Raw genomic sequence first — 57,671 nt, forward strand, 5'->3', positions numbered from 1 at the left:
TCCGACGACGTCTCGTGGCTCTCGGTGCGCGAGCAGCCGGCGCCCCCGCCCCCGCCGTTCGAGGAGCCGCCGGAGCGTCCGCTCTTCGCCCCCTCGCCGCCCAGCGGGACGCCGCTGCGCACCCCGCGACCGGGCAGCGCCGCCACCGACGCGGCCTCCGACTTCTGGCCGTGGGAGAGCACCGGCACCGGGGCCCCCGGGCAGCCGGGCAGCCACACGTCCGGCGGCACCGGCAGCGGGGTGATCCCGGCCGTGGACGACGAGCCGCCGCCGGGGCGCAGCTGGCTCCGGCTGGCGGCCGCGATCGCGGCCGGGCTGCTGCTCCTCGTGGCGCTCGTCGTCGCGTTCAACCTCGGCCGCGGCAAGAACGCCCTGGGCGGCGAGCCCGCCGACTCCGACCCCAGCCCGTCCACCTCCTCGACGCCGAGCCCGTCGGCTCCGGCCGCCGCGCCGCTGGCCGGGCTGGTGGCCGACGACCTGGACCCCCAGGGCACGCCGGAGCGGGAGGAGAACGGCGCCGACGTGGGGCTGGCCCTCGACGGCGACCCCGCGACCTCGTGGTCGACGTCCGGCTACGACCAGCAGCTCGGGCCCGGAGGCCTCAAGACCGGGGTCGGCCTGACCCTCGAGCTCGGAGGCGAGCACTCGGTGTCGTCGGTGCGGCTCACGCTGGCCGGCTCGCCGACCGGCGTCGCCCTCTACGTCGCCGACGAGCGCCCCACGGACGTCGCGGACCTCACCCCCGTCGCCACCGCCACGGTCAAGGGCGAGACGGCGGCCATCAAGCTGCCGACGCCCACCACGGGCCGGTTCCTGGTCGTCTGGCTCACCGAGCTGCCGCGCGACGGGTCGCGCTTCCGCGGCCGCATCGCCGAGGTGGAGGTGCTGGGTGCCTGAGGCCGTCGCGGACCGCGGCCTCGGCGACGACCCCACCGACCTCGCGCTGCTGCGGGCCCACGTCGACGGCGACACCGCGGCGTTCGGCACCCTGTTCGCCCGCCACCGCGACCGGCTGTGGGCCGTCGCGCTGCGCACGATGGGCAACCCCGAGGACGCCGCCGACGGTCTGCAGGACGGGCTCGTGGCGGCGTACCGCCGGGCCGGGTCGTTCCGCGGGGAGGCGGCGGTCACCACGTGGCTGCACCGCGTCGTCGTCAATGCCTGCCTGGACCGGCTGCGCGCGGCCAAGGTGCGCCGCGCCGAGTCGCTGCCCGACGACCTCGAGGAGTACGGCGACCGCGGCTCCACCCTGACCGCCGCGACGGTGGCCGACCCGGCCGACCTGGCGGTGCAGGACGAGCGACGCCGTCGCGTGCTGGACGCCCTGGCCGAGCTGCCCGACGAGCAGCGCGCGGCGCTCGTGCTGGTCGACATGGAGGGCTACCCCGTCGCCGAGGTCGCGCGGATGCTCGACTGCGCCGAGGGCACGGTGAAGTCGCGCTGCTCGCGCGGGCGGGCCCGCCTCGCGGTCTCGCTGAGCCTGCTGGCGCCCGGTGGTGACCCGGACCACGCCGACCCGGGGAACCCCGCCGACGGCCCGTCCGTCAGATCCACGCAGGCCTCGCGGGCGCCGCCCCCCGACTGAGGGCACCTGCCCGACCCACCCACGACCCCGACGAGGAGAATCTGCCCCGATGTCCGACGAGCGAGAGCTGACCCCCGCGGAGGAGGAGCGCGTCCGACGCCTGCTCGCCGAGGCCCGGGTCGAGGCTCCGATGCCCGAGGACGTCGTCACCCGCCTGGACCGGGTCCTGGCCCAGCTGGGTGAGGCCGAGCCGGGCCCCGACGCCCACGTGGTGGAGCTGGCCTCACGCCGGCGCCGCAAGGTCACGACCCTGCTCGTCGCGGCGGCCGCCGTCGTGGCCATCGGCGTCGGGGTCGGACAGGTGCTTCCCCAGGCCGAGCAGTCCGACTCCCAGGCCTCCTCCGACGCGGACGCGGGCGGTGACCCCGCCGGTGGCCGCGCGCAGGCACCGGACGCGGCGGCCCCCGAGGGCAGCATGGAGCGCAACGACACGACGTTCGACCTGGTCGACGGGGTGCCGCGGGTGCGCGCCAGCCGCTTCGCCGACGACGTCGCCCGGGTGGCCGAGCTCCAGTCGGCCCAGGCGTCCGACCGCGACAACCTTCCGAACGCCCTGCAGTCGCAAGCCGATGGGGACGCGACGGCCATCTGCGACCCCGCGGCCTGGGGTGCCGGCAAGCTCCAGCTCGTGCGCTACGACGCCCAGCCCGCGGTCCTGGCGTTCCGGCCGCCCATGGGCGACACCCAGGTCGTGGACCTGCTGCAGTGCGGCACCGGCGAGCTGCTGCGCTCGGTCACCCTCGCCGTGGGCTGACCCCGCGCGCCGTACCTCCGGGAAGAATGCTCGCCTACGATCGGTTGACATCAGTGAGCCCCCGGACGGGGTCCCCGAGCAGCAACGAGAGTTGGACGGCATGTCTGAGACGCGCAACGTGATCATCATCGGCTCCGGCCCCTCGGGCTACACCGCGGCGGTCTACGCCGCCCGGGCGAGCCTGCAGCCGCTGGTCTTCGAGGGCTCCGTGACCGCCGGCGGGGCGCTGATGACGACCACCGAGGTGGAGAACTTCCCCGGCTTCCGCGACGGCATCATGGGCCCCGCGCTGATGGACGAGATGCGCGCGCAGGCGGAGCGGTTCGGCGCCGAGCTCATCTCCGACGACATCGTCGAGGTCGACCTCACCGGCAAGGTCAAGGTCGTCAAGACCCACACCGACACCTACACCGCCCGCGCGGTGATCCTGGCGACCGGCTCGGGCTACCGCAAGCTGGGCCTGCCCAACGAGGACACCCTCTCCGGCAAGGGCGTCTCCTGGTGCGCGACCTGCGACGGGTTCTTCTTCCGCGAGCAGCACATCGCCGTCGTGGGCGGTGGCGACTCCGCGATCGAGGAGGCCACCTTCCTGACGCGCTTCGGCTCCAAGGTGTCGCTGATCGTGCGCCGCGACGAGCTGCGCGCCTCCAAGATCATGCAGGAGCGCGCCTTCGCCGACCCCAAGCTCGAGATCGAGTGGAACTCCGTCGTGGAGACCATCAACGGCGCCGACCGGCTGGAGTCGGTCACGCTGAAGGACACCGTCACCGGCGAGACCCGCGACCTGGCCGCCACCGGCCTGTTCATCGCGATCGGCCACGACCCGCGCTCGGAGCTGCTGACCGGCCAGGTCGACCTCGACGACAACGGCTACGTGCTGGTGCGCCATCCCTCCACGGCCACCAACCTGCCCGGCGTCTTCGCCGCCGGCGACCTGGTCGACCACCACTACCGCCAGGCCATCACCGCCGCCGGCACCGGCTGCGCCGCCGCGCTCGACGCCGAGCGGTTCCTGGCCGAGTTAGACCACAGCTCGGCCTCGGGCTACGAGGCCCAGGACGCCGTCGCCGCCTCCGCGCTCGCCGAGGACGTCCAGACCGCCGGTCTCTGAGGCGCTGTCACCCCTGCGGTTTGGTCACAGACCGCAGGTTCTCGGCCCCCGAACGTGCGGTTGGTGACCAAACCGCAGCGACACGGGGCAGCGGGGAACAGCCACCGCACGTGTGGTGTTCACTAGACACAGACCTCTGAGTCGAACCTAAGAAGGGATACTGCCGTGGGCAACATTTCAGCCGTCACCGATGCCGAGTTCGAGGCGCAGGTGCTCAAGTCGGACAAGCCGGTCCTCGTGGACTTCTGGGCGGAGTGGTGCGGCCCGTGCCGCCAGGTCGCCCCGATCCTCGACGAGCTCGCCGGCAGCCACGGCGACAAGATCACGTTCCTCAAGATGAACGTCGACGAGAACCCCGTCACCCCGTCCTCCTACCGGGTGACCGGCATTCCGACGATCAACGTCTACCAGGGCGGCGAGGTCGTCCGCACGATCGTGGGCGCCAAGCCCAAGGCCGCGCTGCTCAAGGAGCTCGACTCCTTCATCAGCTGACCCGCTGACGTACCTGCCTCACCCCGTCACCGCTCACGCGGCGTCTCCTCGGAGCGTCGAGTGAGCGGTGACTGCGTTCGGGGGTCGGCTTGGGGTGCGGCCGTACGACGCCCAGCAGCCGCTCCACCGCCGCCTCGACCTCGTCGCGCCAGGTCAGCGCCGAGCGCAGGTCCATGCGCATCCGCGGGGTCAGCGGGTGCGGTCGGTGGGTCTTGAAGCCGACGCTGCCGAGGAAGCCCGCCGCCACCAGGCAGGACCCGAGCGCCGGAGCGGTGGTCCCGAAGGCCTCGACGGCCCGGATCCCGCCGCGCTCGATGAGGTCGCGGGCCATCGCCTGGACCAGCATCCGGCCCAGTCCCCCGTCGGCGTGCTCATCGGCGACGTACGCCGTGGTCAGCAGGACCGCGTCCGGGGACACCGGGGCCGTCGGGAAGGCCCCTGCCCCGGGCACGTACGCCGCCGGGGCGTAGACGACGTAGCCGACCACCTGGTCGTCGACGAGGACGACCCGCCCGCAGGAGCCCCACTCGCGCAGCACCTCGGAGAGCCACGCCTCCTTCTCGGCCAGCGCGGCGTCGCCGCTGACCCGGGCCCGCCGCACGGGGTCGAGCTCCCAGAACAGGCAGGAGCGGCAGGGGCCGGGCAGGTCGGCGAGGTGGTCGACGGTGAGCCGGACGACCGTGCGGGACATGGCGGGCCTCCTCGGAGGGTGGGACCGGAGCGTGCGCGACGGCCCCTCCTGAGAGGATGACACCCGTGCGCCCGATCCGGCAGAGCCGCAAGCTCCACAACGTCCGCTACGACGTGCGGGGACCCATCCTCGTGGAGGCCCAGCGCCTGGAGGCCGAGGGCCACCGGATCCTCAAGCTCAACATCGGCAACCCGGCGCCGTTCGGCTTCGAGGCGCCCGAGGCGATCCTCGCCGACATGATCCACCACCTGCCGGAGTCGCAGGGCTACAGCGACTCCCGCGGGATCTACCCCGCGCGCACGGCCGTCGCGCAGTTCTACCAGCAGCAGGGCCTGCTCGACGTCGACGTCGAGGACGTCTTCATCGGCAACGGCGTCTCCGAGCTGATCTCGATGGTCCTGCAGGCCTTCGTCGACGACGGCAACGAGATCCTGGTCCCCGCGCCCGACTACCCGCTGTGGACGGGGGCGGTGACGCTCGCCGGCGGCGTACCCGTGCACTACCTGTGCGACGAGGACGACGACTGGAACCCGGACCTGGCCGACATCGAGGCCAAGATCACCGAGAACACCCACGCCATCGTCATCATCAACCCCAACAACCCCACGGGTGCGGTCTACAGCAAGGCCACCGTGGAGGCGCTGGTCGACATCGCGCGGCGCCACGAGCTGGTGGTCTTCGCCGACGAGATCTACGAGAAGATCCTCTTCGACGACGCCGTGCACCACCACGCGGCCAAGGCCGCCGGCAGCGACGTGCTGTGCCTGACGTTCAGCGGGCTGTCGAAGGCCTACCGCGTCTGCGGCTACCGCGCCGGCTGGGTGATGGTCTCCGGGCCCAAGGAGCTCGCCGAGGACTTCCTGGAGGGGCTCACGCTCATCGCCAACATGCGCATGTGCGCCAACGTGCCCGCGCAGCACGCCATCCAGACCGCGCTGGGCGGCTACCAGTCGATCCAGGAGCTGATCGTGCCCGGCGGGCGCTTCTACGAGCAGAGCATGCTCGCCCACCGCCTGCTCAACGAGATCCCCGGCGTCTCCTCGGTCAAGCCGCGCGGCGCGCTCTACTGCTTCCCGCGCCTGGACCCCGAGGTGTACGCCGTCGAGGACGACGAGCAGCTCGTCATCGACCTGCTGCGGGCCAAGCGGCTGCTGGTCACCCACGGCACCGGCTTCAACTGGCCCACGCCCGACCACTTCCGGCTCGTGACGCTCCCGGACGTCACCGTGCTGGAGGAGGCCATCGGCCGGATCGCGGAGTTCCTGGCCACGCGCCGCTGACCTGGGCGGGCACGGGGCTGGACGGGGCTGGCAGGCTGTCCCCAGCCCGACCGACCGCTCGACGAGGAGCACCATGCGCGATCTCACCTACCCGCCGATCATCCTGACCGCCAAGACCCTCTTCCGAGCGCTCGGGCAGCGCTTCGACCTCACCGGCACCGAGCACGTGCCCCGCGAGGGTGGCGTCCTGCTCGCGTTCAACCACGTGAGCTACCTGGACTTCATCTACGGCGGGCTCGCTGCCAACCCGTCGGGGCGGCTGGTGCGGTTCATGGCCAAGCGCGAGGTCTTCGACCACGCCGTCGGCGGGCCGGTCATGCGCTCGATGCACCACATCCAGGTCGACCGCGGCGACGGGCTGGCGTCGTACCGCTCGGCCGTGGACTACCTGCGCAACGGTGAAGCCGTCGGGATCTTCCCCGAGGCCACGATCTCGCGGGCCATGGAGCTCAAGGAGTTCAAGTCCGGGGCCACGCGCATCGCCGCGGCCGCCGGGGTGCCGCTCGTCCCGGTCATCCTGTGGGGCACGCAGCGGCTGATGACCAAGGACCACCCGCGCGACCTCTCGCGCGGCACGACGATCGCGATCCGCGTCGGTGAGCCGCTGCACCCCTCCGGCGAGGACCCCGCCGCGGAGGCCGAGGAGCTGCACGCGGTCATGTCCCGCCTGCTCGACGAGACGATCGCGGCGTACCCGGCCGCGGAGCAGCCCCCGGGCGCCTGGTGGCTCCCCGCCCGTCACGGCGGCGGCGCCCCCACGCTCGAGGAGGCGGCCCGCCTCGACGCCGAGGAGCAGCGCGAGCGCGCCGCCCGTCGTGCCGCCAAGCGCGCCGCGAGGAAGTCCTAGCCCCGGGTAGTCCCTGACGTTCGTGTCATGTTTCGCGTGAAACATCGACACGAACGTCCGGGACTACCTGTGGGGGGCCGGCTCGGAGGAGATTCACCGGGTACCCGGTGAAACTCGCGCTTCCGGCATGAAGTTTCGTACCGGAAGCAGGAGATTCACCGGGTAGGCGGTGAATCTTGAGGCTGATGTGGCGACGGATGACACCGACGAAGTAGCCCTGACGACTTGTCGACATATCGATGGGTCGCTAGATCGGCCTGTCGTTGCGGTTGCGGGGGTCCATGATGTCGATGATGCGGCGCAGGTCGTCCAGGGAGGCGAACTCGACGGTGATCTTGCCCTTGCGCTGGCCGAGGTCGACCTTGACCCGGGTCTCGAGGCGGTCGGAGAGGCGCTCGGCGATGTCGGCGAGTCCGGGGGCGGTGGGCTTGCGGCGGGCGCTGCGCTGGCCGGTCGAGCCGACCTCGCCCACGGCGACGATCTCCTCGAGGCCGCGCACGCTGATCCCCTCGGCCACCACGCGCTGGGCGAGGCGGTCCTGGATCTCGGGGTCCTCCACGGCCAGCAGGGACCGAGCGTGGCCGGCCGACAGCACGCCGGCTGCGACGCGGCGCTGGACGGCCGGGCTCAGCCGGAGCAGCCGCAGGGTGTTGCTGATCTGGGGCCGGGAGCGACCGATGCGGGTGGCCAGCTCCTCGTGGGTGCAGGAGAAGTCCTCCAGCAGCTGGGCGTAGGCGGACGCCTCCTCCAGCGGGTTGAGCTGCGAGCGGTGGAGGTTCTCCAGGAGCGCGTCGCGCAGCATGTCGTCGTCGTCGGTCTGGCGGACGATGGCCGGGATCGCCTCGAGGCCGGCCTGCTGCGAGGCGCGCCACCGCCGCTCCCCCATGACCAGCTCGTAGGCCTCCGGACCGCTGCGTCGTACGACGATCGGCTGGAGCAGCCCCACCTCGCGGATCGAGTGGACCAGCTCGGCCATGGCCTCCTCGTCGAAGACCGTGCGCGGCTGGACGTGGTTGGGCTGGATCTGGCCGATGGGCAGCTCGGCGAAGTACGCCCCCGCCTCGTTGGGCGGCGGCTCGGGCGTGGGCTGAGGGGATCCGGACGACGGCGCCCCGTCGGGGGCCCCGTCCTGATCGGCGGCCGGCTGGGGCTCGGGCTCGCTGGGAGCCGTCGGGATCAGGGAGCCCAGGCCGCGGCCCAGGCCCCGTCGCTGCTGCGGACGACTCACGGACGTACCCCCTTGGTGGCGATCTCGCGTGCTGCCTCGAGATAGCTGAGCGCACCGGGGGACCCCGGGTCGTAGGTCATGACCGTCTGCCCGTACGACGGCGCCTCGGACACCCGGACCGAGCGCGGGATCGAGGTCTTGAGCACCTGGTCCCCGAAGTGGTCGCGGACCTCCTCCGCGACGCCGGCGGCGAGCCGGGTGCGGGCGTCGTACATCGTGACGAGGATGGTCGAGACGGCGAGGTCGGGGTTGAGGTGCGCCCGCACCATGTCGACGGTCTCGAGCAGCTGCCCCAGCCCCTCGAGCGCGTAGTACTCCGCCTGGATCGGGATCATCATCTCGTCGCCGGCGACCAGCGCGTTGAGCGTGAGCAGCCCCAACGAGGGCGGGCAGTCGATGAACACGAAGTCGAAGCGGTCCTCGCCGGCCTCCGCCGCGGTCCCGACGAGCGGGTGTCCGGAGATGGCGCGCTGCAGGCGACCCTCGCGGGCGACGACGCTGACCAGCTCGATCTCCGCGCCGGCGAGGTCGATCGTGGCCGGGACCACGAAGAGACCCTCGATGTCGGGGCACGGGCTGACCACGTCGGCCAGCGGCACGCCGTCGACCAGGGCGTCGTACGTCGACGGCACGCCGCGCCGGTGCTCGACGCTGAGCGCGGTGGAGGCGTTGCCCTGCGGGTCCAGGTCGATGACGAGCACCCGTTGCCCGAGCTGGGCGAGACCGGCCGCGACGTTGACGGTGGACGTGGTCTTGCCGACCCCGCCCTTCTGGTTGGCCACCACGAACACGCGGGTGGCGTTCGGGCGGGGGAGCGCCGGTCGAGCCGACGACTGCTGGCGGGCGATGAGGCTGTGCTGGGCGGCCCGCGCCAGCGGGGTGGCCGCGTCCTCGAAGCCGCCGTCCATCGACGCGACGTCCGCCGCGGTCCGCACGTTCATACCCACGGGTGCGGTCACCGACCGAGCGCTCGTTTCACGTGAAACATCGACCGATTCGGTGGTTTCACGTGAAACCGGCTCAACCGAGCCAAATTCCCCATCCTGTGGATAACTGGCCTGGACCTGTGGACGGTCACGCTCAGGGAGCGGGGTGCCACCGGTGGAAAACTCCTCGGTCACGCGTTCCGCCTCTGCTTGCGTCGGTTCTGATCGGTGCCGCGCCGCCGCCGCGACGGCGTCTGGGCAAGCGGCCAAGATACCCGCGTCGGGTCGGCCCAGGGAACCCGGACGGCGACCGTGGTGGAGGAGAGCAGCCCCTCACCCAGCACGCTCACCTCGGGCTCCCCGCACCCCAGCTGGTCGAGCACCTCCCGGGCCTCCTCGATCTCGTCGTGCACCGAGGATCCCTTCATCGCCACCATGGCGCCGTGGGCCGCCACCAGCGGCATCGACCAGCCCAGCAGCCGCCCCAGAGGAGCCACCGCCCGGGACGTCACGACGTCGAAGCGCCGCTCACCGTGGAGGGACTCCGCCCGGCCCCGGACGACCTCCACGTTGTCCAGGCCCAGGGTGGCTATCGCCTCCTCGAGGAAGGTGGTGCGGCGCAGCAGGGGCTCCACGAGCGTCACCTGGACGTCGGCCCGAGCGATGGCAAGCACCACGCCCGGCAGGCCGGCTCCGGAGCCGAGGTCCACAAGCGTGCTGCCCTCCGGCACCAGGTCGGCCAGGACGGCACAGTTGAGGAGGTGTCGGTCCCACAGGCGCGGAGCCTCGCGGGGCCCGATCAGGCCGCGCACCACCCCGTCGGCGGCCAGCAGTGCGGCGTACTGCTCCGCCAGCGGGAGCCGGTCCACAGCAAACACCCTCCGGGCCACATCAGGCACGGAGGGCGTCTGCGGGTGTTCCTCGCTCATCGCGAGGCGCCGTGTTCCACGTGAAACATCACGCCGGGACGATCACCACGAAGCGGCGCGGCTCCGCGCCCTCCGACTCGGACGTCAGTCCGGCGGCGGCGACGGCGTCGTGGACGACCTTGCGCTCGAACGGGCTCATGGGGTCCAGGGAGACGGGCTCGCCGCTCTCGCGGACCTGCGCCACCAGGCGCTCGGCCAGCTCGACGAGCTGCTGACGCTTCTCCGCGCGGTAGCCGGAGATGTCGAGCATCAGGCGCGAGCGGTCACCGGTCTCGCGGAACACCGCGAGGCGCGTGAGTTCCTGGAGTGCCTCCAGGACCTCGCCGTCCCGTCCGACGAGCTGGGAGAGGTCGGCGCCCACGATGGAGACCGCGGCCCGGTCGCCGTCGACGTCGATGTCGAGGTCGCCGTCCAGGTCGGCGATGTCGAGGAGCTCCTCGAGGTAGTCGGCCGCGATGTCGCCCTCGCGCTCCAGCAGCTGGATGCGGGTCCCCGTCGCGGGCGCGTCGACCGTGTCCTCCCCGGCGCCGGCGGCCGCACCGGAGTCGGTCGGGACCGGCTCGGTCTGCTCGGTCCCCTCGTTGTCGGTCAGCTCAGCGCTGTCGGTCAGCTCACCGCTGTCGGTCCGCTCACCGGTGTCGGTCTGCGCGCTGTCGGCGTCGGCACTCATGGGGTGTCTCCCTTGTTCTCGTCAGGTCGGGGCTTGCGCTGGGCAGGCTTCTGGCCCTGCTGCGCGGACTTCTGGGCCTGGCGCTGCTGCGCCTGGCGCTGCGCCTTGGTGAGCTTCTTGGGCTGCTGGCGCACGGCCGGGCGAGGGGCCTCGGGCTCTGCGACGACCTCCTCGGTCACCACCGTGCCGTGCTTGGCGGCCTTCGCCTTGTCCCGCTCGGTCTTCGCCTGCGCGGCCGGCGTGCCCGGCGCGGGGTTGTTGCGGATCACGTAGAACTGCTGGCCCATCGTCCATAGGTTGGAGGTGGTCCAGTAGAGGAGCACGCCGATGGGGAAGGCCACGCCACCGAGGCCGAACGCCACGGGCAGGATGTAGAGCAGCATCTTCTGCTGCTGGGCGTAGGGGCCGCTCAGCGCGTCGGCCGGCATGTTCTTGCGCATCAGCTGACGCTGGGTGGTGAACGTGGTGGCGGTCATGGCGAGCACCAGGACCAGCGCCACCAGCATCACCGCGACGTTCGAGTCGGGGTTGCCCCCCCACACGCGGGCACCCCAGAAGCTGTCGTTGATGGGGATGACGCCGAAGATCTCGGACTGACCGAAGCTCTTGGCGAGCTTCTCGTTGAGGAAGCCGTGCGCCTTGTTGCTCTTGGCGGCCTGGTCGAGCAGGCGGAAGAGCGCGAAGAAGATCGGCATCTGCAGCAGGATCGGCAGGCACGAGGCGAACGGGTTGGTCCCCGTGTCCTTGTACAGCTTCATCGTCTCCTGCGCGAGACGCTCCCGGTCGTGGCCGTACTTCTTCTGCAGCTCCTTGACCTTGGGCTGGATCAGCTGCATGTTGCGGCTGGACTTGATCTGCTTGACGAACAGCGGGATCAGGCAGACGCGGATGACCAGGGTCAGGCCGATGATCGACAGGGCCCACGCCAGACCGCCGTTCTCGTCCAGCCCGAGCAGCGTGAAGAGCTTGTGGAAGCCGATCATCACCGCCGAGATGATGTAGTACAGCGGCGTCAGGATGAAGTTGCCGATGTCGGACAGGGTTCCCACGGATCAGGCTCCTTGGTTGGGCGTCGAGTGGCCCGCGGCGACGCGGGAGGGGACGGGGTCGTAGCCACCCGCGGCCCAGGGATGGCAGCGAGCCAGGCGGCGTACGGCGAGCCATCCGCCTCGGACCGTACCGTGCTCCTGCACCGCTTCGAGGGCGTACGCCGAGCAGGACGGGTGGTAGCGGCAGACCTGCCCGTACAGGGGGCTGATCACGGCGCGGTACGCCTTCAGGAGCCCGATCACGACGTACTTCATGCGGCGCCCCTCGGTTGCACTCGCCCCAGACAACGATCGAGGTCCGCGGCCAGTTCCGGCCAGGCCGCGGTCGAGGCCGCCGGGAGCGCCCGCACCACGAGGGCCGAGGACGCCGGCAGCGTGTCCAGCCGCTCGCGCACGAGGTGGCGCAGCCGGCGCTTGACGCGGTTGCGCACCACGGCGTTGCCGACCGCCTTGCTCACCACGAAGCCCGCTCGGCTCGGACCTTCTCCGAACGGGGCCAGGTGCACGACGAGCGTGCGCGAGGACGACCGCCGTCCCGTGCGGGACGTACGGCGGAAGGTGTCGGCGTCGGTGAGCCGGTGCTCCGGTGGCAGCACGAGTCGGGCGCGTCTGGCCAGCTCGGCCGGAGGACGCGGACCCTCAGACGGCCAGTTCCTTGCGCCCCTTGCGGCGGCGCGTCGACAGGATGGCGCGACCGGCGCGGGTGCGCATGCGCAGGCGGAACCCGTGCACCTTGTGGCGACGACGGTTGTTCGGCTGGTACGTACGCTTGCTCACGACTGTGTCTCTTTCGGTTGGTTCGGGAAGGGTCACGCCGGTGGATCGGCAGTGCCTGGCCCCTCGGGACGGGCCCGGGAGGCCGGTTCAACTGGCACCGCCCATCCACGGAGACGAGGACTCATCCCGTGGACATGCGGCACCGGTCGACACCGGGCGACCGGCCAACGGTACGCGCAGGCTCTCCACAGGGTCAAACCGTCGATCGACCTCCTGGGGACCTCGTCGTCCACGCCTGTGGATGACGGCTTGCCGCTGCTGCCGAACCCGGGTTACGTTCGGGCCACCGAGGTTCCCCCGCAGCCCCGGAACGCACCGACTCGACGGGGTCTGTGACCTCCGCCACACCGGCGGGCCAACGGCCTCTGACCTGCGACAACAGCCGAGATCGAGGCGTCAGGCTGCGTCTCGGGCCGGCTCTCTCCACAGACACGGGGTCGGGTTCACAACCTGTGGACAAACTTGTGGAGACAGCGCCCCACGCGGGGCGGAACGATCGACTCGGGCCCGAAAGGCGGCGCAAGCCACGTGGAGCACATGACGTCCGATCTCGACCAGGCCTGGCGGCAGGTCGTCAACGACCTGCAGCCCAACCAGCGGGCCTGGCTCCGGGCCAGCAAGCCGGTCACCCTGCACGAGAACACCGCGATCATCGCGGTGCCCAACGACTTCACGCGCGTGCAGCTCGAGGGCCGGCTGCGCGGGCAGCTCGAGGACGCGCTCACGGTGAGCTTCGCGCGCGAGATCCGGATCGCCGTCACGGTCGACGCGGCCCTGGACGACGGCCAGATGATGCCGGACCACCCCCATGGCGATTCGGAGACAAGTCGAGAAGTCGACATATCGACGACGCCGCAGGCGCCCCCGGTCGCCCCGGCTCCGGTGTTCGTGCCCGAGGCCACCGAGGCCGTCAAGGGCAGCGCCCTGGAGACGCGGCTCAACCCCAAGTACACCTTCGAGACCTTCGTCATCGGCAGCTCCAACCGCTTCCCCCACGCCGCGGCCGTCGCCGTGGCGGAGGCGCCGGGCAAGGCCTACAACCCGTTGCTGGTCTACGGTGACTCCGGTCTGGGCAAGACCCACCTCCTGCACGCGATCGGTCACTACGTGCGCAGCCTCTACGCCGGCGCCAAGGTGCGCTACGTGTCGAGCGAGGAGTTCACCAACGAGTTCATCAACGCGATCCGCGACGACCGGCAGGACCGGTTCAAGCGTCGCTACCGCGACGTCGACGTGCTCCTCATCGACGATATCCAGTTCCTGGAGGGCAAGACCCAGACCCAGGAGGAGTTCTTCCACACGTTCAACACGCTGCACAACGCCAACAAGCAGATCGTGCTGACCTCCGACCGCGCGCCCAAGCGGCTCGAGGCACTGGAGGACCGGCTGCGCAACCGGTTCGAGTGGGGCCTGATCACCGACGTCCAGCCTCCCGACCTGGAGACCCGGATCGCGATCCTGCGCAAGAAGGCCGCGATGGACCGGCTCACGGCGCCGCCGGACGTGCTGGAGTTCATCGCCTCCAAGATCCAGACCAACATCCGCGAGCTCGAGGGCGCGCTGATCCGGGTGACGGCGTTCGCCAACCTCAACCGCCAGGAGGTCGACATGACCCTGGCGGAGATCGTCCTCAAGGACCTGATCCCCGAGGGCGGCGAGCCGGAGATCACGGCGTCGCTGATCATCGCCCAGACCGCGGCCTACTTCGGGCTCAGCATCGAGGAGCTCACCGGGCCCAGCCGTGGACGACACCTCGTGATGGCGCGCCAGATCGCGATGTACCTGTGCCGCGAGCTCACCGACCTCTCGTTGCCCAAGATCGGCGCGCAGTTCGGCAACCGCGACCACACCACGGTCATGTACGCCGACCGCAAGATCAACCAGCTGCTCGCCGAGCGCCGCGCGGTCTTCAACCAGGTCAGCGAGCTCACCAACCGCGTGAAGATGCAGGCCCGCCAGTCCTGAGGCCCGGAGGTTGAGGAGGTCGCGCAGCGACCGTCTCGAAACCTCTCTCGGTGGGAGCCGACGTCCGGCTGGGTTTCGAGACGGGACTTCGTCCCTCCTCAACCCACGAGGGAGCGGTTCAAGACGGGACTTCGTCCCTCCTCAACCCACGGTCTAGGTGACGGGCTCGTCGAGGCCGACGAGCATCCGGTCGAGCAGCCCGCGCAGCTGGCCGGCCTCGGCCTCGGTGAGCCCCATCCCGCTGGCGATGCCGAGCGGTACGTCGGCGACCCGGTCGCGCAGCTCCCATCCCGTGGGCGTCACCTCGAGCAGCACCCGGCGCTCGTCGGCCGGGTCGCGTCGCCGACCCACGTGCCCCGCCGCCTCGAGGCGCTTGAGCACGGGGGTCAGGGTCCCGGAGTCCAGGCGCAGCCGCGCCCCCAGCTCGCCGACGGTCACCGGCTCCTCGCTCTCCCACAGCGCGAGGAGGCAGAGGTACTGCGGGTACGTCAGCCCGGCCTGCGCCAGCAGCGTCGTGTAGCGGCGCGTCACCGCGCGGCTGGCGGCGTACAGCGGGAAGCAGAGCTGGGCGTCGAGGCCGAGCTGGGGGAACGAGGTCACGCCCCTCAGCCTATCCCCTTGCGCAATTAGGTTGTGCACAATATGTTTGTTCACATGAACATTCTCTACACGGCCTCCGCCGTCGCCACGGGCGACGGCCGCAACGGTCACGTCCAGTCCACCGACGCCCTCGTCGACACCGACGTCCGCACCCCCACCGAGCTCGGCGGCCCCGGCGGGGCCACCAACCCCGAGCAGCTCTTCGCCGCGGGGTACGCCGCCTGCTTCCACTCCGCCCTCAAGCTGGTCGCCGGCCAAGCGAAGGCCGACACCACCGACTCCGAGGTGGTCGCCGACGTGTCCCTGGGCGCCAACGACTCCGGTGGCTTCGGTCTCGCGGTCCAGCTGGAGGTCACACTCCCCGCGCTGGAGCGCGCCCAGGCCGAGGAGCTCGTGGCCAAGGCCCACGAGGTGTGCCCCTACTCCAACGCCACGCGCGGCAACATCGAGGTCACCCTCACCGTCGCCTGACCCGACCGGCTGAGCGGCCCGACGAACGGTCCCGAGGGCGCTGTCTTCCTGTGGAGGCAGCGCCCTCGTGGGTCCGAACTACACGGGGAGGATCTGTGGAGGAGAGAGCGCGGCCGCCGCGCAGCGTCGTGTGATTCCACATCGGACGCGGGCCGGCCCGAGGTCATCCACAGGCGTCTCCACCCCTCCGCAGGCGGTCTGACCTGGGGCGACGGTGCTCCTCCACAGTTTCCACCGATGCTATGACGACTACCTACCTCTAGATGTGTCGATGAACGGTGCACGTCCACTCGGCCCCCTGCCTGGGGATGACTCGTGCCGTACCGACCCACGTGGCAGGATGCGCATCCCGAGATATGTGTGAGACCGAGCCCCAGACGAAGGATGCATCGTGAAGTTTCGTGTCGACCGCGACGTGCTCGCTGACGCCGTCGCCTGGGCTGCCCGCAGTCTCCCGGTGCGCCCGAGCGCCCCGGTCCTGGCCGGCCTGCTGATCGACGCGTCCGACGACGGGCTGGTGCTCTCGACGTTCGACTACGAGACCTCGGCGCGCGCGACCCTCACCGCGGAGGTCAGCGACGAGGGCCGCGCCCTGGTCAGCGGCCGCCTGCTCGCCGACATCTGCCGCAGCCTGCCGGGCAAGCCGGTCGACATGGCGCTGGACGGCGCCCGGGTCACCCTGACCTGCGGCTCCGCGCGCTTCACCCTGCAGACGATGCCGGTCGAGGACTACCCCACGATCCCGCAGATGCCCGAGGCCACCGGCACCGTGCAGAGCGACGTCTTCGCCCACGCCGTCGCGCAGGCCGTGACCGCCGCCGGCCGCGACGACATGCTCCCGGTGCTGACCGGCGTCCGCATCGAGATCGACGGCACCACGATCTCGCTGCTCGCGACCGACCGCTTCCGGCTCTCCCAGCGCGAGCTCAACTGGGAGCCCCGCTCCCCCGACGAGTCGGTCGCTGCGCTCGTGCCGGCCCGGGTGCTGGGCGACACCGCCAAGTCGCTCACCGCCGGCAGCGAGGTCAAGATTGCGCTGGCCGCGAGTGGCTCGGGCGAGGGCCTCATCGGCTTCGAGGGCAACGCGCCCGGCGGCGTACGTCGCACGACGACGCGCCTGCTCGACGGCGAGTTCCCCAAGGTCCGCAGCCTGTTCCCCGCGGAGAAGCTCACGGTCGCCAAGGTCGACAAGGCCGCGCTGATCGAGTCGGTCAAGCGCGTCTCCCTGGTCGCCGAGCGCAACACCGCGGTGCAGCTCGCGTTCAGCGACGGGGTGCTGACCCTGGACGCCGGCTCCGGCGACGAGGCCCAGGCCTCGGAGTCGATCGAGGCCGACATCGAGGGCGAGGACATCACCACGGGCTTCAACCCGCAGTTCCTGCTCGACGGCCTCACCGCGATCGACGAGGCCGTCGTGGAGCTTGCGTTCACGCAGGCCTCCAAGCCGGTGGTCCTGAGCGGGTCGGTGGAGGACGGCGGCGCAGACAGCGGGTTCCGCTACCTGCTGATGCCCAGGCGCCTGCTTTCCTGAAGGCACGGTTTTCCTAGGGCTCGGGAGGGCACACGCATGGACATCGGACTGGTCGGCCTCGGCAAGATGGGCGGCAACATGCGCACCCGGATGCGCAACGGCGGCGTGACGGTCGTGGGCTACGACCGCAACCGCGAGGTCTCCGACACCGACAGCCTTGAGGCGATGGTGCAGCAGCTGCCCGCGCCCCGCGTGGTGTGGGTGATGGTGCCGGCCGGCGGGCCGACGCACGACACGATCACCGAGCTCGGCGGGCTGCTGGAGGAGGGCGACCTGATCGTCGACGGCGGCAACTCCCGCTGGACCGATGACATCGCCCACGCCGAGGCGCTCGCGGAGAAGGGCATCGGCTTCGTCGACTGCGGTGTCTCCGGCGGGGTCTGGGGCCTGGAGAACGGCTACGCCCTGATGTACGGCGGCACCCCCGAGGACGTCGCTAAGGTCCAGCCGGCCTTCGACGCGCTCAAGCCGGAGGGCGAGTTCGGCTCGGTCCACGCCGGCAAGGTCGGCGCCGGGCACTTCAGCAAGATGGTCCACAACGGCATCGAGTACGCGATGATGCAGTCCTACGCCGAGGGCTGGGAGCTGCTCCAGGCGGTCGACATGGTCGACAACGTCACCGAGGTCCTGCGCTCCTGGCGCGAGGGCACCGTCATCCGGTCCTGGCTCCTCGACCTGCTGGTCAGCGCCCTGGACGAGAAGCCCGCACTGGAGGGCATCACCGGCTACGCCGAGGACTCCGGCGAGGGCCGGTGGACCGTCGAGGCCGGCATCGAGCACGCGGTGGCCACCCCGGCGATCACCGCCGCGCTCTACGCCCGCTTCGTGTCCCGCCAGGACGACTCCCCGGCGATGAAGGCGGTGGCCGCGATGCGCAACCAGTTCGGCGGTCATGCCCTGCGCACCAGCGCACCCGAGGGCGGCGACGCCGACGGTGGCACCCCGGACCAGTCCCGCGCGGCCGAGAAGGCCGGCTCGGGCGACGACTCCGCAGCGGCCGAGAGCTAGCCCAGCTCCCCCGGTGTACGTCTCCCACCTCACGCTGCACAACTTCCGCTCCTACGCCACGGCCGACGTCGCGCTCGAGCCCGGCGTCACGGCCTTCATCGGTCGCAACGGGCAGGGCAAGACCAACCTGATCGAGGCGATCGACTACCTGTCGCGCCTCAGCTCGCACCGGGTCGCTACCGACGCGCCGCTGGTGAAGGCCGGCTGCGACCAGGCGATCGTCCGGGCCGCCGTCGTACGCGACGGGCGGACCGCGGTGCTCGAGGTGGAGCTCAACCCGGGCAAGGCCAACCGGGCGCGGGTCAACCGCTCGACGCTGCCCAAGTCGCGCGACCTCGTGGGGCTGGTGCGCACGGTGGTCTTCTCCCCCGAGGACCTGACGCTGGTCAAGGGCGACCCGTCGGACCGCCGGCGCTTCCTCGACGACCTGCTGGTGCTGCGCACGCCGCGCCTGGCGGGGGTGCGCTCGGACTACGACCGGATCCTGCGCCAGCGCAACTCGCTGCTCAAGACCGCCGGGCACGCGCGCCGCGGCTCGACGAGCCAGGAGTCGGCGCTGTCCACGCTCTCGGTGTGGGACGGCCAGCTGGCGCGCACCGGCGCCGAGCTGCTGCGCGAGCGGCTCGCGCTGGTCGAGGCGCTGCGGCCCTACGTCGGCAACGCCTACGCCACCGTGGCGCGCGGCGCCTCCCGCGAGGACGCCGAGATCGACTACCGGCCCTCGTTCGAGCTGACCGACGACCTCGAGGCGGGCCTGCTGGCCGAGCTCGAGCGCCGGCGCAACGACGAGCTCGACCGCGGCATCTCGCTCGTGGGGCCGCACCGTGACGAGCTGCTGCTCACGCTCGGCGGACCGCCCGACGCCGGCGGCGTGCGGCTGCCGGTCAAGGGCTACGCCTCGCACGGCGAGTCGTGGTCGTTCGCGCTGTCGCTGCGCCTGGCGTCGTACGACCTGTTGCGCTCCGACGGCGACGACCCGATCCTGATCCTGGACGACGTCTTCGCCGAGCTGGACACCGAGCGGCGCGCCCAGCTCGCCGAGCTGGTCGCCGGCGCGGAGCAGGTGCTGGTCACGGCCGCGGTCGGCGCCGACGTCCCCGAGGCGCTGGCGGGGGCCCGCTACGCCGTGGCCCAGGGAGAGGTGACGCGTGCCTGACGAGCCGGACGACGCCGCCCTCCCCGAGCCGGAGCCGGACCCGCCGCACGCCGACGACGGCCTCGACCTGGCGCGCGCCCTCACCCGGGCGGCCGCGGGATCGACGCCCCGTCACCGCGCTCGGGCCCGCGGCCGCGCGCGCCCCGCCGGCACGGGCCGGGTGAGCGGCGCCCACCCCGACGACCGCGACCCGCAGACCCTCGACTCCACGCTCGCCCGCCTGGTCGACGACCACGGCTGGGCGCTGGACCTGCGGATGCGCGGGGTCTTCGCGCGGTGGCCCGAGCTCGTGGGCGACGAGGTCGCCGCCCACTGCACGCCCGAGAGCTTCACCGACGGCAAGCTGCTGGTCCGCACCGACTCCACGGCCTGGGCCACCCAGCTGACCCTGCTCGCGCCGACCGTCGTACGCCGCCTCAACGAGGAGCTCGGACCGGCGACCGTCGTCGCGATGGACGTGGTCGGCCCGCACCTGCCGAGCTGGAAGAAGGGCCGCCGCTCCACCCGCGACGGCCGTGGCCCCCGCGACACCTACGGCTGAGGGGCGACGCCACGGGCGACCGAGAGGCTCCTAGCTCGACCTGGCCGGCAGCGGGAGGCCGGTTCCGGCCAGCGCCACGCTCCGCCTCCCGGTCGGTGTAGTCCGTTCGCAGGCCCGGTCCACCGTGCACCGCACCACGACCTCGTCGGCCCCGTCCCAGTTCTCGCCGGTCACGATGACCGCCAGGAACGAGCGGTCGCTCTCGATGACCACCTGCTCGGTGCGCACGAGGGAGTAGGGGAGCTGCTCGGAGTTGGAGTTGGGGAAGGCGAACGCCGTCGGCGCGTCGCCGCCGGGTGCTCCCCGCAGGGTGAGCACGGCGGGTTGGCTCGGGTCGTCAGGGACCGACGCCTCGACCTCCAGCGTGCCGTCGGCCGAGCGCGCGACAACCCCGGTGGGGGCCAGCCCGTCCTCGCTGCGGTCCCAGGCCTCAGCCACGGCGCGGTCGGCGGGCTCGAGGGCGTCGTACTCGGACGCACGTCGCCGGTGGGCCCCCCGGACGACGGCGAGCCGCTCGCCGGTGACGGCGTCCATCACCGTGACGAGCGGCGGACCGAAGGGCGACTGGTAGCGGAACAGGATGTGACCGGTCTCGCGCACGAGCACCGGATCGTGCTCGTGTGGCCGGCCGATGTCGGTGAGCGTGCCGTCGTCCGCGACCGTGGCCACCTGGCCTCCGCCGTCGGCCACGTAGGTGCTGCCGTGGTAGGACCCGAGCGGCTTCCCGCCCTCGAAGTCCTCCGGGAGCGAGATCCTCCTGCCGTTGTGGAAGAGGGTGAGGTCGATGAGCACGTCGACCCCCGGCCGCGGCCCCTTCGGCAGGGCGGCGGCCACCACGGTGACCGGGTCGTCCGCCGTGACGGCTGGCCCGTCGTCGTTCCCCTGGCCGCAGCCGGCGAGTCCGAGCAGAAGGACGACGACGCTTGCGAGGCCGAGGGGGCGAGTGGGCACGGCAAGCCTCCTGGAGATCGACATGGGACGTACGTGAGACGCCCTGGGAGGTCACCAGGTTGCCACGTCGGACCCGGTCGACCGGGGGTCCCCGGACCCCACAGCCTCAGGCCTCGCTCAGGCGATCTGCGGGCCGTGCAGCGGTATGGGGACCTGTCGGCACCCCTGTTCGGCCCTCCGGGAGGCCGTTACGGGACGCTCAGGGACATGTTTCCTCCACGCATCCCCCCGTTGCCGTGGTCGGTGCGTGGAATGCGGCCCTAGAACCGGTATCATGGGTGTCGGCCGCCGTGACGGGACTCCACCCTGGTCCGCGGCCTTCTGTGTGCCACACCCCCGGAGTAGATGAGGTCCTGCGTGTCCGACGCCACCCCCCCGCCGCACTCGAACGTCACGGGCGACTACGACGCCTCCGCGATCCAGGTCCTCGAGGGTCTCGAGGCGGTGCGCAAGCGTCCCGGCATGTACATCGGCTCGACCGGTGAGCGCGGTCTGCACCACCTGATCTGGGAGGTGGTCGACAACTCCGTCGACGAGGCGCTCGCCGGCCACTGCGACCGGATCGTCCTCACGCTGCTCGCCGACGGCGGGGTGCGGGTCGAGGACAACGGGCGCGGCATCCCCACCGATACCGCACCCGGTCAGGAGATGCCGGCGCTCACGATGGCGCTGACGATGCTCCACGCCGGCGGCAAGTTCGGCGGCGGCGGCTACAAGGTCTCCGGTGGTCTCCACGGCGTCGGCATCTCGGTCGTCAACGCGCTCTCGACGCGCGTGATCGCCGAGGTCCGCAACCGCGGCCACGAGTGGCGCCAGACCTTCACGATCGGCGTGCCCGACGGCGAGCTCGAGCAGGTCCGCGCGATGGAGCCCGGTGAGCGCACCGGCACCACCATCACCTACTACGCCTCGCCGGAGATCTTCGAGACGACGACGTACTCGCTGGAGACGATCACCAACCGGATCCGCGAGATGGCCTTCCTCAACAAGGGCCTGGAGATCGTCGTGCGCGACGAGCGGCCCGAGGCCGACGACCTCGTCGAGGCCGTGCAGGACGCCACCGTCGAGGCCGAGGTCGACACCGCGGGCCACGACGGCATCAAGAAGGCCGAGGGCGGCGGGCTGGAGCAGGTCTTCAAGTACGACCGCGGCCTGGTCGACTACGTCGAGCACCTCAACCGCCGCAAGGACAAGGCCAACCCGACGATCATCGCGTTCGAGGCCGACTCCGACCTGTTCTCCAATGGCAAGGGCAACGACAACGCCGACCACCACATGAGCCTCGAGGTGGCCATGCAGTGGAACACCTCCTACACCGAGTCGGTCCACACCTTCGCCAACACGATCAACACCCACGAGGGCGGCACCCACGAGGAGGGCTTCCGCTCCGCGCTCACCTCCCTGGTCAACCACTGGGGCGAGGAGTGGGGCCTGATCAAGAAGCGCGAGGACCGGGTCTCCGGCGACGACATCCGCGAGGGCCTCACCGCGATCATCTCGATCAAGCTGGGCGAGCCGCAGTTCGAGGGCCAGACCAAGACCAAGCTCGGCAACACCGAGGCCAAGGGCTTCGTGCAGCGCCTGACCAACGACCAGCTGGGCGCGTGGTTCGAGCAGAACCCCGCCGAGGGGCGCGACATCGTCCGCAAGAGCCAGGCGGCGGCGTCCGCACGCATCGCGGCCCGCAAGGCGCGCGACCTCGCTCGCGGCCGCAAGGGCCTGCTCGGCGGCGGCGGCCTGCCCGGCAAGCTGTCGGACTGCCAGTCGACCAACCCCGCCGAGTGCGAGGTGTTCATCGTCGAGGGCGACTCGGCCGGTGGCTCGGCGCGTCAGGGCCGCGACCCGCGCGTCCAGGCGATCCTCCCGATCCGCGGCAAGATCCTCAACGTCGAGAAGGCCCGCATCGACAAGGTGCTGGCCAACACCGAGGTCCAGGCGATCATCTCGGCGCTCGGCACCGGCATCCACGAGGAGTTCAGCCTCGAGAAGCTGCGCTACCACAAGGTCGTGCTGATGGCCGACGCCGACGTCGACGGCCACCACATCAACACCCTGCTGCTGACGCTGCTGTTCCGCTTCATGAAGCCGCTCATCGAGCACGGCTACGTCTACATGGCCCAGCCGCCGCTCTACCGGATCCGCTGGAACAAGCCGGCCGAGCACGAGTTCGTCTACTCCGACGCCGAGCGCGACCTGATGATGCGCGACGGGCTCGACCAGGGCAAGAAGCTCCCCAAGGAGAACCCGGTCCAGCGCTACAAGGGTCTCGGTGAGATGAACGCCGAGGAGCTGTGGGAGACCACGATGAACCCCGAGCAGCGGCTGATGCTCCAGGTGACCCTGGACGACGCCGCCCAGGCCGACGAGATCTTCTCGATCCTCATGGGCGAGGACGTCGAGCAGCGCCGGTCGTTCATCCAGCGCAACGCCAAGGACGTGCGATTCCTCGATATCTAGCTCTCTAACCCGAGCCCTAGACAGTCGTAGACGCACCGAGAGAGACGAAGACAAGTGACTGAGACCCCCACCGGCGGCGGCACCACCACTCCCCCCGAGGGCCCCGGCCCCGGCGGCCGCATCGAGCCGATCGAGCTGCAGACCTCCATGCAGCGCGCCTACATCGACTACGCCATGGCGGTGATCGTCGGCCGCGCGCTGCCCGACGTACGCGACGGGCTGAAGCCGGTGCACCGCCGGGTGCTCTACGCGATGTTCGACGGCGGCTACCGCCCCGACCGCGGGTTCTCCAAGTGCTCGCGCGTGGTCGGCGACGTCATGGGTCAGTACCACCCGCACGGCGACACCGCGATCTACGACACCCTCGTGCGCCTCGCGCAGCCGTGGGTCATGCGCGCGCCGCTGGTGCACGGGCAGGGCAACTTCGGCTCGCCGGGCAACGACTCCGCGGCCGCCATGCGTTACACCGAGTGCCGCATGGCCCCGCTCGCGCTGGAGATGGTGCGCGACATCGGCGAGGACACCGTCGACTTCCAGCCCAACTACGACGGTCGCTCGCAGGAGCCCGTCGTCCTGCCGGCGCGCTACCCCAACCTGCTGGTCAACGGCTCGGCCGGCATCGCGGTCGGCATGGCCACCAGTATCCCGCCGCACAACCTGCGCGAGGTCGCCGACGGCGCCCGGTGGGCGCTTGAGCACCCCGACGCCACCCGCGAGGAGCTGCTCGACGCGCTGCTCGAGCGCATCAAGGGCCCCGACTTCCCCAACGGCGCCATGATCGTGGGCCACGAGGGCATCGAGCAGGCCTACCGCACCGGCCGCGGCTCGATCACCCAGCGCGCCGTCATCGAGGTCGACGAGGACGCCCGCGGGCGCACGATCCTCTCGATCACCGAGCTGCCCTACATGGTCAACCCCGACAACCTCGCGCTCAAGATCGCCGAGCTCGCCGACTCCGGTCGCGTGCAGGGCATCTCCGACGTGCGCGACGACTCCTCGGGGCGCACCGGCCAGCGCCTGGTCGTCGTACTCAAGCGCGACGCCGTCGCCCGGGTCGTGCTCAACAACCTGCTCAAGCACACCGAGCTGCAGACCAACTTCAGCGCCAACATGCTGGCGCTCGTCGACGGCGTGCCGCGCACGCTGCCGGTCGACCAGTTCATCAGCAACTGGGTCACCCACCAGGTCGAGGTCATCCAGCGGCGCACCCGCTACCGCCTCGCCCAGGCCGAGCGCGACGCCCACATCCTGCGTGGCCTCGTGAAGGCGCTCGACGCGCTGGACGAGGTCATCGCGCTGATCCGCCGCTCCCCCGAGGTCGACGACGCGCGCGACGGGCTCATGGAGCTGCTGGAGATCGACGAGACCCAGGCCGTCGCCATCCTCAACCTGCAGCTGCGGCGCCTCGCCGCGCTGCAGCGCCAGAAGATCATCGACGACCTGGCCGAGATCGAGCTCAAGATCGCTGACCTCGAGGACATCCTCGCCAACGAGGCCCGCCAGCGGCAGATCATCGGCGACGAGCTCACCGAGATCACCGACAAGTACGGCGACGACCGGCGCACGCAGATCATCGCGGCCGACGGCGACCTGTCGATGGAGGACCTGATCCCCGACGAGGAGCTCGTCGTCTCCATCACGCGCGGCGGCTACGCCAAGCGCACCCGCGCCGACCAGTACCGCTCGCAGAAGCGCGGCGGCAAGGGCGTGCGCGGCGCGACGCTGCGCGGCGACGACGTCGTCGAGCACTTCATCGCCACCACCAACCACCACTGGCTGCTGTTCTTCACGACCGCCGGCCGCGTCTACCGCACCAAGGCCTACAACCTGCCCGAGGCCTCGCGCGACGCCAAGGGCGGCCACGTGGCCGGGCTGCTCAGCTTCCAGCCGGACGAGTCGATCGCGCAGGTCTTGGCGATCCGTGACTACGAGCAGGCGCCCTACCTCGTGCTCGCCACCCGCAACGGCCTGGTCAAGAAGACCCGCCTGGGCGACTACAACAGCCCGCGCCAAGCCGGCGTCATCGCGATCAACTTCCGCGAGGACGACGACGAGCTGATCGGCGCCGAGCTGGTCAACGCCGAGGACGACATCCTGCTCGTCTCGCGCAAGGGGTCGGCGATCCGCTTCCGCGCCGACGACGCCCAGCTGCGGCCGATGGGCCGGGCGACGTCCGGCGTCTCCGGCATGAAGTTCCGCAGCGAGGACGACTCGGTGCTGTCGATGTCGGTCATTCGCGCCGCGCAGGCGGCCGTGGAGGACTCCGACGAGAACGTCCAGTACGTCTTCACGATCACCGACGGCGGCTTCGCCAAGCGCAGCCGCATCAGCGAGTACCGCCTCACCAACCGCGGCGGGCTCGGCGTGCGCGCCATGGCCCTGGCCAACGAGGACCGCGGCGGACTGGTCGGCGGCTTCATCGTCGAGGACGGCGACGAGGTCCTGGCCATCACCCAGAGCGGCCAGGTCGTGCGCAGCCCGATCAACGAGAACTTCCGCCCGACCGGCCGCTCCACCATGGGCGTGAAGTTCGTGTCGCCCAAGTCCGGTGACTCGGTCGTCGTCGTGGCCCGCTCGGTCGAGGCGAAGGTGATCGAGGAGGTCGTCGAGAACGCCGAGAACGCCGAGGCGGAGGCCTCGGAGACCGGGCCGGACGCCGTCGGCTCGTCGGATGTGGCGGCAGATGTCACAATCGAGGAGTCCGCTGCACCGGAGACCACCGACGACACAGGCGAGAGTGAGGGCTGATGACGGAGCGTTCCGCCCAGCCAGCCACCCAGCGCACGCCGACCCGCACCGGGTCCGAGCGATCGACCGCGGACGACACCGCCGTACGACCTCCGCTGCGCCAGCGCATCCAGGCCAAGGTCGCCAACGTGACCGACGAGCACCGCGCCAACGCGGAGCCGGAGTCGAAGAGGGCGGCCAAGAAGGCGTCCGGCCCGGCCAAGCCGCCACGTCGCGCGCGGCTGCGGCTGACCCGCATCGACCCGTGGTCGGTGATGAAGACGGCGTTCCTGCTGTCCATCGCCTTCGGCGTCGTCACCGTGGTCTCGGTGATCATGGTCTGGTCCGTGCTCGGTGCGGCCAACGTCTGGGACTCCATCAACCAGACGATCCAGGACAGCATCGGCGGCAACGAGACGGCCAACTTCGACATCGAGAACTACATCGGCACCTCGCGTGTCGTCGGGTTCACGATGCTCGTCGCCGCCGTCGACGTCATCCTGCTGACCGCCATCGCGACGCTCGGCGCGTTCCTCTACAACATGGCCGCCGCGCTGCTCGGCGGCATCGAGGTCACCCTCGCGGAGGACAACGCCTGACCAGGGCCGACCACCCCTCCGGCCGTTTTGTGAGCGGCGTTCGCGGTGGGGTAATGTTCGCGGCTGGCAGTCGCCAAGCGGGCCTATAGCTCAGACGGTTAGAGCGCTTCCCTGATAAGGAAGAGGTCAGAGGTTCAAGTCCTCTTAGGCCCACCACCACCCCTTCAGCCGCCAGCGCGGTCACCACGTGTCACGGGAGTCAGCATGAAGAAGGTCCTCCTGGTCCTCCTCGCCGCCGGCGGCGCCGTCCTGGCCCGCCGCAAGGTCGCCGAGGGCCGCGCCGAGCAGGCGCTCTGGGCCGAGGCCACCGACAACGTCGAGAAGGTCTGACCCGCTCGACGTACCACCACGGCCCCGGACCCGCTCCGGCGCTGAGGGGCCTTGGCGCAATTGGTAGCGCACCTGCTTTGCAAGCAGGGGGTTAGGGGTTCGAGTCCCCTAGGCTCCACCGAGAGAATCGCAGGCAATCCTGTGCTTTCTTCTGACTTATGGCCTACTTCCTCCCTCCGCCGTATCCGCCGTAGAGATTGGTGGGGGAATCTCTCACCGGCGGGGCTGAGCTGGGCCTCGCGAGGGCGGCCTGGGAACCCTTTGAACGGGTTGACGAGTTCCTTCGAAGCGCCATCACTGAGTTCGTCGCCAGCGAGACCATCAAGCCAATTAGGAGTCGGCAACCACCGACGGCCGGAATGCCGTCCATTTAATGTCATGGGGAGCTGAGCTGATGCTGCGCCAGGTCCCAGACGACGACCAGCGGCCGGCCCGTCACAGCGCCGCGCTCGCGTGGTGGGAACCGCGTACAGCCTTCGACAGGCTCCGGGCAACCCGTTCTGTACGAAGCCTCAACCGTGCGGCTCCCACCCCCATGGTGGTGCCTCTGCCGTCGCTGCGCTCCTGAGAGCCGACGGCGATGCCATCGTTGCAAGCCACGTCAAGGTGGTCGAGATCGCTGGCTTGGAAGTTGAGGCTGTCGCCCCAGTCCCAGAGCAACCGCCTCTTCCAGACACCGCACTTCTTCGCGAGTCGTTCTTCGCCCAGGTCGCGCAACCGCCAGAGCGGCCACATTCGTGAACAAGGAAAGTAGCGTTGATGAGCTGGAGGGGCGCAGCGACGACCACTGTAGACAGAGCACCGAGAAGCCACCATCTGAAGCGAGGCCCGACTCGACCATCCGTTGGTCCAGTTCATCACGGGACGCCTCCGGCCTCGGTAGCTTCGCTGCTACCACGTACCCCTTCCGTGTCCTACTGAGGGGGTATCATTTCTTGAACGAGAGCAATCCCGCTCTCGCAACACCCAACTGGGGCTCAGCCCCCAAGGCAGAAGGAGAAACGCATGGATTCACAGCCACGACCCAAGTTTTGGAAATTACCCGCGTCATCGACGCCCGTGACCTAATCGGGCTCTATCAACTGAAAGGAAAGCAGCGGGTTTTCACGGGCGTCACGACGCGGGGCAGCGATGCGAGTCCCCCGATGCACAACCACCGTGAAGACTCCCCAGCACCACAACCAGCAGAACTCTTACAAAAAGCACTTCAACCTCCCTTCGATCCGCGCTGCCGTGCTGCCTGGAGGGTCGATGGGCATCGCGTTGTTCGCGCCCTTCCTTGGCGTATGGCCGGGGGTCTTCCTTCTGGCTCCGACGATGATGTTCGCCTGGTACGTGATCTACGTGCCGACCTGGGCAGCGGAACGGAAGTTCGCATCCGAGATCAGCATGGGGGCGACCAAGACCGAGGCGCGCCTGCGGGCCCGCAGCGTCCACGACCACTACTTGCTCTGGCGCCGCAACCCGCACGGTGACACCGACCCGCCCATGAAGCAGTAGCGCTGAGTGGAGCCGGCAGAGTGCGGGATGAGACTCACCCCGACGCTCTGCAGGCTTCGACGTAACGTGGCGCCATGACCCGTTCTGAGAAGTGGGTCCCTACACCGCGCAGCGCTTCACTCTCCGGCAGGGCCTCCAAGAACACCGAGCCCGAGTTGATGCTGCGTCGCGCGCTACACGCGGCCGGAGTGCGCTTCCGGCTCCACCGACGCATCGACAAGGGCTGTACCCCTGACCTTGTTTTGCCCGCCAGACGGATAGCGATCTTCGTTGACGGAGACTTCTGGCACGGCTGCCCGATGCATTTTCCTGACCGCAGGCCGGCCGGCCCGAACGCTCCGCTTTGGCAGCAGAAGTTCGAGCGGACGCAAGAGCGCGACGAGCGCTCGACCGTGATCGCGAAGAGGGCCGGATGGACCGTCGTACGGCTTTGGGAGTGCGAAATCCGCGAGGCCCCTGAGGCTGCGGCGGCGCGTGTGCTCCACTCCCCGTGATATCGAACACTTGTTCGATCGACACGCATGCCCAATACCGGCGTGCCGGAGCCGGTGCTCTAAGCTTTCCGGTATGGCAAAGTCCGCGTCTGCGTTCCGGTTCGTCGATCTCTTCGCAGGAGTCGGGGGCTTTCACGCGGCCCTGAAGGCGTACGGCGGCGCGTGCGTGTACGCGGTTGAGATCGACAAGGCTGCGGCTGCGGTCTACGAGCGCAACTGGGGCCGCAACCCGCTCGGCGACATCAAGGTCGACGCGAACGAAACGATCATGAATGTGCCCGACCACGACCTCCTAGTCGCAGGCTTCCCGTGCCAACCCTTCTCGAAGTCTGGCGCGCAGCGCGGTATGGACGAGGCGCGCGGCACCCTCTACTGGCACATCTTGAAGATCATCGAGAAGCGAAAGCCGAAGGTCGTCCTCCTCGAGAACGTCCGCAACCTTGCCGGACCGCGGCACCTTCATGAGTGGCAGGTCATCATCGAGACGCTCCGCGAGCAGGGTTACCGCGTGTCGGAGACGCCTGCGATCTTCTCGCCGCACCTGCTCCCTCCCGAACGAGGTGGTCGCCCCCAGGTCCGCGAGCGCGTCTTCATCACGGCCACCCACAACCCGACGGGGCTCGGAGACGACTCGTTCGTCGAGCCGGTCGCACGAATCGGGCACGGGATCGGCGGCTTCGACCCGAAAGCGGAGTGGCACCTGGAGGATCTGCTCGACGACACACACAACGTCCCAGGCTGCGACTTGACGGAGGCTGAGGTTCGGTGGGTCGACGCCTGGGACGAGTGGGTCCAGACCTGGTTCGAGAAGTTAGACGGGCGGCGACCGCCCGGGTTCCCGATCTGGGCGGACTCGTGGACGGACTTCGACAAGGTCGTGAAGCGGTTCGGCGACGTGCCGGACCACCGCGAACTGATGGACGACGATGAAGGCCTGCCCGCGTGGAAGGCCGGCCACCTCGCGAAGAATTACGCGCTGTACTCGATTCACCGCGAGTGGATAGACGTCTGGGCCCAGAAGTGGGGCATCTACACGGAGAAGTTCCCTCCGTCGCGGCGCAAACTGGAGTGGCAGGCGCAGGACACGCCGCGCCTATGGGACACGGTCATGCATTTCCGGCCGTCGGGCATTCGTGCGAAGGCGCCCACGTACCTACCCGCACTGGTCGCGATCACGCAGACATCGATCGTGGGGGGGACTCGGCGTCGCCGTCTGTCTCCGCGGGAGACCGCGCGACTGCAGGGGCTCCCCGACACGTACGACTTCGGCGCCCAGCGCCCGGCCGCTACCTACAAGCAGATGGGTAACGGCGTGAACGTCGGCGTCGTATGGCACGTCCTGCGCGAGCACGTGGCGCGTGATGAGGACGTGCTGAAGAAGACAGCGGCCGGCCGAAACATAATAAGGGCCGTGCAGACGGCTCCGCTGTCACCCGACGAGGTCCTAGCGAAGCACAAGCCCGTGACGGCCGGCTGAGCCTCACCAGGGGTGGCGTGGGTCGTAGTCCTTCTCCCACTGCGGCCGACGGATCTCCCAGCCGAACACGATCCCGGTGCCACCGGACGGATGGCGCCACGCCTCGAAGGACGCCTCCGCTCGGGGACCGATGGTCCAGCCGCGAAGCCGGAGAATCGAGTCTGCAAACTCGATCAGCGGGCGGTAGTAGAGCGGGCCGTTGTTCTTTACAATGGACCTGATGTTCTTCACGGTCATTGCCGCATCGCCGGTGGTGTGCAGTGTCGCGGCGTGGTCAAGGGACGTCTCGTCATAGTCGAAGCCGTACCCAACGACTGCGATTCGGCGCGTCCACCCGTACTCCCGAAGCCGCAGCGCGTCGTGAAGAACCCCTCGGTCCTTCAAGTACGGGGACAGCATTTTGGCGGTCTCGTGGTCGCCGTTCTTCCCGTTGTCCCCGACGAACTGCAGTCGCTTGACTTCGACGCCCCACTCGGGCGGCTCGTCGATCAACCCATCGGTCGTGAAGATGTGGTCAAGCTTCGTGGTCGATGGGACATCCGTAGTTGGGTAACTCACCTCGGTCTCGCGGAAACTCCGCTCGTCCGCGTACAGGGTCTCCCACGCCGCGTCCATCAGCGGCACGACCACCGACTCTGTCATGGGTTGGATGCCAGGCTGATATGCGACCTTAGTCCGCGCGTTGACTCCGACGACCGTCGTTGTAGCGTCGACTTCGGCCAGCGAGTCGGCGTACCGCTCTACGATCTCCTGCAACTCCACCCGTGAACCGTAGTCAGCTGAGCAGCGCCAAGGGGGACTTCAGGTGGATCCACCGGGGTCTCGTACCTGAGCCGATTGCACTGGACCGGCAAACACCACGCGCGTGTCACGGTCTCAGGTATGAGGTCCTCGCAACGCCGGTCTGCACGGACGACTGCGCGCCTCTCCACCTCGGTCCCTCAGCGAGAGATCGACTTCTGACCGTGCGCGTCTTCGCCTCCTGACGTGCCGGACTCCCCGAGTCGATCAGTCGAGTTCTTTGCGCAGGTGGACGTCGCCGACGCCGGCGCCGGCGGCGACGAAGGTCCGGCGGGCGCTCTCGGCGTGGCCGTAGACGCGCAGGTGGACGTCGCGGACGCCGACCTCGTGGGCGTGGCGACGCAGGGCGCCGAGGAACGACTTGGTGAGGCCCTGGCCGCGGTGCTCGGGGAAGAGGTCGATCGAGTGGCCGAGGAAGTCGAGCGCGCCGTCGCGCTCGACGAAGGTGCCCCAGGCGCGGCCCACCGGAGTGCCGTCGACCTCGGCGACCATGAGCATCTCGTCCTCCGGCGGGGGATCGAGGGACACGCGGGCGAGGCGCTCCTCGAGCTCCTCGTTGCGTCCCGCAGCAGGGGACACCACGCCGGCGCGCTCCATGCCGTCGGTGAGCAGGCCGCGGACGTCGACGACGTACCGCTCGCGCTCTTCGCGCGTCATCGGCCGTACGGCGACGCGCCGGTCCTCCTGGAGCTCGGGCGCGGAGCCGGGGTCGAGGCGCTTGCCGATGCCGGTCATCGTGGCGAGGAAGCCGGCGGCCGTGAAGACGCGGGCGAGCTCGGGAGCCACCCCGACGACGAGCACGGCCGCGCCGAGGCCACGCCCGTGCGCCTCCAGCGCGGCGACGGCCGCGGCCCAGTGCTCGTCGGCGTCGCGGGGGAGGGTCGTCTGCAGGACGCGAACCGAGCAGCGGGTGCCGCCGACGTCGGGGGTGAGTTCCAGCAGGGCGCCGCCGACGGCGACCCCCTCGACCTCGAGGGTCACCGCCTCCTGCGTGCCGTCCCGAGCAGGCTCGGGCAGCGGCGAGCCGTCCGCGGCCCGGGCCTCACGCCAGGCGGCGAGCTCGGGCCCGGGCATCGCCAGCACCCGGGCGCGGCTCACCGGAGCTTCTTGGTGCCCGACGTGGAGCCCTGGACGCGCTTGCTGGGCAGCAGCTGGGCGCGGTAGGTGGTGCTGGCCGCGCCGTTGGTGTCCTTGACGGTGACGGTACGACGACCCCGGCCGTCGAGCACGACAGTCTTGACGGCCTTCCACTTGCGGCCGACCTTCGTGAAGAGACGCACCCTCTCGCCGGCCACCGAGGCCGGGCCGGTGACGACCAGACGGTCGGGCTTCGCACCCTTACTGGAGCCGGTGAGCTTGATCTTGGCCGTCCCCTTCTTGCCGGAGCCGAACCTCACCGTGGCGGTCCCGGTCTCCTTCGCGGCCTTCGCCTCGGCGCGCAGCGCGCCGATCTCGCTGGCGGCGACGGGCTCGACGGCGTCGGCCACCGTGACGGTGAAGGTGCCGGCCTCGCTCGTGGTCGCGGAGCCGGTCAGCTTGCGGGCACCGCCGAGGAGGATCCCGGCGTCGGCGTCCTTGCCGGGGACCATCTCGACGCCGCGGACATAGTTGAGCGCGATCGCGCGACCGGCGACCGGCCACTCGCCGACGCGCAGGCTGCCGGCGTAGGCGACCTGTCCACCGGTGGCAGCCGTGCCGGCGCCTGGGCTGAGCCGGAGCGTCGAGTCGCCCGCCACGATCGTGTGGCGCCGGAAGTCCTCGAGGTCGTCGCCGTCGGTGTGTTGCAGGGTCAGGGCGCCGTCGGAGGCGGCGGCGGGGTTGAAGGGCACCACCGCCCGGCCCGACGCGTTGGTCGAGACCGTCGTGTCGCCCGGGGCCTGGCCGCCGGTCGGGTAGAGCCGGTACTCCAGGTCGCGCACGCCCGGGAACGGCTCGCCCTCCTGGTCGACGACCTGGAGCGCGATGTCGCCGGCGGCGTACTCCTGGTCGTCGAAGACCTTGCCGTCGGCCAGGAGCAGCTCGACCCCGGCCGCCTCGGGCGTGTAGGCGGGCGTCTCGTAGTTCTCGAGCGCGCGGTCGGTGCTCGCCTCGTACTCGTCGACGTCGGTGGTGTTGACGTAGTAGGTCGCCGTCGTGCTGTTGGGCTGGACGTGCCGGATCCGCCCCGCGCCGTCGGTGTAGCCCACGAGCGAGCCGTCGCCGAGGCGGACCTCGGCCCCAGCGACGCCGTAGCCCTGCACGTCGGTGACGGAGAGGGTGATGCTGGTGCCCTCCGAGGTCGTGACCGTCTTGTTGGAAAGCACGCCGAGGGACTGGATGGTCTGCTCGTAGAGCACCCCGGTGTCGACCTCGTCGCTGCTCCCTCCGCCGGCCAGGGCCGCCCGGACCGCGACGCGGTCACCGATCGTGGCGTCGAACGCCGACAGCTCGACGGCCGCGTCGAACCGACCGCCGTCGACGTAGGTGAAGTTGTTGACCGCCGAGACCTTGAGGTCCGCGGGTGACACGGCGGCGTCGGTCAGGCCGTGGAAGGTCCCGTCGTCCTGGCGCCACTGCGACAGCTCCACCTGCCCGCTCGTGGCCGTCGTGTTGCCCGTCAGGCCGACGAGCTGCTGGGTGCGCTGCGAGGAGTCGTAGGGCTGCGTGAAGACGCCGCCGCTGAACCCGGTGAAGGACACGCTGTCCGCCGGCGAGGCCTCACCGGTGACCGCGACGTCGTGACGGGTGGAGTACGTCGGGTCCTGGCCCGGCAGCGTCGACACCACGCGCACCGAGACCCGCTTGCCGACGAGGTCGCCGGCGTTGACGAGACCGCCGTTCCACGACGTGACGAGGAAGTCGCCCTCGTCCTGCACGTTGTTCTGGCCGATGTCGGTCCACCCCGCAGCCGCGTCGCCGGCCTGGGGGTCGGCGTTGGCCTCGAAGGTGATCACCGCACCGGGGTCGAGGCGGGCGGCGACGAGCCGGATCGGGTACGTCGCCGAGATCTCGCTGTCGGTCTTGGTCGAGGCGATGCCGCTGCTCAGGCTGACCAGCACCGCCGCGGGGCCGCTCGGGTCCGCGTGGGCCGTCGGGGCCGTCGCCAGACCCGTGATCGTGAGCGCGGCGACCGCGCTCGCTGCCAGTCCCTGACGCAACCCCGTGTGTGACATGGCGTGACCATATGGCCGCATCCGCACCGTTGACTGGGTTTTGGCGCAATCTGGTGGTCCCGGCGGGCCGGGCACTGCGTGCCCACCGCGGCGGGGAAGCGGTCCTGGCCGCTAGCGTGGACGGACCGAGCCGACGACGAGGGCGGGGGACCGACGGATGGGCGGACAGCACTCGCACGCGCGGCACGCCGCTCCCGGCGAGACCCGGACCCCGCTGGTCGCCTGGCTGGTGATCGTGCCGATCGCGCTGCTCACGCTGGGTGCGATGGCCTGGCTGTGGCCCTCCGACGACGCCGTGCCCGAGCAGCAGCAGGCGTCGGCGGACCAGTACGCCGGGACCGTGGTGTCGCTGCAGCGCGAGGACTGCACCGAGCGGCTCGAGGACGACGTCAACGGGTGCGGCAGCGCCGTCGTCCGGCTGGAGCAAGAGGTCGACGGCGCCCGGGACGTGACAGTGCCCTTGCCCAACGGCGCCGGGGCGCCGGAGGTGGCCGACGGCGACGACGTCGTGCTGGTGGCGGTCGAGGCGCCCGACGGAGCGACGTACACGATCGTCGACCACCAGCGCGGTCGTGGACTGTGGGTGCTGGCGGCGGCGTTCGCCCTGGCGCTGGTGGCCTTCGGCCGGTGGCGCGGCCTGATGGCGCTCGCCGGGCTGGGCGTGACGTTCGGGCTGCTGCTGCTCTTCGTCGTCCCGGCGATCCTGGCCGGCGAGCCGCCGCTCCTGGTGGCCATCGTCGGCTCGGCGGCGGTCATGCTCACGGTGCTCTACCTGACCCACGGGCCCGGGCTGTCCACGACGGTCGCGCTGCTCGGGACCCTCGCGAGCCTGACGCTGACCGGCCTGCTGTCGTGGCTCGCGGTCGCCGGCCTGCACCTCACCGGGATCACCGACGACATCTCCGGGTCGGTGGCGATGACCCAGGGGGTGGACACCCGCGGCCTGCTCCTGGCCGGCATCGTCATCGGCTCGCTGGGCGTGCTCGACGACGTCACGGTCACCCAGTCCGTCACGGTGACCGAGCTGGCCCGCGCCAACCCGTCGTACGGCGCCCGCCAGCTCTACCGCGCGGCGAGCCGCGTCGGCCGCTCCCACATCGCGTCGGTGGTCAACACGATCATCCTGGCGTACGCCGGCTCGTCGCTGCCGCTGCTCATCCTGATCGTCGCCGCGGACGACTCCCCCGGCGGCGTGCTGACCGACCAGGTCATCGCCCAGGAGATCGTCCGCAGCGCGGTCGCGACCATCGGCCTGATCGCCGCCGTCCCGATCACCACCGGGCTGGCCGCCCTCGGCTTCCGCCGCAAGCAGCCAGCCCCCACGGCCGGATAGTCCCTCACAGATTCGTGGTCTTCCGGCCTCCGGGACCACGAATTCGTGAGGGACTATCGCGACGAACCGCCCGCCCTACCGCTTGGCGCGCTTGACGACGACGACGCGCACGGGCGAGGCCGACGCCTTGGTGGTGCGGCTGCCGGCGTAGGACGCGACCAGCTTGTGCTTGCCGGGCTTGAGCTTCAGCTTCAGCACGAGCTTGCCCTTGACCACCACCGTCCGCACGACCTTGCGGCCGTCGCGGATCACGACGGTCCCGGAGGTCACGCCGGTCAGCCGGATCTTCAGCGTGACCTTCTTCCCGGCCTTGACGCTGCGCGGCGCCGTCATCGTCAGCTGTGTCGCGGTCGCCGCGGGAGGCGTCACGACCACCGGCACCTGCACGCGGAAGGTGCGCGTCGCCGGGCTGGCGTCGACGTTGCCCGCCGCGTCCACCGCGCGGAACGCCACGGTGTGCGCCCCGTCAGTCAGCGAGCCGAACGTCGCCGGGCTGGTGCACGCCGCCCACGCCTGCGCGTCCACCCGGCACTGCACCGAGGCGGTGTCGCCGGCGCTGCCGGCGAAGGCGAACGTCGCGGAGCGGGTGGTCAGGACCGACCCGTCCGCGGGGCCGGAGCTCACGACCGTGTCGGGGGCGACCGTGTCGACGGTGAACCTGCGGACCGCCGGCGTGGCGTCGGCGTTGCCGGCCGCGTCCTGGGCCCGGAAGCGCACCGTGTGCTCGCCCTCGGACAGCCCGGCGAACGTCGCCGGGCTGGTGCACGCGGCCCAGTCGCCGTCGTCGAGGCGGCACTGGAGCTTGGCGGTGTCACCGACGGTGCCGGAGAAGCCGAACGTCGCCGACGCGGTCGTCAGCACCGCGCCGTCGGCCGGGCCGGAGTCGACCGTGGTCTCGGGCGCGCCCGTGTCGACGGTGAACGTCCGCACCGCAGGCGTGGCGTCGACGTTGCCGGCGGCGTCCCGAGCCCGGAAGCGCACGGTGTGCTCGCCCTGGGCCAGGTCGTCGAGCACGAGCGGGCTGGTGCAGCTCGCCCACTCGCCCTCGTCGACCCGGCACTGGAGCGTGTCGGTGTCGCCGGCGGTGCCGGAGAAGCCGAACGTCGCCGACGAGGTCGTCACCACCGCGCCGTCGGCCGGACCGGAGTCGACCGTCGTGTCCGGCGCGGTCGTGTCCACGGTGAACGTCCGGACCGCAGGCGTCGCGTCGGCGTTGCCCACGGCGTCCTGCGCCCGGAAGCGCACGGTGTGCTCGCCGTCGGCCAGGCCGGTGAGGGCCAGCGGGCTGGTGCAGTCGGCCCACTCGCCGTCGTCGACCCGGCACTCGAAGGCGTCGGTGTCGCCCGCGCTGCCGGAGAAGACGTACGTCGCCGCGCCGGTCGCCAGGGTCGCCCCGTCGGCCGGCCCGGAGTCGACGGTCGTGTCCGGTGCGGTGGTGTCGACGGTGAACGACCGCGTCGCGGGCGTCGTGTCGGCGTTGCCGGCCGCATCGACCGCGCGGAAGCGCACGGTGTGCGCGCCGTCGGCCAGGCCGGTGAGGGCCAGCGGGCTGGTGCACTCGGTCCACTCGCCGTCGTCGACCCGGCACTGCAGCAGCGCCGTCTCGCCCTCGGTCCCGGAGAAGCCGAACGTCGCCGTGCCGGTCGTCAGCACCGCACCCTCGGCCGGACCGGAGTCGACCGTCGTGTCGGGCGCGACCGTGTCGACGGTGAACGTCCGCGAGGCGGGCGTGGCGTCCTCGTTGCCGGCGGCGTCCCGGGCGCGGAAGCGCACGGTGTGCTCGCCGTCGTCTAGTCCGGTCAGGGCCAGCGGGCTGGTGCAGTCGGCCCACTCGCCGTCGTCGACCCGGCACTGGAAGGCGTCGGTGTCGCCGGCGGTGCCGGAGAAGCCGAACGTCGCCGCGCCGGTCGTCAGCGTCGCACCGTCGGCCGGACCGGAGTCGATCCTCGTCTCGGGTGCCACCGTGTCGACGGCGAACGTCCGCACCACGGGCGTCGCGTCGGCGTTGCCGGCCGCATCCACCGCGCGGAAGCGCACGGTGTGCTCGCCCTCGGCCAGCTCGGTGAGCGCCAGCGGGCTGGCGCAGGCGGCCCAGTCGCCGTCGTCGACCCGGCACTGGAAGGCGTCGGTGTCGCCGACGGTGCCGGAGAAGGCGAACGTGGCCGCGTCGGTCGCCAGCACGGCGCCCTCGACCGGGCCGGAGTCCACGCTCGTGTCCGGAGCGGCGGTGTCCACGCGGAACGTCCGCACCGCGGGCGTCGCGTCGGCGTTGCCCACGCGGTCCCGCGCCCGGAAGGCCACCGTGTGGTCGCCGTCGCCCAGGCCGGTGAAGGTGGCGGGGCTGGTGCAGTCCGCCCACTCGCCCGCGTCGACGCGGCACTCGAGCTTCGCGGTGTCACCCGCGGTGCCGGAGAAGCCGAACGTCGCCTCGTCGGTCGCGAGCCTGGCGCCCTCGGCCGGGCCGGAGTCGATGGTCGTGTCCGGCGCGGTGGTGTCGACGGTGACGGTCCGGCTCGCCGGCGTCGCGTCGGCGTTGCCGGCGGCGTCCTGCGCGCGGAACAGCACGGTGTGCTCGCCCTCGCTCAAGCCGGTCAGGACCAGCGGGCTGGTGCAGTCGGCCCACGCGCCGGCGTCGACGCGGCACTGGAGCTTGGCGGTGTCGCCGGCGGTGCCGGAGAAGGTGTACGTCGCCGCGCCGGTCGCGATGGCCGCGCCGTCGGCGGGACCGGAGTCGACCGTGGTCTCGGGTGCGACGGTGTCGACGCGGAACGAGCGGACGACCGGGGAGGCGTCGGTGTTGCCGACCGCGTCCTGGGCGCGGAAGCGCACGGTGTGCGCGCCCTCACCGAGGCCGGTCAGGGCCAGGGGGCTGGTGCAGTCGGCCCACGCAGCGTCGTCCAGCTGGCACTGGAGCTTCGCCGTGCCGCCGGCCGTGCCCCGGAAGGTGAAGGTCGTGGTCGTCGTCGCGATCGTGGCGCCCTCGGCGACCCCGGTGTCGAGGAAGGTGTTGGGGGCCGTGGTGTCCACGCGGAACGTGCGCGTCGCCTCGGTCGGGTCCTCGACGCCGCCCTCGCCGATGGCGTAGACGCGGAAGGTGTGCGAGCCCTGGCTCAGACCGGTGAAGGTCTTGGGGTTGGTGCACACCGCCCAGGGGCGCGAATCGATCTGGCAGCCGAACGAGCGGGCGGCCCCGGCCGGGACGCTCGCGAACGTGAAGGTCGCCGTGGTGCTGGTGATCGTCGAGCCCTCGGCGGGCCCGGTCACGATCTGGGTGTCGGGCTCGGGGATGCGCTCGAGGGTGCCGTCCGCGACGGCGGTGCCGGCGCGGGGGACGACGACCGCGGTGGCGGCCGCGAACGTGGCGGCGTCGGAGTAGAACTCGTCGGCGTAGGGGCCGGCGTTGCGGCAGTTGCGGTAGCCGACGACGTACGTGCCGGGCACGACGTCACGGAAGCGGTAGGTGCCGCCGCTGCCGGTCACGACCGGGTCCTGGACGCGGGTCTGGTTCTGGTTCCACAGGTCCACGCAGATGTTGGGCAGCACGGCGCCGGCGTCGTTCTTGACCGTGCCGGAGACGTGCCCGCCGATGACCATGCTGGCGTCGATGACGGTGGGGCGCCCGGTGGTCACCGTGAAGGTGTCGGCCGTGGCCGCGGTCTTGCTGTCGTACCACTCCTGGATCGGGTAGCCCAGGCCGCAGTCGAGGAACTCGATGATGTAGGTCTCGGGGATGACCTCGACGGAGTAGCGGCCGTCGCCGTCGGTGCGGACCTGCCACGCCTGGTTCTGCCCGGCGACGGACGGGGTCACGCAGATGTTGGCGAGCGGGTCGCCCTGGTCGTCGGTGACCCGGCCGGTGATGATCGCCGGGTCGGAGGGCAGCGAGACCTGCGCGTCGATGTCCCTGGTCCGGGTGCCCGCGACGACCGTGACGTCCTTGGCGAGGGCGTAGGTGGCGACGTCGTCGTAGAACTCGGGGAAGGCGCCGGAGCCGCAGTCGCCGAAGCCGACGCGGTAGGAGCCGGGCGCCAGCCCGTAGATCCGGTAGTCACCGGCGTAGTCGGTCACTGCGCGGCCGACCGAGGTGCCCTCGGCGGAGTAGGCGTCGGCGCAGACGTCGGCGAGCCCGTTGCTGTTGCGGTCGACGACCCGCCCGGAGAGGGATCCCGCCGAGCCGGCCGCGGCGAGCTGGCCGTCGATGCCGGTGGTCTGGGCGTCGGCGCGCACGCGGACGGCGGTCGCGTCGTCGTAGGTGGTCACGTCGTTGAAGAACTCGGTCACGAAGGCACCGGTGCCGCAGTCGCTGAAGCGCACCCGGTAGTCGCCGACGGGCAGGTCCGGCAGCGTGTAGTAGCCGGTCCCGTCCGTGACCGCCTGCTTCGCGGACTGGCCCTCGGTGGCGTAGGCGTCGACGCAGATCCCGGTGAGCGGCTCGGCGGCGCTGTCGGTGGCCTGGCCCCTGATGGCGCCGGTGGGCGGACCGGAGGCGGCCACGGTGAGGGTGAACTGCCCACCGGTGCCGTCGTAGGCGTCGAGCGCGATCCGGTACGTCGTGCCCGCGGCCGCCTCGAACGAGGCGGCTCCCTGGAGCCCCCCGTCGCCGTCATCGGCGGCGGCGACCGAGCTCAGGTCACCGACCGCCGGCCCGGTGTAGACCCCGACGACCGTGTCGAAGCCGGTGCCGGCGGGGTCGACCGAGACGAAGCCGTCGGCCGCGGCGGTCCAGGAGTACCAGACGGAGGCGCCGCCCGGGGCGCCGGCGTGCGACGGCTCGTTGGGCTCCTTGGTCGCGTCGCTGCTGTCACCGGTCACGGTGGCGGGCAGGTCGCCGAGGACCTGGGCGGCGGCGAAGTCGTCGTTGGTGGGGGCGGCCGCAGCAGCGGCGGCTGAGGCCGGGGCGGGCACGGCGGCGAGGCCGGCGATGCCGAGCAGGGGGCCGAGGGCCAGGGCGACCAGGCGGCCGCGGGCGCCAGGGCGCGCGAGTACACGGGTGGAGCGGTGGGGGAGCATGCAACGGACCGTAGTTAAGCAAGGCTCTTCGCGTGGCGCGAACGCCGAGACTGGCCGAGACCGGTCACCCGGCTGGCCGAGATCGGCCATCCGGGAGACGCCGCGGACGGATAGTCCCTCACAAAATCGTGGTGATCCGCCCTCAGCGACCACGAATTCGTTAGGGACTACCCCTCCGCAGCAGCCCGCGGTCCTCGAGCGCGGCCCGCAGTCCGGCGCCGTCGGGAGCCCACACCGCCGGCGTGCCACCCTCGGTCGCGGCGTCGGTCAGGGCGTCGGGGCCGGTGGGCAGGCCGTGGTGCGCGAGCTGCTCGCCGACGCTCAGCTGGCGGATCGCGATCGCACGCACCCGGTCGGGGTGGGCCTGCGCCGCCTCGGCGTAGATGGTGGGGTCGTGCTGGCCGTCGTCGCCGACGAGCAGCCACCGCACCTGCGGCAGGTCGGCGAAGAGCCGCTCGAGCTGCGCGTGCTTGTGGGCCCGGCCGGAGCGGAACCAGCCCTCGGCCGTCGGCCCCCAGTCGGTCAGCAGCAGCGGACCGGGCGGGTAGCCGTTGCGGTCGAGGAAGTCGCCGAGCGCCCCGGCGGTGTTCCACGCGCCGGTGGAGAGGTAGACGACGGCGGCGTCGGGGTGCGCGGCCAGGACGTCGGCGTACAGCGCCGCCATGCCCGGCACGGGCCGGCGCGCGCTCTCGTGCACGAGGAAGGCGTTGCGGAAGGCGAGCAGCGGCTTCGGGAGCATCGTCACGATCACGGTGTCGTCGACGTCGCTGAGGATCCCGTACGTCGTGCCGTCGCCGACGATCCGCACCGGTGCGGTGACCGGCGGGGTGTCGCCGACGGACAGCTCGACGCTGCCCCATCCCGGCGGCAGGTCGCAGGGCAGCCGGACGTCGACGTAGCCGTCGCGACCGCTGGTCACCACGTGCGTCGCCTCGCCGACCTGCACCGTCACCTCGATGCCGTCCGCCGACACGCTGGTGAACCGCCGCCACCCGCGCCGCTCGGGGCGGGCCTCGCGCGGCGTGCGCGGCGGCGCGAGCAGCACCCGGGCCAGGACCCGCACCCAGCCGGCTCCGCCGTAGCCCACGTACGGCGTGAGGTGCGGCGTCCAGCCGCGCGCCACGAGCCGGGCCTCCAGGAGGCCGTGCAGCCGGTCCTCGATCCGGGCGGCGTGGTGGGTCGGGCTCATGCCCCGGAACCTACCGCCGTGTGCGGCCGCCGAGGTCTGCCGCTACGCGTCGCCGCCGGACGGCGGCGGCCGCAGCGACGCCGGGTTGAACACCGCCCAGACGCGCCGTCGCAGCGGCACGTCGGCGGCGAGGCCCGAGCGGCGGTCGCGCACGAGCGCCCAGAACGCCGCCGCGTCGGCGGCGGCCGGCTCGTCGGCGCCGTAGATGCGGGCGTCCGCCTCGGCGGCGAGGGTCAGCAGCGATCCGACGTCCCGGTCGCCGGCCACGCCGTCGTCGGGGTGCGCCACCGCCCGCGCCTCGGCGGGCCGGGTGAGGCCGCCGGGCACGGGCGTGCCGAGGTCGCGGGCCCGGTCGACCAGCTCGAGCCACGCGCCGGCGTAGCGCGCGGTGACCCGGCGCGCGGCCAGGCGTCGGCGGCGGCGCACGAGCTTCGCGAGGGGGATGGCGGCGACGAGCAGCACGAGCAGCAGCAGCACGACCAGGCGCCACGGCACCCCGGGGGAGGAGTCGCCCGCGGAGTCCTCCGCCTCCTCGTCCGCCGGCGGCTCCTCGGCCTCCGGCTCCTCGCCCACCTCGGGGGTGGGCGGCTCGAACGGCGGGAAGGTCCGTGGCTCCGGGCCCTCCAGGCCGCCCCGCTCGGGGGGCTTGCGTCCCATGAAGGTCTCGGTCGGCAGGGTGCGCCAGGAGCCGTCCTCGATCCGCACCTCCACCCACGCCTGCACGTCCTTGCCGCGCACGGTGCCCGACCTGGGCACGACGGCGCCGACGACCACCCGGGCCGGGATCCCCAGGCGGGTGGCCATCAACGCCATCGTGGCGGCGTACTGCTCGTCGTCGCCGGCCGTCGGGTCCCCGAGCACGAAGCCGTCCCCGAGGCGCTGCTCGCTGTGACCGGGGCGGAAGCCCGACTCCCACGGCTCCGAGCCGGAGCTGTAGCGCCCGACCTCCTTGAGCCGGGCGGCCACCTGGAAGAGCGCCTGCATCGGGTACTTCGCACCCGCGGCCCACGCCTCGACGGCGGGCTGTAGGAACGCCGCCTGGTCGTAGAGCTCGGTGTCGAGCCGGTCCGAGGGCGACATGCGCTGCTTGAGCAGGCCGCCGGTCAGGGCGGTCGTGAACAGGTAGGCGTCGCCCTTCTCCAGCCGGTCGTCCATGACCGCGGTCTGCGTGGCCGGGTTGTAGCGCAGGTGCGACTGCGCGTCCGGGCGCGCCGACCCCAGGAACTGGAAGGACCGCAGCGCCCCCACCGTGGGCACCCACGGGTCGGTGTACTTCTTGGTCGGCCGGACGGTGATCCTGCGCTCCTTGCCGGAGGACGGGTTCTCGATCGTCGTCGAGAGCCGCAGGAAGCGGTCGTCCTGCCGCGTGGGGTCGGTGTCGTTGTCGGCGCGCCAGCTGGAGCCGTCGTAGGTGTCGAGGGTGGCCAGCCGGAGCCGGGCACCGGTGGGGGCGCCCTCGACGGTGAAGAGCTTGGTCTCGAAGACGTTGCCGTCGGGCCTGCGCTCCTGGCGTGTGAAGTCGCGGAACTCGTCGAGCGGCGTCGAGAGCTGCTCCACCTCGTACGGCGCCAGCGTGCGGCTGAGCAGCAGCCGGTCGCCCGAGCCTCCCGTGCTGGCCAGCAGCCCGGCGATGAGGGCCACGACCACGACCAGCGCCACGCTGCCCACGAGCCGCCAGGCCCGGGCCGGGTCGCGACCGTGGGCGGCCTCGTCGATGCGCAGCCCGCGCAGGCGCATCCACAGCATCGCGAGGGTGCCGTAGCCGACCCCCTGCAGCAGCACCGAGACCGGCTCGGGCTGCGCCAGCATCAGGACCGCGCCGAGCACGAGCGTCGGCGGCACCAGCGGCAGCGCCGCGCGGGTGCTGCGCATGGCCAGGGCCGCGCCGATGCCGGCGGAGACGAGGCCGAGGAGCACCGGCGCGATCAGGACCGCGCCCGAGGCGTCGATCCGGGGATGGGTGCCGAGCAGGACCGTCCAGCCCTCGGAGTTGGCCCGGACCCCGGCTTCCAACGTCCGTAGGCCGTCGAGGCGAGGGGTGCCCTCGACGATCGGCCCGGACACCAGGTAGTAGCCGACGAGCAGCGCCAAGGTCACGAGCTCCACGCCGCCGTGGGCGGAGACGACGAGCACCGCGACCAGGATCCCGACCAGGGCGGCCAGCCCACCGGCCACCCACCAGCCGGGACCGTTGAAGGTCGACTCCCACCCGACGAGCGCGATCGCCGTGAGGGCGAAGACCAGCACCAGGTCCCAGACGTGGAAGGACTTCACCACCGGCTCGCGAGGAGGGCGCCGCGGCCGCGGTGCTGGGCGCAGGTGCGGCGTCAGGTCGGGGGCGCTCACTGGACGATCCCCCGGACGTGGCCCGCCAGCAGTCCCGGCAGCCGCTCGAGCTCGGTGACGGTGACCAGCTGCGGGCCCTGCGCGCCGACCGCGTCGGGGTCGGCCTGCCGGTCGGCGCGGAAGCCCAGGAAGCGCACGTCGTCGGCGAAGGCCGCGCGCACCTCGGGCAGCAGCCCGGTGTCGAGCTGACCGCCGGACACGACGATCAGCTGGCTGGCGTCGGGCGCCAGGTGGGCGGCCGTGCGGGCGGCGACGACCAGGTCGCCCGCGGCCAGCTCGGAGAAGCAGAACGCGTCGAGGACGTGGTGGGCGGCGCCGGAGAGCTGCTGGGGCCCGCACACCAGGCTCAGGTCGAACTCGTCCAGGGCCACCCGCATGACCACCGACGCGGCGATCTGCAGCGCCAGCTCGAAGTCCTCGGGGTCGGCGTAGGCCGCGCGGGTGTCGTCGACGAGGACGACGACGTGGCTGCGGCGGGTGTCGTGGTACTGGCGCACGTAGAGGCGCCCGGCCCGCGCGGAGGAGCGCCAGTGGACGTGGCGCAGGTCGTCGCCGCGCACGTACTCGCGCAGCGCGTGGAAGGCCAGGTCGCTCATCGACACCTGGTCGCTGGGCGTGCCCTCGAGGTCCTTGACCGACCCGGGCCCGAGCCCCTCGACCGACACCATGCGCGGGCGCACGAGCAGCTCGGCGGACTCCGACCAGGCGGCCTGGCGCTGGAAGAACCCCAGCGGGTCCGTACGGCGCGCGCCGGCGGGCCCGACGCGGAGCACCCCACGGCGTACGGCGGGCACCTCGAACTGCTCGACCTCCGTCTGGTTGCGGCGCAGCACCGGCATCCGCACGTGCACGCGCTGCGCGCCGCGGCGGTCGTCGCGCGCGGCGTCCAGCGGCACGCTGACCAGCGGGTGGTAGAGCGGCGTGAGCCGCAGGTTGGTGACCCGGAGCTCGCCGAGCCCGGTCTCCCCGGCGACGGTGTGCGCCGGGCGCAGCTCGAGCCGGGCCCGCACGCGGGTGGGCAGCGCGAACAGCAGCAGCGCGACGAGCACCAGCAGCCCACACATCACCGAGATCAGGTGGAACTCCTCGTAGCCGGCCTGCGAGGCGATCACCGTGCTCACCACCCCGAGCACGATCACGGCGCGGCCGGCGGGGGTGATGCTCGCCAGCGCGAGGCGCGCCAGGCGGCGCAGGTCGGGCACGGTCGCCCGGGTCAGCCGCGGGCGCGGTCGAGGGGCGGCGGCACCGAGGACAGCAGCTCGGCGATCACCTCGGCGATCGTGACGCCGCTGAACTGCGCCTGCGGGTCGAGCAGGAGGCGGTGGCACAGCACCGGCTCGGCGAGGGTGTTGACGTCCTCGGGGACGACCGCCGTACGGCCGTCGGCGGCGGCCCAGGTCTTGACCACCCGCACCAGGGCCAGGCAGCCACGGGCGGACAGGCCCATGCGGACGTGGCGCAGGTCGCGCGAGGCCTCGGCGAGCTGGCGGATGTAGGTGACCAGCGAGCGGTCGATGTGCACCTGGGCGGCCAGCGCCGACATCTCGGCGATGACGGCGGTCGTCGCGATCGGCTTCACGAGCTCGGCGCGGTCGCGGATGTGGGAGGAGAGCAGCAGCTCCTCGGTCGACTCGGCGTCGGGGTAGCCGACCGAGCTCTTCATCAGGAAGCGGTCGAGCTGGGCCTCGGGGAGCCGGTAGGTGCCGGCCTGCTCGATGGGGTTCTGGGTGGCGATCACCATGAAGGGCCGGGGCACGTCGTGCGTGACGCCGTCGACGGTCACGTGCCCCTCCTCCATGACCTCCAGCAGCGCGGACTGCGTCTTGGGCGAGGCCCGGTTGATCTCGTCGGCCAGCACGATGTCGTGGAAGATCGGCCCGGGGTGGAACTCGAAGGTGCCCTTCTGCTGGTCGTAGACGGTCACGCCGGTCACGTCGGTGGGCAGCAGGTCGGGCGTGAACTGGATCCGCGCGTGCCGGCCCTCGACGGTGTTGGCCAGCGCGCGCGCCAGCATCGTCTTGCCGGTGCCGGGCAGGTCCTCGAGGAGCAGGTGGCCCTCGGACAGCAGGCACGTCAGCGACAGCCGCACCACGTGGTCCTTGCCCAGCAGCGCCTGCCCCATGTTGTCCACCATGTCGGTGAACCCCGAGCGGAACCACTGCGCCTGCTCGGTGCTCAACGTCATGGCCGGAGGCTACCCGTGGGCGCCGGTGCGTGCGGGAGTTGCGCCGCAACCGTCTCGAAACCCGCGCCGGCTCGTTGGTTGAGAAGGTTGCGCAGCAACCCTCTCGGGAGGCTGCCCGTCGTGGGTTGAGGAGGTTGCGCAGCAACCGTCTCGAAACCTGGTGAGTGGGGCGGCGGCGTTGGGGTGGGGTCGCGGGGTTTCGAGACAGGCGCTGCGCGCCTTCCTCAACCTCCGGGGGTGGTCGTCGTTGGTTGAGGAGGTTGCGCAGCAACCGTCTCGAAACCTGGTGAGTGGGGCGGCGGCGCTGGGTGGGGTCGCGGGGTTTCGAGACAGGCGCTGCGCGCCTTCCTCAACCTCCGGGGGTGGTCGTCGTTGGTTGAGGAGGTTGCGCAGCAACCGTCTCGAAACCTGGTGAGTGGGGCGATGGCGCTGGGTGGGGTCGCGGAGTTTCGAGACAGGCGCTGCGCGCCTTCCTCAACCCACGGCGGGGGCGCTGCGACGGGGGCTCCGTACGCTGGAGGCGTGCGCGCCTACCTCTCCCCCCGGATGATCGGCGCGCACCTGCTCGCGCTGGTCTGCGTGGGCGTGGCGTGCGGCCTGGGCGTCTGGCAGTACGGCGCGTGGCAGGCCCACCGCGAGTCCGAGGCCGTCGACCTGACGCAGCTGGAGCCGCTCCCGCTCGCCGACGTGATGGGCAGCGACGACCCGTTCCCGGGCGACAAGGTCGGGCAGCCCGTGGAGGTCTCGGGCACCTGGTTGCCCGACTCCACGGTCTTCGTCGAGGGCCGCGAGGTCGACGGCGTGTCCGGCTTCTGGGTCGTGACGCCGCTGGCGGTCGGGGCCGCGGACGGGCCCGCGCTGCCCGTCGTACGCGGCTGGACCGAGCGCGTCGAGGACGCCCCGGCCGCGCCCTCGGGCACCGCCGAGGTGGTCGCCTGGCTGCAGCCGACCGAGGGCACCGGGCAGGCCGACGACGACCCGAGCGACGACGTGCTCCCGCAGCTGCGCACCGCCGACCTCGTGCAGCACGTCGACCAGGACCTCTACGGCGCCTACGGCGTGGCCACCGAGCCACTGGGCGGTCTGCAGGCCGCCACCCTGGAGCAGCTGCCCTCGCCCGGTCGGTTCACGGCGCTGCGCAACTTCCTCTACGCGCTGGAGTGGTGGGTCTTCGGCGGGTTCGCGGCCTTCATCTGGTGGCGGTTCGTGCGCGAGGAGCGCGTGCCCCCGGAGCCTGTGACCCAGGACGACCGGGTACGTTCGGAGGCGTGAACGGCACCCTGACCCGCTACCGCGTGATGGCCACGATCGTGGGTGTCCTGCTGATCGTGCTGATCCTGGTCGGGATGCCGCTGAAGTACCTCCTCGAGGAAGGCTCCGGCGGCCAGGAGGCCGGCGAGTGGATCACCACCAACCTCGGCGTGGCCCACGGCTGGCTCTACATGATCTTCCTGGTGACGGCGTTCCTGCTGTCCCGCAAGGCCGGCTGGGAGCTGGGGTTCACCGTGGTCACGCTGCTGTGCGGCACCGTGCCGGTGCTGAGCTTCTGGGCCGAGCACCGCGCCACCGCGCGGGTGCGCGCCGAGCACGGCGACGAGCTCGCGCCCAGCGCGGCCTAGCCCCATGCCCTCGGCCGGCGACGGCGTGACGACCGCCTTCGTCCTCGGCGGCGGTGGGGTCCTCGGCGCGGTCGAGGTCGGGATGCTCCGCGCGCTCTTCGAGCGCGACGTGGTGCCGGACCTGGTGCTCGGCACGAGCGTCGGCGCGCTCAACGGCGCGCTGGTGGCCCAGGACCCCACCGCGGCGGTGGTCCCGCGGCTGCTGGAGCTGTGGCGCGGGGCGAGCGAGTCGGGGCGCGAGGTCTACGGCGACAGGCCGCTGCGCACCGTGCGCCGCGCGGTCTCGACCGGCACGCACATCTACTCCTCCGGGCCCCTGACCCAGCGGCTGCGCGAGGAGCTCGGCGACGTCACCTTCGAGGAGCTGCCGGTGCGCTTCCAGGTGGTCGCGGCCAGCATCGAGCGGGCCGCCGAGCACTGGTTCACGACCGGCCCGGTGGTGGACGCGGTGATCGCGAGCGCCGCCGTACCCGGGCTGCTGCCGCCGGCCAAGGTGGGCGAGGAGCACTACCTCGACGGCGGCATCGTCAACTCCATCCCGCTGGGCCGGGCCGTCCAGCTCGGCGCGACCCGCGTCTTCGTCCTGCAGGTGGGCCGCATCGACCGGCCGCTCAGCGTGCCCAAGCGGCCGTGGGAGGTGGCGCGGGTGTCCTTCGAGATCGCCCGCCGGCACCGCTTCGCCCGCGAGCTGGCCGAGCTGCCCGACGGCGTGGACTGCCACGTCCTGCCCGCGCGCGGCACGTCGGCGCGCGACGACACCCTCTTCGGCACCCGCGACTTCCGCACGGTCGAGGAGCGCATCGACCGCACCTACGACGCCGGGCTCGCCTACCTCGACGAGCACCTGTGACGCGACTGCTGCGCCGGGTCGTCGTCGCCCCCGCCGTGGTGGGGCTCGCCGGCGTGCTGTGGCTGACGCTGCCGCTGTGGCTGGTCGGCGCCGCCGCCCTCTCACCGCTGCTGCCGGGGCGGTGGCGGGCGCTGCGGCTGGCGTGGGTCGTGCTGGTCTACCTCACGATCGAGGCCCTCATGCTGCTGGTGCTGCTCGGGCTGTGGCTGGCCAGCGGGTTCGGGCGCCGCATCCGCTCGCCGTACTTCGAGGGCATCCACTACGACCTGGTGCAGGGCGTGATGTGGGTGTTCTTCCGCGAGGCCAGGCGGGTGCTCAAGCTGACGATCGAGACCGACGGCCCCGACCCCGACGCCCACCCGGGCCGGCCGCTGCTCGTCGCCTGCCGGCACGCCGGGCCGGGCGACTCGTTCACGCTGGTCCACGCCCTCATGCACTGGTACTCCCGGGAGCCGCGCGTCGTCCTCAAGGACACCCTCGCGTGGGACCCGATGATCGACGTCGTGCTGCGCCGGATCCCCGCGCGCTTCATCTCGCCGCACCCCGCGGCGGGGGAGGACCTCGAGAGCCAGATCGCGGCGCTGGCCACGGACCTCGACGAGAACGACGCCTTCGTGATCTTCCCCGAGGGCGGCAACTTCACCCCGGCCCGGCGCCAGCGCGCGATCGACAAGCTGCGCAAGCTGGGTCTGGAGCGGATGGCCGAGCGCGCCGAGGCGATGACCAACGTCCTCGCGCCGCGCCCCGGCGGCTTCATCGCCGCCCTCGACGCGGCCCCCGAGGCCGACGTCGTGCTGGTCGCTCACACGGGGCTCGACCACCTGCTCACCGTCGGGGACCTCTGGCGCGAGCTGCCGATGGACAAGCGGATCGTCATGCGCTGGTGGACGGTGCCGCGCGACGAGATCCCCGAGGGGCGCGAGGAGCGCATCGACTGGCTCTTCGGCTGGTGGGAGCGCATCGACGCCTGGATCGACGAGCACAGCGCCAAGGACACCGACCCGCGCCGCAAATGACGCTGACCCGCCCGAAAAGTTTCGGGCGGGTCAGCGGTGGAGCGGGTCGTCAGGTCAGGACTTGGGGTCCTCTACCTCGACGACCTCGGCCGGCTCGTCCGGCGTGGTGACGGGGTGCGGGGTCTCGGCCAGGTCGGCCAGGGCCTCGTCGGGCGAGGAGCCGCCCGGGTCGTCGGTCGGCGGGACGGTCGCGGTGTCGGTCGGCGCGGGCGCCGGCGTCGGAGCCGGGCTCGGGACGTACGACGACTGCCAGTTGTCGGCGGCCGCGTCGCCGCCCTGCAGCTTCTTGGCCACGAACGCGACCACACCGGCGATGCCGGCGAACAGCAGGAACTTCTTGAGCTTCCCGCCCTTCTTCGGCTCGGGCTCGCCCTTGAGGCGGGCGACCTTCGCGTCGGCCACGGACTTGGCGGAGGCCGCCTTCTCGGTGGCGAGCGCGGCACCGGTGGCCAGCAGCGGGGCTGCCTTGTCACGCGCGTCGCTCGCGGCCGCAGTGGCCTTGGTGCGGGCGTCGGCGATCACCGGGGCGGCCTTGTCGCGGGCGTCGGCCAGCACGGGGGCGGCCTTGTCCTTGGCGTCGAGGAGCGCCGGCACGGCGGTGTCCTGCACGAACTCGCGCGCCGACTCGTAGGCCGCCTCGACGTGGGGCTTCGCTGCCTCGACGTACTCGCTGGCCTGGTCCATCAACGTCTTCTTCTTGCGCAGTCCCATCAAGCGCTCCTTCTGTGGGGTCCTTCCATCCCACCATGCCCGTGGTGAGCAGGCCACCCCCAGGGGGGTGACCTGCGCGCCCCCGCCTTGCGACCCGTGCGAGGATCGATCCCGCAAACCGGCGCGGCAGCACAGGCGCCGGACATCCCAGGCGAAAGGCAGTCATGGCGGAGCAGCAGGCCATCCTCAAGACCAACAAGGGCGACATCACCGTCAACCTGTTCGGCAACCACGCCCCCGAGACGGTCGACAACTTCGTCGGCCTCGCGACCGGCGAGAAGTCCTACGACGCGGGCAACGGCCGCACGGGCAAGTTCTACGACGGACTGGGCTTCCACCGGGTCATCGAGGGCTTCATGATTCAGGGCGGCTGCCCCCTCGGCACCGGCACCGGCGGCCCCGGCTACACGTTCAAGGACGAGATCCACCCCGAGCTCGTCTTCGACAAGCCCTACCTGCTCGCGATGGCCAACGCCGGACCGGGCACCAACGGCTCGCAGTTCTTCATCACCCTCGGCGCCACGCCGTGGCTCAACCGCAAGCACACCATCTTCGGCGAGGTGGCCGACCAGGCCTCCCGCGAGGTCGTCGACGCCATCGGCTCGGCCCCGACCGGTGCCGGCGACCGTCCGCAGGACGACGTCGTGATCGAGTCGGTCGAGGTCGTGGCTTCCTGAGCGACCACCCTGCTCCCGTCCCCGGGGTGCCGGTCACCACGTGCTACCGGCACCCCGGGCGGGAGTCGTACGTCCGCTGCCAGCGCTGCGGCAAGGTCATCTGCCCCGACTGCATGCGCCAGGCCTCGGTGGGCTTCCAGTGCCCCGACTGCGTGGCCGAGGGTGCCAAGACGATGCGCACCGCCCGCACGGCGTACGGCGGCATCCGGCCCAGCAACCCGGGCGCGACGACGATCGCGCTGATCGGCATCAACGTCGCGGTCTGGTTCGCGATCGTCGCGACCGGCTGGAAGACCAGCCAGCTCATCGACCGGCTGGCGCTGACCCCGGTGGGGACCTGCTTCACCTCGGACCTCAACAACTACTTCCCGAACCTCACCGAGGCCACCTGCGTGGCGCCCGGGCAGGAGTTCGTCCCCGGCGTCGCCGACGGCTCCTACTGGCAGCTCGCGACCAGCATGTTCGCCCACGTCGAGATCTGGCACATCGCGTTCAACATGTTCGCCCTCTACGCGCTCGGGCCGCAGCTCGAGCTCATCCTGGGCCGCGCCCGCTTCCTGGCGCTCTACCTGCTCTCCGGCCTGGCCGGCTCCACCGCGGTCTACTGGCTGGCGGCGGAGCGCGGCGCCACCCTCGGCGCCTCGGGTGCGGTCTTCGGGCTGATGGGCGCGCTGCTCGTCGTGGCCTTCAAGGTGGGCGGCAACGTCCAGTCGGTCCTCACCTGGATCGGCATCAACGTCGTGATCACCGTCGTCGGCGCGCAGTTCATCTCCTGGCAGGCCCACCTCGGCGGCCTGGTCGGCGGCATCGTCATCGCGGCCGCCCTGGTCTACGCCCCGCGCCGCAACCGCACGCAGTTCCAGGTCGGCATCCTGGTCTTCCTGGCCGCGGCCCTGGCGCTGGCCGTCATCGCCCGCTCCGCCGTCCTCACCGGCTGAGCCGCCCCGGTCGCGAGTCCACAGGTTCCTCCACAGATGTGGAGAACCACACGCGTGTAACTCCTCCACACCTGTGGACTTTCCTGTGGAGAACTCTGCTCCACGCCCCGAAACGCCGCTGACCCGCCCGAAAGTTCCGGGCGGGTCAGCGGGGGGTCAGCTCATTCCCAGCGCGTGGCGTAGGTGAAGCCCACGGCCATGAAGGCGATGCCGACGAACAGGTTCTTCTGGCCGAGGTCGTTGAAGACCCAGATGCGCGACGGGTCGTCGCTGATGACGTAGAAGGTGCAGATCCACAGCAGCCCGAGGATGAAGCAGCCGAGCATGCCGACGACGACGCCCCGGCCGCGGCCCAGCGGCGTGGACGGGTGGGCGGCCAGGGCCAGGCCCAGGAACAGCGCGCCGAAGCCGATCAGGTAGTTCCAGTCCTTGAGGTCGGCCATGAACTTCGGGTTGCCGGCCTTGGGCGTGGGGAGGACGCTCGGGTCGGGGCGCACGGCGAAGTAGTAGAAGACGATCCAGGCGATGCCGAGCACGACCAGCAGCAGGGAGACCACGGAGCGTGGCGTCAGCAGCTTGCCCCCCGGCTCCGCGAAGGGATCGTTGGCCTTGAGCTTGGACACGGTTCTGCTCCTCGTCGCGGTGGCGCCGCCGCGACGTCTCGCCGCGGGTCGCGGGATACCTTAGTCGGCATGACGTCCGGTTCCCACGCGAGCCCCTCGGGGCCACCGCCGGAGCGTCCGCGCCGCAAGCGCGGCGCCTGGCGCATCGGGACGCCGGTCGTGCTGCTGCTCAGCGGCTCGCTGTTCGCGATCAGCGCCTACAACAGCGAGGGCACCGACCTGCGCCCCGGTCGCTACTCCGACCTCGCCGGCCTGGTGGACACCGAGGCGGAGAAGTACGACCAGCTCAAGGGCCGCCTCGACGACCTCACCGAGGACGTCAACACGCTCACCGCCGGCGTCAAGGACCGCAAGGTCAACAAGCTGCGCCGCCGGGTGGAGGACCTCCGCGACCCCGCCGGCCTCGAGCCGCGCCGCGGGCCCGGCGTCACCGTGACCCTCTCGGACGCCCCCGAGGACGTCATCAACTCCACGACCCGCAAGCTCTCGCTGCTCGTCGTGCACCAGCAGGACATCCAGGCCGTCGTCAACGCCATGTGGCGCGGTGGCGCCAGCGCGGTGACCATCCAGGGCCAGCGCGTCGTCAGCACCACCGGCATCAAGTGCCACGGCAACGCCGTGCTCCTGCAGGGCATCCCCTACGCCCAGCCCTACGTCATCCAGGCCGTCGGCGACCCCGACACCCTGGGCGACGCGGTCATCGACGACGAGGACGTCGACTACTACCTCCAGCGCGCCCAGCTGCCGGACATCTCCGTCGGCTGGGACCTCGAGGCCGAGGACGACGTCGAGGCGCCGGCGTACGACGGGCTGCTCGACGTCCAGCACGCCGAGGTGCTCCGCAAGCAGGGATAGGTCCGGGGGGTTTCGAGACGCGACTTCGCCCCTCCTCGACCTCCGGCTAGTCGCGGTCCTCGCGGTCGCCGCGGCTGGGGATCGGGATGCTCGGCGTGTCCGTCGGGGCTGTCGGCGTCGGCGTGGTCGGGGGCGGCGGCTCGGTCGTGGGGGCGGTCGGGGTCGGCTCGACGTAGGTCGAGACGAACAGGATCACCTCGGCGCCCGCGTCGGCGGTCTGCTCGCCCAGCGGGAACTGGTCGACGACGGTGCCGGCCGGCTCGGTCGAGGAGGCGTCCGGACGGACGACCGGGGTGAAGCCGGCGGCGCGGACCTTCTGCTCCGCGACCTCCTGGCGGTCGCCGATGACGTCCGGGATCTTCTCCTGGCCGTCGGAGTAGAAGATGGTCACGGTGCTGCCCGTGGGCACCTCGGTGCCGACCGCGGGGTCGGTCTCGACGACCTCGTTCTTGTCCTCGTCGGAGTCGCGCTCCTGCTGGTTGACCTTGAGCCCGGCGGCCTCGAGCGCGGCGGCGGCGTCCTTGCGGGGCTGGCCGATCACGGCCGGGACGGCCACCAGCGGCTTGCCGTTGGAGATCACCAGGTCGACCGCGGAGCCGGGGTCGACGAACTGGTCGAGGTTGGGGGACTGGCTGATCACGTGGTTCTCGCGCACGGTGTCGTCGGGCGCGTAGGAGACCTCGCCCTTCGTGAGGCCGGCGTCGGCGATCTCGAGCAGCGCCTCGTCGTAGGTCAGGCCCACGAGCCGCGGCACCTGGGTCTGCTCCGGAGGGCTCTCGAAGAGCTTCGGCAGGAAGAAGACGCCGGCCACGATGAGCAGGAGCGCGAGGATGCCGAGGAACCACAGGAGCCCGGTGTTGCGCCCGCGGTCGTCGTCGGTGTCGGCCGGCAGGGGCGGACCCGGGGCGGTCGCGGCCACGGTGGTCGTCGCGGGGACGGCGGCCCCCACCACCATCGTGTGCTCCGGCGGCGGCGCGACGGTCGCCTGCACGGGTACGCCGGCGAGGTAGCGCTCGATGTCGGCGCGCATCGCCGCGGCGGACTGGTAGCGGTCCTCGAGCCGCTTGGCCAGCGACTTCATCACGATCGTGTCGATCTCGGGCGGCAGCTCGGTGTCGTGGTCCGACGGCGGCGCGGCCTGCTCGCGGACGTGCTGGTAGGCGACCGCGACCGGGCTGTCGCCCACGAACGGCGGCCGGCCGGTGAGGAGCTCGTAGAGCAGGCAGCCGGTGGAGTAGACGTCCGAGCGGGAGTCGACGGTCTCGCCGCGCGCCTGCTCGGGGGAGAGGTACTGCGCGGTCCCGACGACGGCGGCGGTCTGCGTCATCGTGGACGAGGCGTCGCTGATGGCGCGGGCGATGCCGAAGTCCATGACCTTGATGTCGCCGCTGGGCGTGAGCATCACGTTGCCGGGCTTGATGTCGCGGTGGATGATGCCGGCGCGGTGGCTGTAGTCGAGCGCGGACAGCACGCCGCTCGTGATCTCCAGCGCCCGTTCGGGCAGGATCTTGCGGCCCTCGCGCAGGATGTCGCGCAGCGTGCGGCCGGCCACGAACTCCATGACGATGTAGGGCTGGGCGACGCCGGACCCGTCGGCGGCCGGCTCCTCGCCGGTGTCGTAGACGGCGACGATCGAGGGGTGGTTGAGCGACGCCGAGGACTGCGCCTCGCGGCGGAAGCGCGCCTGGAACGTGGCGTCGCTCGCCAGGTCGGTGCGCAGGCGCTTGACCGCCACCACGCGCCCCAGGCGCGTGTCGGTGCCCTTGCGGACCTCAGCCATGCCGCCGCGGCCGAGGAGCTCGCCGAGCTCGTAGCGGCCCCCGACGACCGTCGGCTGTGAGTTGCTCATCGGGTGGGCACTTCCTCGGGGTTCGTCGTCCGCTGCTGCGGCGACTGAGCGGGATCTGACGGCGTGGAGTCGACGGGCTCGCTGGGCGGCGTGTCGCTCGGGGTGTCGCTGGGGGTTTCCGACGGCGTGTCGCTCGGGGTCTCCGAGGGAGTCTCGCTGGGCGTGTCGGAGGGGGTGTCGCTGGGGGTGTCCGACGGCGTCTCGGGCGGCGGCTCCGGCTCGTCCTCGGACTCGGTCGGCTCCTGCGTGGGGGTGTCCTCGGTCGTGGGCTCCGAGGTCGGTGTCTGCGCGGGCGGGGTCTCGTCGTCGGGATCGTCGTCCCCGCCGGTGACGAGCAGCAGCACGACCGCGGCCGCGGCCACGAGCAGCAGCACCAGCAGGACGATGCCCCACGGGCCACGGCGACGGTCGTCGTCGGGCGTGGCCGGGCCGGGTGGCACCGGTGGCACGGGCGTGACGACCGTCGGACCGGCCGCGACCGGGACGGGTGCCATGACCTGGGTGCTCAGGTCGTCGGCGACCGGCGGCGGCGGCGCCATGACCTCGGTCGCCGGGTTGCGCAGCGCCGTGGCGAACGCCGCGGCGTCGACGTAGCGGTCGGCGGGCTCCTTGATGAGCGCACGCCGTACGACGGCGGCGAGGTCGGCCGGCACGCCGTCGGGCAGGTCCGGGACGGGCTGCTGGAGGTGGGCGAGCGCGGTGGCGATCGGGGACTCGGCCTCGAAGGGCCGCCGGCCGACGAGGCACTCGAACGCCACGACGCCGAGGGAGTAGACGTCGGAGGCGGGCGTGGCGGGGTTGCCGCGCGCCTGCTCGGGCGAGATGTACTGCGGGGTGCCCATCACCTGGCCGGTCTGGGTGATGCCCACACCGTCCGCGGCGCGGGCGATCCCGAAGTCGGTGATCTTGATCTTGCGGTCCGGCGTCACCAGCAGGTTGGCCGGCTTGATGTCGCGGTGCACGATCCCGGCGGCGTGCGCGACCGCCACGGCGTCGGCGGCCTGCGCGAGCAGGTCGCGGGCGACCTCGGGGTCGAGCGGCCGGCCGCCGCGCAGGAGGTCCGACAGCGGCTTGCCGTCGACCAGCTCCATGACGAGGTAGGGCCGCGGCGCGCCGGACCCGTCGGCGGCACCCGGGCCCAGCGCCTCGCCGAAGTCGTAGACGCCTGCGACGCCGGGGTGGTGCAGTGCCGCGGCGTGCTGGGCCTCGGTCTCGAAGCGGGAGCGGAACGTCGGGTCGTCGGCGAACTCGTGCTTGAGCAGCTTGACGGCCACCTCGCGGCCCAGCGTGGTGTCGGTGGCGCGCCACACCTCGCCCATGCCGCCGGTGGCGATGCGGGAGTCGAGCCGGTAGCGGCGCGCGTCGTCGGCGAAGCGCTCCGGGGTGCCGGACGTGCCAGACGTGTCAGTCATCGAGGATCGCCTCCATCACGGCCTTGGCGATGGGACCGCCGAGCTGGCCGCCCGCGATCTCGCCGCGCGGGATGTCGGCCGACTCGATCATCACCGCGACGGCGACCTCGGGGTCCTCGGCGGGCGCGAAGGAGACGAACCAGGCGTAGGGCGGCACGTCGTCCTGCCCGCTCTGGGCGGTGCCGGTCTTGCCGGCGACGCTGACGCCGGGGATCGCCGCGGGCGAGGCCGTGCCGTTGTCGACGGTGGCGACCAGCAGCTGGGTGAGGTCGGCGGCGGTGGAGGACGACACGGCCTGCGACAGGTCGCTGGCCTCGGTCTTCTCGAGCGTGGCGAGGTCGGCCGACTGGACCTCGTCGACGACGTAGGGACGCCTCACCACGCCGCCGTTGGCGATCCCGGCGACGACCATCGCCATCTGCAGCGGCGTGGACCGCACCTCGAACTGGCCGATCCCGGCCTGGCCGGTCTGAGGCGGGTTCATCTCGGTCGGGAAGTTCGACTTGGCCTGGGGGCGCAGGTCCTCGAGGTAGGTGGTGTTGAACCCGAAGGCCTCGGCCTGCTTGATCATCGCCTCCGCGCCGACCTCCACGGCGAGCGCCGCGAAGGTGGTGTTGCAGGAGTTCTCCATGGCCTGCTCGAAGGGGATCCTGTCGGTGCCGCAGTCGCGGCCCTCGTTGTCGATGACGCCGCTGTCGCCCGAGGTCTGGGGCAGGCGGTACGTCGCGCCGCCCGGCACCATGCTGTCCGCGGTGTAGGCGCCGCTCTCGATCGCGGCCGCCGCGGTCACCAGCTTGAACGTCGAGCCCGGCGGCAGCGTGGTCTGGATGCCGCGGTTGAGCAGCGGCTCGGAGTCGTCGGCGAGGAGCTTGTCGTAGGTGTCGCTGACCTCGTCGAGGTCGTGCGAGGCCAGCTTGTTGGGGTCGTAGCTCGGGAGCGAGACCATCGCCAGGATCTTG

At 71.6% G+C, this 57,671-nt stretch carries 52 protein-coding genes and 2 tRNA genes (2 of these 54 cut by a window edge); 30 read left to right on the plus strand and 24 right to left on the minus strand.

Annotated elements, in window-relative coordinates; genetic code table 11:
- The 5 genes from E4622_RS12790 to trxA all read left to right on the plus strand — a co-directional run.
- Window positions 1–897: the 3' end of a protein kinase family protein gene (locus E4622_RS12790; RefSeq protein ID WP_134740538.1), read on the plus strand. It extends 1,041 nt beyond the left edge of the window; the window shows 897 of its 1,938 coding nt (coding positions 1,042–1,938); the start codon falls outside the window, past its left edge; it ends in the stop codon at window positions 895–897.
- The gene (gene sigM / locus E4622_RS12795; RefSeq protein WP_134740539.1) at window positions 890–1,585 is read left to right on the plus strand and encodes an RNA polymerase sigma factor SigM; all 696 of its coding nucleotides are present in this window, start codon (window positions 890–892) and stop codon (window positions 1,583–1,585) included. Before E4622_RS12790 ends, sigM begins: the two co-directional genes overlap by 8 nt.
- A gap of 49 nt (window positions 1,586–1,634) precedes the next feature.
- Window positions 1,635–2,339: a hypothetical protein gene (locus E4622_RS12800; RefSeq protein ID WP_134740540.1), complete on the plus strand. Its 705-nt coding sequence runs from the start codon at window positions 1,635–1,637 to the stop codon at window positions 2,337–2,339.
- Between the two features lie 100 nt (window positions 2,340–2,439).
- Complete coding sequence (trxB, locus tag E4622_RS12805) at window positions 2,440–3,450, plus strand: thioredoxin-disulfide reductase (RefSeq protein WP_134740541.1); 1,011 nt, start codon at window positions 2,440–2,442, stop codon at window positions 3,448–3,450.
- A 165-nt stretch (window positions 3,451–3,615) separates the two neighbouring features.
- Entirely contained in the window at window positions 3,616–3,942 is a 327-nt protein-coding gene (gene trxA / locus E4622_RS12810; protein ID WP_134740542.1) for a thioredoxin, read from the plus strand.
- Here trxA and E4622_RS12815 read toward each other — a convergent pair.
- Window positions 3,935–4,633, minus strand: coding sequence for a GNAT family N-acetyltransferase (locus E4622_RS12815; protein ID WP_134740543.1), 699 nt, complete (start codon window positions 4,631–4,633; stop codon window positions 3,935–3,937). The two genes, trxA and E4622_RS12815, sit on opposite strands and share 8 nt — an antisense overlap.
- Before the next feature lie 56 nt (window positions 4,634–4,689).
- Between E4622_RS12815 and E4622_RS12820 the strand changes: the two genes are divergently transcribed.
- Window positions 4,690–5,913: a pyridoxal phosphate-dependent aminotransferase gene (locus E4622_RS12820; RefSeq protein ID WP_167736067.1), complete on the plus strand. Its 1,224-nt coding sequence runs from the start codon at window positions 4,690–4,692 to the stop codon at window positions 5,911–5,913.
- Between the two features lie 73 nt (window positions 5,914–5,986).
- Complete coding sequence (locus tag E4622_RS12825; protein ID WP_134740545.1) at window positions 5,987–6,760, plus strand: lysophospholipid acyltransferase family protein; 774 nt, start codon at window positions 5,987–5,989, stop codon at window positions 6,758–6,760.
- 247 nt (window positions 6,761–7,007) lie between these two features.
- On the opposite strand, the gene E4622_RS12830 is transcribed toward E4622_RS12825, so the two are convergent.
- The 8 genes from E4622_RS12830 to rpmH form a co-directional block, all read right to left on the minus strand.
- Window positions 7,008–7,988: a ParB/RepB/Spo0J family partition protein gene (locus E4622_RS12830; protein WP_134740546.1), complete on the minus strand. Its 981-nt coding sequence runs from the start codon at window positions 7,986–7,988 to the stop codon at window positions 7,008–7,010.
- The gene (locus E4622_RS12835) at window positions 7,985–8,929 is read right to left on the minus strand and encodes a ParA family protein (RefSeq protein WP_209021937.1); all 945 of its coding nucleotides are present in this window, start codon (window positions 8,927–8,929) and stop codon (window positions 7,985–7,987) included. Before E4622_RS12835 ends, E4622_RS12830 begins: the two co-directional genes overlap by 4 nt.
- 176 nt (window positions 8,930–9,105) lie before the next feature.
- On the minus strand, window positions 9,106–9,783 hold the full coding sequence (gene rsmG, locus E4622_RS12840; protein ID WP_348536998.1) for a 16S rRNA (guanine(527)-N(7))-methyltransferase RsmG: 678 nt from the start codon (window positions 9,781–9,783) through the stop codon (window positions 9,106–9,108).
- 88 nt (window positions 9,784–9,871) lie between these two features.
- Entirely contained in the window at window positions 9,872–10,327 is a 456-nt protein-coding gene (locus tag E4622_RS12845) for a R3H domain-containing nucleic acid-binding protein (protein ID WP_134740817.1), read from the minus strand.
- A 182-nt stretch (window positions 10,328–10,509) separates the two neighbouring features.
- Window positions 10,510–11,562 carry a membrane protein insertase YidC gene (yidC, locus tag E4622_RS12850; protein WP_134740548.1) on the minus strand — a complete coding sequence of 351 codons (1,053 nt, stop codon included), beginning with the start codon at window positions 11,560–11,562 and terminating at the stop codon, window positions 10,510–10,512.
- 3 nt (window positions 11,563–11,565) lie between these two features.
- On the minus strand, window positions 11,566–11,817 hold the full coding sequence (yidD, locus tag E4622_RS12855) for a membrane protein insertion efficiency factor YidD (RefSeq protein ID WP_134740549.1): 252 nt from the start codon (window positions 11,815–11,817) through the stop codon (window positions 11,566–11,568).
- Window positions 11,814–12,158 carry a ribonuclease P protein component gene (gene rnpA, locus E4622_RS12860; protein WP_134740550.1) on the minus strand — a complete coding sequence of 115 codons (345 nt, stop codon included), beginning with the start codon at window positions 12,156–12,158 and terminating at the stop codon, window positions 11,814–11,816. Before rnpA ends, yidD begins: the two co-directional genes overlap by 4 nt.
- Before the next feature lie 43 nt (window positions 12,159–12,201).
- Window positions 12,202–12,339, minus strand: a complete 138-nt coding sequence (gene rpmH / locus E4622_RS12865; protein WP_134740551.1) for a 50S ribosomal protein L34 — start codon at window positions 12,337–12,339, stop codon at window positions 12,202–12,204.
- 537 nt (window positions 12,340–12,876) lie between these two features.
- Between rpmH and dnaA the strand changes: the two genes are divergently transcribed.
- Window positions 12,877–14,304 (plus strand): chromosomal replication initiator protein DnaA, encoded by a 1,428-nt coding sequence (gene dnaA, locus E4622_RS12870; protein WP_134740552.1) that lies wholly within the window; start codon window positions 12,877–12,879, stop codon window positions 14,302–14,304.
- Window positions 14,305–14,457: 153 nt separating this feature from the next.
- Here dnaA and E4622_RS12875 read toward each other — a convergent pair whose 3' ends face one another.
- Window positions 14,458–14,904 carry a MarR family winged helix-turn-helix transcriptional regulator gene (locus tag E4622_RS12875; protein WP_134740553.1) on the minus strand — a complete coding sequence of 149 codons (447 nt, stop codon included), beginning with the start codon at window positions 14,902–14,904 and terminating at the stop codon, window positions 14,458–14,460.
- A gap of 54 nt (window positions 14,905–14,958) precedes the next feature.
- On the opposite strand from E4622_RS12875, the gene E4622_RS12880 reads away from it, so the two are divergent.
- From E4622_RS12880 to E4622_RS12900, 5 genes are all read left to right on the plus strand, one after another.
- Complete coding sequence (locus tag E4622_RS12880) at window positions 14,959–15,375, plus strand: organic hydroperoxide resistance protein (RefSeq protein ID WP_134740554.1); 417 nt, start codon at window positions 14,959–14,961, stop codon at window positions 15,373–15,375.
- A 391-nt stretch (window positions 15,376–15,766) separates the two neighbouring features.
- Window positions 15,767–16,906, plus strand: coding sequence for a DNA polymerase III subunit beta (gene dnaN / locus E4622_RS12885; protein ID WP_134740555.1), 1,140 nt, complete (start codon window positions 15,767–15,769; stop codon window positions 16,904–16,906).
- Between the two features lie 36 nt (window positions 16,907–16,942).
- A complete protein-coding gene (gene gnd / locus E4622_RS12890; RefSeq protein WP_134740556.1) occupies window positions 16,943–17,914 on the plus strand; it encodes a phosphogluconate dehydrogenase (NAD(+)-dependent, decarboxylating) in 972 nt (323 codons plus the stop codon).
- 13 nt (window positions 17,915–17,927) lie between these two features.
- Window positions 17,928–19,070, plus strand: a complete 1,143-nt coding sequence (gene recF, locus E4622_RS12895) for a DNA replication/repair protein RecF (RefSeq protein WP_134740557.1) — start codon at window positions 17,928–17,930, stop codon at window positions 19,068–19,070.
- Window positions 19,063–19,611 carry a DciA family protein gene (locus tag E4622_RS12900; protein ID WP_134740558.1) on the plus strand — a complete coding sequence of 183 codons (549 nt, stop codon included), beginning with the start codon at window positions 19,063–19,065 and terminating at the stop codon, window positions 19,609–19,611. Before recF ends, E4622_RS12900 begins: the two co-directional genes overlap by 8 nt.
- A gap of 30 nt (window positions 19,612–19,641) precedes the next feature.
- Here E4622_RS12900 and E4622_RS12905 read toward each other — a convergent pair whose 3' ends face one another.
- Window positions 19,642–20,562, minus strand: a complete 921-nt coding sequence (locus tag E4622_RS12905) for a hypothetical protein (protein WP_134740559.1) — start codon at window positions 20,560–20,562, stop codon at window positions 19,642–19,644.
- 357 nt (window positions 20,563–20,919) lie between these two features.
- Between E4622_RS12905 and gyrB the strand changes: the two genes are divergently transcribed.
- From gyrB to E4622_RS12945, 9 genes are all read left to right on the plus strand, one after another.
- Window positions 20,920–23,019 carry a DNA topoisomerase (ATP-hydrolyzing) subunit B gene (gene gyrB, locus E4622_RS12910; RefSeq protein ID WP_245156001.1) on the plus strand — a complete coding sequence of 700 codons (2,100 nt, stop codon included), beginning with the start codon at window positions 20,920–20,922 and terminating at the stop codon, window positions 23,017–23,019.
- Between the two features lie 54 nt (window positions 23,020–23,073).
- A complete protein-coding gene (gene gyrA / locus E4622_RS12915; RefSeq protein WP_134740561.1) occupies window positions 23,074–25,767 on the plus strand; it encodes a DNA gyrase subunit A in 2,694 nt (897 codons plus the stop codon).
- Window positions 25,767–26,345: a DUF3566 domain-containing protein gene (locus E4622_RS12920; protein WP_134740562.1), complete on the plus strand. Its 579-nt coding sequence runs from the start codon at window positions 25,767–25,769 to the stop codon at window positions 26,343–26,345. Before gyrA ends, E4622_RS12920 begins: the two co-directional genes overlap by 1 nt.
- 79 nt (window positions 26,346–26,424) lie before the next feature.
- Window positions 26,425–26,501, plus strand: a tRNA-Ile gene (locus tag E4622_RS12925).
- Between the two features lie 48 nt (window positions 26,502–26,549).
- Window positions 26,550–26,675 carry a DLW-39 family protein gene (locus E4622_RS23065; protein ID WP_209021899.1) on the plus strand — a complete coding sequence of 42 codons (126 nt, stop codon included), beginning with the start codon at window positions 26,550–26,552 and terminating at the stop codon, window positions 26,673–26,675.
- Between the two features lie 45 nt (window positions 26,676–26,720).
- Window positions 26,721–26,793 (plus strand) — tRNA-Ala (locus tag E4622_RS12930).
- A 1,040-nt stretch (window positions 26,794–27,833) separates the two neighbouring features.
- Complete coding sequence (locus tag E4622_RS12935) at window positions 27,834–28,175, plus strand: hypothetical protein (protein ID WP_134740563.1); 342 nt, start codon at window positions 27,834–27,836, stop codon at window positions 28,173–28,175.
- Window positions 28,176–28,249: 74 nt separating this feature from the next.
- Complete coding sequence (locus E4622_RS12940) at window positions 28,250–28,669, plus strand: very short patch repair endonuclease (RefSeq protein ID WP_134740564.1); 420 nt, start codon at window positions 28,250–28,252, stop codon at window positions 28,667–28,669.
- 73 nt (window positions 28,670–28,742) lie between these two features.
- On the plus strand, window positions 28,743–30,146 hold the full coding sequence (locus tag E4622_RS12945) for a DNA cytosine methyltransferase (protein WP_134740565.1): 1,404 nt from the start codon (window positions 28,743–28,745) through the stop codon (window positions 30,144–30,146).
- A gap of 3 nt (window positions 30,147–30,149) precedes the next feature.
- Here E4622_RS12945 and E4622_RS12950 read toward each other — a convergent pair whose 3' ends face one another.
- From E4622_RS12950 to E4622_RS12960, 3 genes are all read right to left on the minus strand, one after another.
- A complete protein-coding gene (locus E4622_RS12950; RefSeq protein WP_134740566.1) occupies window positions 30,150–30,908 on the minus strand; it encodes a hypothetical protein in 759 nt (252 codons plus the stop codon).
- A gap of 246 nt (window positions 30,909–31,154) precedes the next feature.
- A complete protein-coding gene (locus E4622_RS22815; RefSeq protein WP_167736068.1) occupies window positions 31,155–32,045 on the minus strand; it encodes a GNAT family N-acetyltransferase in 891 nt (296 codons plus the stop codon).
- Window positions 32,042–34,099 carry a hypothetical protein gene (locus E4622_RS12960; RefSeq protein ID WP_134740567.1) on the minus strand — a complete coding sequence of 686 codons (2,058 nt, stop codon included), beginning with the start codon at window positions 34,097–34,099 and terminating at the stop codon, window positions 32,042–32,044. Before E4622_RS12960 ends, E4622_RS22815 begins: the two co-directional genes overlap by 4 nt.
- Window positions 34,100–34,256: 157 nt before the next feature.
- Between E4622_RS12960 and E4622_RS12965 the strand changes: the two genes are divergently transcribed.
- Complete coding sequence (locus E4622_RS12965; RefSeq protein ID WP_134740568.1) at window positions 34,257–35,432, plus strand: YibE/F family protein; 1,176 nt, start codon at window positions 34,257–34,259, stop codon at window positions 35,430–35,432.
- A 75-nt stretch (window positions 35,433–35,507) separates the two neighbouring features.
- Here the strand turns inward: E4622_RS12965 and E4622_RS12970 are convergent, their stop codons facing one another.
- The 5 genes from E4622_RS12970 to E4622_RS12990 form a co-directional block, all read right to left on the minus strand.
- Window positions 35,508–40,442: a carboxypeptidase regulatory-like domain-containing protein gene (locus tag E4622_RS12970; protein WP_134740569.1), complete on the minus strand. Its 4,935-nt coding sequence runs from the start codon at window positions 40,440–40,442 to the stop codon at window positions 35,508–35,510.
- A gap of 160 nt (window positions 40,443–40,602) precedes the next feature.
- Window positions 40,603–41,631, minus strand: a complete 1,029-nt coding sequence (locus E4622_RS12975) for a phosphatase domain-containing protein (RefSeq protein WP_134740570.1) — start codon at window positions 41,629–41,631, stop codon at window positions 40,603–40,605.
- Window positions 41,632–41,673: 42 nt separating this feature from the next.
- On the minus strand, window positions 41,674–43,977 hold the full coding sequence (locus E4622_RS12980) for a transglutaminase domain-containing protein (protein ID WP_134740571.1): 2,304 nt from the start codon (window positions 43,975–43,977) through the stop codon (window positions 41,674–41,676).
- Window positions 43,974–45,179 carry a DUF58 domain-containing protein gene (locus tag E4622_RS12985; protein ID WP_134740572.1) on the minus strand — a complete coding sequence of 402 codons (1,206 nt, stop codon included), beginning with the start codon at window positions 45,177–45,179 and terminating at the stop codon, window positions 43,974–43,976. Before E4622_RS12985 ends, E4622_RS12980 begins: the two co-directional genes overlap by 4 nt.
- An 11-nt stretch (window positions 45,180–45,190) precedes the next feature.
- Complete coding sequence (locus E4622_RS12990; RefSeq protein ID WP_134740573.1) at window positions 45,191–46,162, minus strand: MoxR family ATPase; 972 nt, start codon at window positions 46,160–46,162, stop codon at window positions 45,191–45,193.
- Between the two features lie 522 nt (window positions 46,163–46,684).
- Between E4622_RS12990 and E4622_RS12995 the strand changes: the two genes are divergently transcribed.
- Genes E4622_RS12995 through E4622_RS13010 form a run of 4 tightly spaced genes read left to right on the plus strand, consistent with a single transcriptional unit; the run spans window position 46,685 to window position 49,647 of the window.
- Window positions 46,685–47,434, plus strand: a complete 750-nt coding sequence (locus E4622_RS12995; protein ID WP_167736069.1) for an SURF1 family protein — start codon at window positions 46,685–46,687, stop codon at window positions 47,432–47,434.
- Window positions 47,431–47,781, plus strand: coding sequence for a DUF3817 domain-containing protein (locus E4622_RS13000; RefSeq protein ID WP_134740575.1), 351 nt, complete (start codon window positions 47,431–47,433; stop codon window positions 47,779–47,781). Before E4622_RS12995 ends, E4622_RS13000 begins: the two co-directional genes overlap by 4 nt.
- 4 nt (window positions 47,782–47,785) lie before the next feature.
- Window positions 47,786–48,631, plus strand: a complete 846-nt coding sequence (locus tag E4622_RS13005; RefSeq protein WP_134740576.1) for a patatin-like phospholipase family protein — start codon at window positions 47,786–47,788, stop codon at window positions 48,629–48,631.
- Complete coding sequence (locus E4622_RS13010; protein ID WP_134740577.1) at window positions 48,628–49,647, plus strand: lysophospholipid acyltransferase family protein; 1,020 nt, start codon at window positions 48,628–48,630, stop codon at window positions 49,645–49,647. The genes E4622_RS13005 and E4622_RS13010 overlap by 4 nt, the downstream gene beginning before the upstream one ends.
- A gap of 54 nt (window positions 49,648–49,701) precedes the next feature.
- Here the strand turns inward: E4622_RS13010 and E4622_RS13015 are convergent, their stop codons facing one another.
- Window positions 49,702–50,358 carry a DLW-39 family protein gene (locus tag E4622_RS13015; protein WP_134740578.1) on the minus strand — a complete coding sequence of 219 codons (657 nt, stop codon included), beginning with the start codon at window positions 50,356–50,358 and terminating at the stop codon, window positions 49,702–49,704.
- Window positions 50,359–50,522: 164 nt separating this feature from the next.
- On the opposite strand from E4622_RS13015, the gene E4622_RS13020 reads away from it, so the two are divergent.
- On the plus strand, window positions 50,523–51,035 hold the full coding sequence (locus tag E4622_RS13020; protein WP_134740579.1) for a peptidylprolyl isomerase: 513 nt from the start codon (window positions 50,523–50,525) through the stop codon (window positions 51,033–51,035).
- A 26-nt stretch (window positions 51,036–51,061) separates the two neighbouring features.
- A complete protein-coding gene (locus E4622_RS13025) occupies window positions 51,062–51,973 on the plus strand; it encodes a rhomboid family intramembrane serine protease (protein WP_245156002.1) in 912 nt (303 codons plus the stop codon).
- Between the two features lie 161 nt (window positions 51,974–52,134).
- On the opposite strand, the gene E4622_RS13030 is transcribed toward E4622_RS13025, so the two are convergent.
- A complete protein-coding gene (locus E4622_RS13030) occupies window positions 52,135–52,596 on the minus strand; it encodes a cell division protein CrgA (RefSeq protein ID WP_134740580.1) in 462 nt (153 codons plus the stop codon).
- 69 nt (window positions 52,597–52,665) lie between these two features.
- Between E4622_RS13030 and E4622_RS13035 the strand changes: the two genes are divergently transcribed.
- A complete protein-coding gene (locus tag E4622_RS13035) occupies window positions 52,666–53,451 on the plus strand; it encodes a DUF881 domain-containing protein (RefSeq protein WP_134740581.1) in 786 nt (261 codons plus the stop codon).
- A 46-nt stretch (window positions 53,452–53,497) separates the two neighbouring features.
- Here the strand turns inward: E4622_RS13035 and pknB are convergent, their stop codons facing one another.
- The 3 genes in view from pknB to E4622_RS13050 are tightly spaced (each overlapping or abutting the next) and all read right to left on the minus strand, a layout consistent with a single transcriptional unit that may run on beyond the window.
- Window positions 53,498–55,300 carry a Stk1 family PASTA domain-containing Ser/Thr kinase gene (gene pknB, locus E4622_RS13040; protein WP_134740582.1) on the minus strand — a complete coding sequence of 601 codons (1,803 nt, stop codon included), beginning with the start codon at window positions 55,298–55,300 and terminating at the stop codon, window positions 53,498–53,500.
- A complete protein-coding gene (locus E4622_RS13045) occupies window positions 55,297–56,712 on the minus strand; it encodes a serine/threonine-protein kinase (RefSeq protein ID WP_134740583.1) in 1,416 nt (471 codons plus the stop codon). Before E4622_RS13045 ends, pknB begins: the two co-directional genes overlap by 4 nt.
- A protein-coding gene (locus E4622_RS13050; RefSeq protein WP_134740584.1) for a penicillin-binding protein 2 crosses the window boundary here: on the minus strand, window positions 56,705–57,671 show its 3' portion. It continues 503 nt past the right edge of the window; 967 of the gene's 1,470 nt are visible here — the last part of the coding sequence; the start codon falls outside the window, past its right edge — the gene reads right to left on this strand; its stop codon occupies window positions 56,705–56,707. Before E4622_RS13050 ends, E4622_RS13045 begins: the two co-directional genes overlap by 8 nt.

Origin of the sequence: Nocardioides sp. 503, from assembly GCF_004522095.1 — a bacterium.
GTDB lineage: Bacteria > Actinomycetota > Actinomycetes > Propionibacteriales > Nocardioidaceae > Nocardioides.

Coding starts and splice junctions, on each gene's coding strand:
- E4622_RS12800 (WP_134740540.1), top strand. CDS start 1,635: ATGTCCGACGAGCGAGAGCTGACCCCCGCGGAGGAGGAGCGCGTCCGA.
- trxB (WP_134740541.1), top strand. CDS start 2,440: ATGTCTGAGACGCGCAACGTGATCATCATCGGCTCCGGCCCCTCGGGC.
- E4622_RS12815 (WP_134740543.1), bottom strand. CDS start 4,633: ATGTCCCGCACGGTCGTCCGGCTCACCGTCGACCACCTCGCCGACCTG.
- E4622_RS12820 (WP_167736067.1), top strand. CDS start 4,690: ATGACACCCGTGCGCCCGATCCGGCAGAGCCGCAAGCTCCACAACGTC.
- E4622_RS12825 (WP_134740545.1), top strand. CDS start 5,987: ATGCGCGATCTCACCTACCCGCCGATCATCCTGACCGCCAAGACCCTC.
- E4622_RS12835 (WP_209021937.1), bottom strand. CDS start 8,929: ATGAACGTGCGGACCGCGGCGGACGTCGCGTCGATGGACGGCGGCTTC.
- yidD (WP_134740549.1), bottom strand. CDS start 11,817: ATGAAGTACGTCGTGATCGGGCTCCTGAAGGCGTACCGCGCCGTGATC.
- dnaA (WP_134740552.1), top strand. CDS start 12,877: ATGACGTCCGATCTCGACCAGGCCTGGCGGCAGGTCGTCAACGACCTG.
- E4622_RS12880 (WP_134740554.1), top strand. CDS start 14,959: ATGAACATTCTCTACACGGCCTCCGCCGTCGCCACGGGCGACGGCCGC.
- gnd (WP_134740556.1), top strand. CDS start 16,943: ATGGACATCGGACTGGTCGGCCTCGGCAAGATGGGCGGCAACATGCGC.
- E4622_RS12920 (WP_134740562.1), top strand. CDS start 25,767: ATGACGGAGCGTTCCGCCCAGCCAGCCACCCAGCGCACGCCGACCCGC.
- E4622_RS23065 (WP_209021899.1), top strand. CDS start 26,550: ATGAAGAAGGTCCTCCTGGTCCTCCTCGCCGCCGGCGGCGCCGTCCTG.
- E4622_RS12940 (WP_134740564.1), top strand. CDS start 28,250: ATGACCCGTTCTGAGAAGTGGGTCCCTACACCGCGCAGCGCTTCACTC.
- E4622_RS12945 (WP_134740565.1), top strand. CDS start 28,743: ATGGCAAAGTCCGCGTCTGCGTTCCGGTTCGTCGATCTCTTCGCAGGA.
- E4622_RS12960 (WP_134740567.1), bottom strand. CDS start 34,099: ATGTCACACACGGGGTTGCGTCAGGGACTGGCAGCGAGCGCGGTCGCC.
- E4622_RS12965 (WP_134740568.1), top strand. CDS start 34,257: ATGGGCGGACAGCACTCGCACGCGCGGCACGCCGCTCCCGGCGAGACC.
- E4622_RS12970 (WP_134740569.1), bottom strand. CDS start 40,442: ATGCTCCCCCACCGCTCCACCCGTGTACTCGCGCGCCCTGGCGCCCGC.
- E4622_RS12975 (WP_134740570.1), bottom strand. CDS start 41,631: ATGAGCCCGACCCACCACGCCGCCCGGATCGAGGACCGGCTGCACGGC.
- E4622_RS12990 (WP_134740573.1), bottom strand. CDS start 46,162: ATGACGTTGAGCACCGAGCAGGCGCAGTGGTTCCGCTCGGGGTTCACC.
- E4622_RS13005 (WP_134740576.1), top strand. CDS start 47,786: ATGCCCTCGGCCGGCGACGGCGTGACGACCGCCTTCGTCCTCGGCGGC.
- E4622_RS13015 (WP_134740578.1), bottom strand. CDS start 50,358: ATGGGACTGCGCAAGAAGAAGACGTTGATGGACCAGGCCAGCGAGTAC.
- E4622_RS13020 (WP_134740579.1), top strand. CDS start 50,523: ATGGCGGAGCAGCAGGCCATCCTCAAGACCAACAAGGGCGACATCACC.
- E4622_RS13035 (WP_134740581.1), top strand. CDS start 52,666: ATGACGTCCGGTTCCCACGCGAGCCCCTCGGGGCCACCGCCGGAGCGT.
- pknB (WP_134740582.1), bottom strand. CDS start 55,300: ATGAGCAACTCACAGCCGACGGTCGTCGGGGGCCGCTACGAGCTCGGC.
- E4622_RS13045 (WP_134740583.1), bottom strand. CDS start 56,712: ATGACTGACACGTCTGGCACGTCCGGCACCCCGGAGCGCTTCGCCGAC.